Below are 55,154 nucleotides of genomic sequence, written 5' to 3' on the forward strand. Positions count from 1 at the left end.
GGAGAAATATCAGCGCATCCGGCTTCGGAGCTGCGGCCTTGAGGCCGGCGAGCAGAATATCGTCTTCCATGAAGGCGGCCGCGCGGCCGGTGTTCAACATCAGGAAGGATTCGGCATGGTCCTTGGCCTGGACGATGTTGAAGCCGAGCTGCTCCTTCGCATTCACGCCTTGCGCGAAGCCGACGGCATTGGAGCCCTGGGTCACGACGATGGTCTTGCCCTTGAGATCGCCGGCCGTCTTCAGGCCGCTGTCCGCTTTGACCAGCCAGCGCGGCTGGCTGACGAAGGTGGCGACGGAAAACGAGACCTGCTCCTGCCGCTTCCTGTCGTTGGCGGTGCCGCCGCACTCGATGTCGACGGTGCCGCTCTGGATCAGCGGGATGCGGTTGGACGAGTTCACCGGAACGTAATTGACTTTGAGATTGGGTAAGGCGGTCTCCACCTTGATGCGCTCGACGATGGCTGCGCAGAGATCGAGCGAGAACCCGATCGGCTTCTGGTCGGGACCGAGGTAGGAGAACGGGATCGAAGCCTCGCGGTGGCCGATGGTAATAGCGCCGTTCGACTTGATCCTGGCGAGCGTGGGGCTGTCGGCGGCAGTCGCGGCGCTGCCGAGGCCGCCAATGACCGCGAGACCTGACAGAATGCTCAAGACACGTGCAAACTTCGTCATGTACGTCTCCTTGCTGGACAGCCTATGCGGCTCTCGATGATGGCTTCACGCCGCGCCGCTGGATGACCTCGATCAGGCGGTCGACGTCACCAACCGTGTTGAACATCCCGAACGACACGCGAATGCCGTCCCGCTCCGGCGACACGCGGACGTTATTCTCCTCGAAATGGCCGAGCCATTCGGCTGCGGGCAGCGCAATGACGTAGATGTGCGGCGCGCGATGTTGCCGCGCGCGAGGGCCGACCAGGCGGACGCTGAGCGTATCGAGCCGGGCGATGAGGTGATCGCCGAGATCGAAGCAATGGTTCTGGATGTTCTCGACGCCCAGCGCTTCAATCATGTCGAGCGAGGCATCGAGCGCATGGATGGCCGGAAGATTGAAATTGCCGAGCTCGAAGCGGCGCGCGCTCGGGGCCGGATCGAGCCTGTCAGGCCGGGCGATCAGATCGGCCGGAACTTCAGCGAGGCTCGCGGCCGCAAGATAGGCAGGCTCGAGCTCAGCCCTCGACTTGTCCCAATAGAGCAGGCCCAGTCCCTGCGGCACGAGCAGCCCCTTATGGCTGCCCGAACCGATGAAGGTCGCGCGCATCGCTTTCGCATCGATCGGCACGACGCCGATCGCCTGCATCACGTCGACGACGAAATAGAGCCCCTTCTCCGCGCAGAGGGCGCCGATGCTTTCGATGTCGAAACGATGACCGGCATGGAATGTCACCTGCGAGATCGAGATCGCCCTCGTGCTCGCATCGATGTAGGGACGAAGGCTGTCGGCGTTCACGATCTCCGTCATCGGCACGAATGCGACGGTCACGCCCTTGCGCCGCAGATTGAGGAATGCGTAGGCGTTGTTCGGATGATCGCCGTGGATCATCAGGACCTTGTCGCCGGCGCGCAGCGGCAGCGCATTCGCGGCGATGTTCATGCTTTCCGAAGTGTTCTTGGTGAAGGCGATCTCGTCGGCCGATGCGCCGAGAAACCGCGCCAGCTTTTCGCGCGTCTGCTCGACGCGATCGAGCCAGAGGCTCTTCGGGCCGGCAGTCTCGAGACCTTCGCTCAGAAAACGATCGATCGCCGCCTTGACGGGACGCGCGAGCGGCGTCTGGAAGCCGGAGTCGAGATAGGTGATCCGCTCGGCAGCTGGAAACTCCTTCCTCACGGCATCGACGTCGTAAAGACCTGACATCCCGATCTCCTGAGCACGTCCGCGGTGGCTCGCACTGCACAAATCCTGTTCACCACCGGACAACGCCAACGATATGGGCACAGCACAAAAGCGGCTAGAAAGATTTTCATATTTCAGTAGTTTTTATTCCGAAAAATGATAATTTCCTGAGATGGGTGGAGACGGTGAAATGCAGCAGCCGAGTACCGACGGCCCACTGGACCGCGCGTTCGCGATCATTGGCTATGTCGCCAGCCAGACCAGAGCAGCCTCGGTTGCGGAGATCGCCGCTGCGCTGTCCCTACCGCTGCCGACGGCCCATCGGCTCATCGGAAATCTGGAGCAGCGCGGGCTTCTTCAGAAAGCCGTGGGGACGAAGCGCTACGTGGTCGGCAATCAACTGGTCTTGCTGTCGGCCGGTGTCATCGGCGCAGCCTTCCGCACCGCGCGGCGGCACGCGGTGCTTCGCGCCGTCGCCACCGAAATCGGCGAGCAATGCGAGATCGGGGTCGTGCGGGACAATGTCGTTGCCTACGTCGACAGTGTCCGCGTCTCGCAACCGCAAGGCCTCCAGTTCAATCCCGGCGAAGCGGCCCCGCTCCACTGCACGTCGACTGGCAAGATCTATATGAGCCGACTGCCGGAGCGCATGCGCGAGAAGCTGTGCCGCGCGCTCACGCTGACGCGATACACGGAAACCACGATCGTCGATGTCGAGCGCCTCATGGAGGTGCTCGATGAGACCCGCAAGCGCGGCTGGGCCAAGACCAATGAAGAATATGTGCGAGGCGTGGTCGGCTGTGCCGTTCCCATCCTCTCACCGGATCGCGAGCTGATCGCGTGCCTGGGTGTGTCCGTTCCCGTGGCGCGGGTGAGCTTCACTGAGCTGGATCGGTTCATAGCTCCCCTGCAGAAGGCCGCTGCACTGCTATCGGAGACAATCCTCGGGGACAACGAGGATGGCGTAAGCGACCCATCCTGATCGGTCTCGTTCGATCGAGTCCAATTCGATCTCGACATCAATGATTTGATCAAGCTTTCCGGCGTCGAGATCGATGGAGGCGAGCTCCCTTCGTCAGGAACCCGCCAACCATCTTGAAACGACGAGGCGGTTTCACATACATTGTCCGCGTGGGGACGATGCAGACTCCCCGTGAGACCCAGGTCCAAGCTCTGCGCAGCACGCACATACGTGGAGCTTGCGCATGGACACCGAACGTCACCCCTCCTCCCGCCAGACAATAGCCATCCTCTCCCGCGGCGACGCTGCCGCGCGGCGCGAGGCGACGGCGCAGAACAGCCGCTTCGTCCGCGTCTTCGAGGCGCTCGCCGCCGCAGGCATCGACGCCTTCCCAGCGATTTACCACGAGAGCTTTGCGGGCGCGGTCCGCGACCAATTGCTCGCAGCCGACGGCGTGCTGGTCTGGGTCGATCCGATCCACCAGGGCAAGACCCGCGCCGAGCTCGACGCCCTGCTGCGCGACGTCGCGGCGCAAGGGCCATGGGTGAGCGCGCATCCGGACATCATTCTGAAGATGGGCGTCAAGGAGGTGCTCTACCGGACACGGCATCTGGGCTGGGGCACCGACACGCATCGCTATGACACCGCGGCAAGCTTCCGCAGCCAGTTTCCGGCGCGCCTTCGTGCCGGCGGCCCGCGCGTGCTGAAGCAGAACCGCGGCAATGGCGGCCAGGGGGTCTGGAAGGTTGAGGCCCTGCCCGGCACGGAAAGCATGGTTCGCGTGCTGCATGCACAGCGCGGCAGCACGCCTGAGGACATGCCGATCGATGCGCTGCTCGCACGGTGCGAGCCCTATTTCGGTTGGGGCGGCTGCATCATCGACCAGGCGTTTCAACCGCGCCTGCCCGACGGCATGATCCGCTGCTACATGAGCGGCACCAAAGTCGCAGGCTTCGGACACCAGAAGATCAAGGCCCTGATCCCGCCGCCGCCGGAAGGACCGGAGGCGCCTGAGGCCCAGCCCGGGCCGCGGATCATGCACGGGCCTGATGCTTCGCCATTCCAGGCGCTGCGAGGAGCGATGGAGGACGAATGGACGCCGCAGATGATGGCAACGCTCGGCATCGATGAGTCGTCATTGCCGGTGATCTGGGATGCGGACTTCCTGTACGGGCCGAAAGATGCGGCCGGCGCAGACACCTACGTGCTCTGCGAGATCAACGCGAGCTCGTGCTTTGCGATCCCCGAGGAGGCGCCGGCTGCGATCGCGCGGACGGTGAAGCAACGGCTGATGCGGATCGCGCGCACACGGGCGCGAACTTAGCCTGGTCGCGCTTGTAGGAAATGGCAGCAGCTGTCAGGCGACAGTACGACGCAATCCCGATTTGGTTGCGTTGTTGAAGCCAAAAGGCGCGAGGGCTATCGATCTGAAACGTCATCTTCGATCGGAGGAACGCATGAGCACCATCACCGGGCGGCTGTCATTGTGGCGCAATCCGCTACGAGGTCGAAGGCGAGCCGATCGTCCACGCGCTTTGCCACTGCCGCGATTGCCGGCTACACGCCGGCGCTCCGGTCGTCGGCTGGACGATGTACCCCGAGGGCGCGGTCAAGGTGACCAAGGGCGAGCCGAAGGTTTACCGCTCCTCGGAACACGGGCGGCGGCACTTTTGCAGCGCGTGCGGAACCGGACTGTTCTACGTCAATGGCGACATCCTGCCGGGGATGATCGACATCCAGAGCGCGACCTACGACGATCCCGAGGCCGTGCCGCCGACGATGCAGATGCAGGTCGCCGAGCGCCTGCGCTGGATGGAGCATGCGCACGAACTGCCGGCATTCGAGCGCTATCCGCCGCAGCCGTAGTGGTGGCTAGAGCGGGATGAAATGAGGTTCGATTGCTGCAACGAGAGAGGTGCGCTCCCTCTCCCGCTTGCGGGAGAGGGTTGGGGAGAGGGTGCTTCCGCAACGGGATAGTCCCCAAGAGGAGAAAGCCCTCACCCGCGCCTTCGGCGCGACCTCTCCCGCAAGCGGGAGAGGTTGCACCGAGCCCGCGACTATAGATTCGAGCTAAAGCCATTCCGCTTTAGGCATCGCGCAGCACCGTCCGCTCCTTCATCAATCAATTTCCTCCGCGCCGATGAAGCGCATGAACGGCTTCTGACCGTCGGCACCGAACAGCACGACCTCGTAACGCTGCGGCGTGCCGCCTTCCATCCCGGGCGATCCGACCGGCATGCCCGGGACGGCGAGCCCCTTCGCGTTTGGACGCTCCGCGAGGAGGCGCCGCACGGCCGCGGCCGGCACGTGCCCCTCGACAACATAACCGGCGACCTCCGCCGTATGACACGCGACCAGGTTCGAGGGGATGCCGAGGCGCGCCCGGATCGGATCGAGGTCGGGAGTCTCCTCGACCTGCACGGTAAATCCTGCGTCCCGCAGATGCTGCACCCAGCCGGCGCAGCAGCCGCAGCTCGGATCCCGATGCACTGTGAGCGTGGCTGCGTCGGGCGCCGCCGCGGCGGGCCTTGCAAAAGCTGCCGCAGCCATCAGCCCGACAAGGGACCGGCGGGTCATCAGATATGCGCGTTGCTTCATCTTCGGCTTCCTCTTCTGTCACTCCGGCGCCCCGACATATATCGTGCGTCACGGCCCGCCTCATCCGGCCGGCTCCACGACGCGCAATCTGGCGCCGATCGGCTTGGGCATCTCAGCCGGTTGTCCTCTGTCCTCGCGCTTGGGCGGCAGGCGGAAGCCCTTCACCAATCCGAAGATCGCCGGGATCACGATCAGCGTCAGCAGCGTCGACGATATCATGCCGCCAATCATCGGCACCGCGATTCGTTGCATGATCTCCGACCCGGTTCCGGTGCTCCACATGATCGGCAGCAGGCCCGCCATGATGGCAACGACCGTCATCATCTTGGGACGGACGCGCTCGACCGCGCCCACCATGATGGCCTCGTGGAGATCCTGCCGGGTGAAGCCCCTGCCCTCGGCGCTGCACGCCGCCTTCATCTCGGCCAGGGCATGCTCGAGGTAGATCAGCATCACGACGCCGGTCTCGGCGGCGACGCCGGCAAGCGCGATGAAGCCGACGGCGACGGCGACCGACATGTTGAAGCCGAGCCACCACATCATCCAGATGCCGCCGACCAGCGCGAAGGGCAGCGACAGCATCACGATCAAGGTCTCGGTCATCGCCCTGAAATTCAGGTACAGCAGCAGGAAGATGATCGTCAGCGTCACCGGCACCACGATCTTCAGGCGCGCCGCGGCGCGCTGGAGATATTCGTACTGGCCGCTCCAGACCACGTAGTATCCGGGCGGGAACTGGATGCTGTCAGTCACGGCGCGTTGCGCATCGGCGACGTAGCTGCCGATGTCGCGATCGCGGATGTCGACGTAGACGTAGGTCGCGAGTTGGCCGTTCTCGGTCCGGATCGAGGTCGGCCCCCGCGCCGGCTCGACCTTCGCGACCTCGCCGAGCGGCACCGCGCCGCCTGCAGGCATCGGCACCAATATATCGCTGGCGATCGCCTTGGGACTGTCGCGCAGGTCGCGCGGATAGCGCATGTTCACCGTGAACCGCTGCCGCCCCTCCACAGTTGTCGTGACGGTCTGGCCGCCGAGCGCCGCCGCGATGGTGTCCTGAACATCCTGGATCAGGATGCCATAGCGGGCGAGCGCCTCGCGATCCGGGACGATCTCGAGATAGTAGCCGCCGATGCCGCGCTCGGCATAGGCCGATGAGGTGCCCGGCACCGTCTTGATCACCCGTTCGACCTGCTTCGCCAGCCGGTCGATCTCGACGAGGTCGGTGCCCATCACCTTGACGCCGACGGGAGTGCGGATGCCGGTGGACAGCATGTCGATGCGCGCCTTGATCGGCATGGTCCAGGCGTTGGAGACGCCCGGAAATTGCAGCGCCTTGTCCATCTCCGCGATCAGGCTGTCGACGGTGACGCCGGGACGCCAAAGCTCCTTCGGCTTCAGGCTGACCAAGGTCTCGAACATCTCGGTCGGCGCCGGATCGGTCGCGGTCGCCGCCCGCCCCGCCTTGCCGTAGACCGATTCGACCTCCGGGAACGACTTGATGATGCGGTCCTGCGTCTGCATCAGCTCGGCCGCCTTGGTCACGGAGATGCCGGGAAGCGTCGTCGGCATGTAGAGCAGCGTGCCCTCGTTCAGCGTCGGCATGAACTCGGTGCCGAGCTGCCGTGCCGGCCAGATCGTAACGGCGAGCACGACCAGCGAAGCCAGGATCACCGGCGTCTTGGCGCGCAGCACGCCCTTGATGACCGGGCGGTAGATCCAGATCAGGAAGCGGTTGATGACGTTTTTCCTCTCCGGCACGATCCTGCCGCGGACGAAGATCACCATCAGCGCCGGCACCAGCGTGACGGACAACAGGGCCGCGGCCGCCATCGCGAAGGTCTTCGTGAACGCCAGCGGGCTGAACAGCCGCCCCTCCTGCGATTCCAGCGTGAAGATCGGCATGAACGAGACAGTGATGATGAGCAGGCTGAAGAACAGCGCCGGGCCGACCTCGGATGCCGCGTCGATCAGGATCTGGACACGCGACTGACGGGGCTCGGCGCGCTCGAGGTGCTTGTGCGCGTTCTCGATCATGACGATCGCCGCATCCACCATGGCGCCGATCGCGATGGCGATGCCGCCGAGGCTCATGATGTTCGATCCGAGGCCCAGCAACTTCATGGCGCCGAACGCCATCAGCACGCCGACAGGCAGCATCAGGATCGCGACCAGCGCGCTGCGGACATGGAGCAGGAACACGATGCAGACGAGCGCGACGACGATGCTCTCCTCGAACAGCGTGTGCTTGAGCGTGTCGATCGCCGAATAGATCAGGCCCGAGCGGTCGTAGACCGGGACGATCTCGACCGATTTCGGCAGGCTGCTCGCGATCTCCTTGAACCGCTTCCTTACGTTTTCGATGACGTCGAGCGCGTTGACGCCGAAGCGCTGCAGCACGATGCCGCTTGCGACCTCGCCCTCGCCGTTCAGCTCGGCGATGCCGCGCCGCTCGTCGGGTCCGAGCTCGACATTGGCGACGTCCCGCAGCAGCACCGGCGTGCCGTTGCTGGTCTTCAGGACGATGTTGCCGAGATCGTTGATGCTCTTGATGTAGCCCTTGCCGCGAATGACGTATTCGAACTCCGACAGCTCGACCGTGCGGCCGCCGACGTCGGCATTGCTGGCACGGATCGCCTCCCGGATCTTCTGCATGCTGATGCCGCGATCGCGCATGCGCTGCGGGTCGAGCACCACGTTGTACTGCTTGACGAAGCCGCCGATGCTGGCGACCTCGGCGACGCCTTCGGCCTTGGCGAGCGCGAATTTCAGATTCCAGTCCTGGATCGTGCGCGTGTCGGCGAGGTTCAATTCCTTCGACATCACGGCGTATTGGTAGACCCAGCCGACGCCGGTCGCATCGGGCCCGATGGTCGGGGTGACGCCGACGGGAAGCCGCGACGTTGCGCCGTTCAGGAACTCCATCACGCGCGAGCGCGCCCAATAGATGTCGGTGCCGTCCTCGAAGATCACGTAGACGAACGACACGCCGAAGAAGGAGAAGCCGCGCACCACCTTCGATTTCGGCACGGTCAGCATCGCCGTCGTCATGGGATAGGTGACCTGGTCCTCGATTACCTGCGGCGCCTGGCCGGGATATTCGGTGTAGACGATGACCTGGGTGTCCGAGAGGTCGGGGATCGCATCCAGCGGCAGATGAAGCAGCGCGTAGAAGCCGGCGGCCGCCGCAAAGCCGGTGCCGAACAGCACCAGCAGCAGGTTGCGCGCCGACCAGGCGATGATGCGGGCGATCATTTGTGCTCTCCCGTCGCATGGCCGCCGTCGGCGGCTTGAGGCGCAGCCTCGGCAAAGCCTTTCAGCGCGGCCTTCAGATTGCTTTCGGCATCGATCAGGAAGTTGGCGGATGTGACCACCGCTTCGCCTTCGGCAAGGCCGTCCCGCACCTCGATAAAGCCGCCGCCGCGCCGGCCGAGTTTTACTTCCCGCGGCTCGAAGCGCCCGTCCCCCTTGTCGACGAGGACGGCCTGCCGCGTGCCGGTGTCGAGCACCGCGCTGTCCTGGATCGCCAGGACAGGCGCGCTGTCCGCCGTGTGGACGTCGGCATCGACATACATGTCCGGCAGCAGCATCGCATCTAGATTGGCGAGCTCGATGCGGACGCGAACCGTCCGGGTTTCGCGGTTCACCTGCGGATAGATCACCGCGATCTTGCCGGTGAAGCTTCGGCCGGGGAAGCTGCGCGCGCGCACCGTAACGGCCTGCCCGACCGCGATGTTGCCGAGATCGCGCTCGGCGACGTCGACCAGCGCCCAGACCAGCGAGGTGTCGGCGATGCGGAACAGCACGTCGCCGGGATTGGCGCGCATGCCTTCGATCGCGTTGCGCTCGAGCACGATCCCGTCGCGAGGCGCCGACCAGTGGATCGTGACGGGCGCGAGGCGCGTTCTCTCCATCTCGGCGATCACCCGCTCGGGGACGTCGAGATTGATCAGCCGTTGCCGCGAGCCGCGGCCGTAGATTTCGACCCCGCCGACCGTCTTGGAGGTGATGGTCGCGAGATAGTCGGCCGCCGCGGAGGCGACCGCCGAGCTGTAGATCTCCATCAGCGGCTGGCCCGCCTTCACGCGGGAGCCGGTGGTGACGTCCGCGATCTTCTGCACGAAGCTCTCGGCGCGCATCGCGATCACCGAGACGCGGCGCTCGTCCAATTGGATCGTACCGGGCGCCTTGACCAGGACCTGGACCGATCGCCGCGCCACCGGCTCGGACTTCACGCCGCTGCGCTGGATCTTGCCGGGCGACAGTTTCACCGTGCCGTCATCGGCGTCGTCGCCTTCGTAGACGGGGATATAGTTCATCCCCATCGGGTCCTTCTTCGGCACCGGCGAGGTGTCGGGCAACCCCATCGGATTGCGGTAAGTAGAGGATTTTTCGCGATGAAGCCGCCTGTGGTGGCTTCGGCTCTGCCTGGGCGGCCTTGTCGTCATCATAGACCGGCAGATAGTCCCGCCCGCGGTCGTCCTTCTTTGGCCCGGCGGACCAAAGCGGCGCGCCGCTCGGATCGCGATAGTAGAGCGGAGTCCGGTCCGCTGGCGCCGCAGCCGGGGTCACCTCGGCATGGACCGACCAGCGCCCCTCGTTCGAGAACCAGTACGCGCCAAGGGCGAGGCCACTGCCGAGAGCGAGAGTCGTCAACAGACGCAACGTCTTCATGGTTGTTTCGCGCGCTCGGAGCGCGCGTCCATCTGAATGGGAAAGAGAAGTTCGGGCGCCGTCCAACGGCGCCCGAAAGCTCACTTGGTCGCCTTGACGATGACCTTGCCGGTGACCGTCTCAGGCTCGCCTTGCACCTTCGCCGAGAGCGTGACCTGATAGCGGCCGGCCATCGGCAGGTCCGTCTTAAAGGCGTAGACGCCCGGCTCCTTGGAGGGCAGCGGCGCGACCGCCGATTCCATCTCGGCCATGCCGTCCGGAGCCATGTCGACGCGCGTCTTGAAGATGACGGCATCAAGCACCGGCTTGCCGGTCTGCTTGTTGGTCAAGCGAACGGCGAGCGTGACGTCGTCGCCCTTCTTCATCTCGGCATTGACCGGCTCGAAGGCGTAATCGCCGGCACCCGCCAGAGCGACTGAAGCGGCGAGCGAAAGGGTGGCGGCAACAGCCGCAGTGCTGAACTTGGAAAGCATTGTCCTGTCCTCATGAATTGATCTCGACCGCGACGCAGGAACGCGCACATCAGTCATCGCCGCGCGGGGCGTGCCCGCGCGCGTCTTTGGAGAGATCAGATTCGAGGAGGCCGGAAGGGAGGACTGCCGCCGCGAGAGTCGACGACCTGATCGGCAGGAATGGCCGTTTCCGCTGCCGCGACGGCAAGGAATTCGAAAGCCAGCGGACGAATGTCCGCCAGTGCGACGGTGCCGCCGACACAGCAGAAGCCCATCCCGCACTTGTAGCCGGTGTCGGAACCCGTACCCTTCATGTCGGGACAACAATCGTCCATCGACATGTCGCCGTCGCCGCCGGCCTGCATGGCCGCCTGCATGTCACCCGACGACATCGCGAAGCCGGATGCGGACGCGCCAGCCGGCAGCATCGCCAGGGATATGGCGATGGCGAGTGCCAGGATGGTCCGAACGATCCGCATGAAACGTGCTTTTAACCTTTTGGATACCTTTGGAGCCGCAACGCTGCCTGAGTACCATAGTCTGCGGCCGAAAGCATTCTTTGATCAAGGTCAAGCATTCGTGACCAAGGCTCCGAGGCCCGTCAGGCCGATCGCCCGCATCCTGCCTCGCCTATTGCGACCTCGATACCAGCTCGTCGGACCGAGCCGTCCGCGACCATAGCAAGGCGAGCGGGCCGAGTGCGATCCCGGCCGCGAGCACGATGAAGGCCAGCAGCCAGCCCTCTGCACGCTGGGGACCACCAGCGGCATCGAGGGCAACCCCGGTTCCCCAGGCTCCGATTGCCGATAAGCCGAACCCGACGGTCGAATGCAGGGCGAGAGTCGCCCCGCGATGCTCCGAGACAGCCGCGGCCGACGTCCCGGCTGTCAATGCACCGGAATCCGCCGGTACCGTCAGGCCATACATCATCAGCAGCAGCGCCAGCACCCATGCCGGAGCCGTCGCATTCAGGCCGATGACGAGGGCAACGCAAGCCGAGGCGATCATCACCACCGTGATCGCCCGATGTCGCCCGAATTTCAGTGCGGCCTCGTTGCCGAGGATGCTGGCCGGCATGGAGATCACTGCAAAGCAGAAGCTCATCAGGACCGGGCTTAGCCATGAGGGCGCGCCCTGATGCGCGACGACGTAGGTCCAGAAGCCGACCAGCCAGGTGCGAATGCCGTAGAGCTCGAAGCAGTGCGCGCCGTAGCCGAAGATGTAACCGAGCGCCTCGCGGTTGGCGAAGACGGGCGCAAAGTTCAAAAGGCGCCCCGCTCTTGGAGCGGGACTGCGGCTATCGATCAAGAGACACGCGACCACCATCGCGATGGGACCGATGCCGGTCACGTAGAACGCGGTCCGCCATCCCCAGCCGTCGGCGAGGACTTGGGCGATCAGGAACGACAGGCCGACGCCCACCGAGAAGCTCGACGTGTAGAGCGTGACCGCCCGCGAGGTGTCGCCGGCGGGCAGCCGGTCCGTCAGTGCCTTGAGCCCGGGCATGTAGGCACCGGCAAAGCCAAGGCCGGCGAGCGACCAGATGATGGTCCCCGACCAGAAGCCTTGCGCGAAGATGCCAAAGGCGACGGTCGCAAGTCCGCTGACGACAGAGCCGCCGAGGAGCACGAGCCGTGCGTCGATGCGATCGGTCAGCGTCGTCAGCACGGGCACCGCCAGCATGTAGCCAAACGCGTAGCCGCTCGCCATCATCCCGCCCTCGGCGGCCGACAATCCCCATGCCGGCATCAGATGCTGGGCCAGATTCGCGGATAACGTCACGTGCGGCAGCAGATTGCCGAGCTGGCCGATACACATCACCGCAATCAGCGGCCAGCCGCGCAAGCTACGAATGTTCTCCTCCCATCGGACAGGGACTCATTCCGTCTGACCCCCACGAAGCAGCAGAAGCGCGAGGAACGCAGAGACCGAGGCCAGCGCGCCGATCCAGAGCGCGCTGCTGCCGAGATGCTCCACCATCAGTCCCAGCGCAAGGGGCGCGAAAGCGCCCGTTGCCCTGGAAGGCAGCGAAATCATCCCGACACGCCTGCCGAACCCGACCGGCCCAAACAGCGCCAATGGCAGCGTACCGCGGGCAATGGTGATGATGCCGTTACCGGCGCCATACAGCACCGTGAAGACCGGTGCGAGCAAGGGGCCGCCCGCGACCAGCGCCAACACGCCGATCGGATTCATGAGCATGGCGAGCCTCGCCGACAGCAGCGGATGAAACCGGCCAAGCCATCCGGCTTCCAGAAGGCGGGCACCGACTTGCGCGGGTCCGACCAATGCTCCTGCCAGCAAGGCCTGTGCTGGCGTGGCGCCGAACGCAACCAGCATGGTGGGCAGGATGGCCGAGACTCCGGAGCTGACAAAACTCGCGGCCGCAAACATGTACGCCAGCAGTATCATTGCGAAAGTTTCGCTCTGACCGCCGGGTTGCTGGCTTGCGCCGGTGCTCGGCCCGGCCTCCTGCTGTAACGGAGCGGCACGGGGCAGCGCAAGGTTGAGCGGCAAGGCAAGGCCGATGTGGATCACCGCCCAAAGCTGGCAGGCCGCGCGCCAGCCGTACTCCGTGGCGAGCCAGGTCGTGAGTGGCCAGCCGAGTGTGCTGGCGAAACCGGCGATCAGGGTGATGCCGGTGATCGTTCGTCGCGCATTGGCGCCGTAAATGCGCGCCAGCGTCGCGAACGCGGCTTCATAGAGGCCCATGCCCATGCCGATGCCGAGCAGTGTCCAGGCTGCGATCAGCACCCGCTATGCCATAGGCCGCGGACAGCAGCAGCAAGCCAGCCGCGAAAACGAGGTTCGAGACGGCAAGCATGCTGCGCCCACCGAACGTATCGATGGCGTGCCCAACTCTCGGACCAATCAGGCCGGAGATGATGAGCGCTCCCGACAGCGCGCCGAACACGTAAGTCGGCGCAAGTCCGAGATCGCTCGCGATCGGCGCGGCGAGGATCGCAGGAAGATAATAGCTCGACGCCCACGCGATGGTCTGCGCGGTGCCGAGCGCGATGACGACGGTGAGCGGGCCCGCAGTGCCTCGGCTCATGAGCAACCGCACCCCGCACCGCCCGCCTTCTTCGCGGATTCATCGGCGGCACAGCAGGCCGACGCTTCGACCTTGGCCGGACCGCCGCAACATCCCGCCGCGCCCGCGGACTCCACGCCGGCGCGTGTGCAGACGCCGGTCTCCGGCAGCACGAGCTCGACCCGTGCCGCGGCCGCCTTGTCGCCGGCGATGTCGGCGGCGATCGATCGGACCTGCTCGTATCCGGTCATCATCAGGAAGGTCGGCGCACGTCCATAGGATTTCATGCCCGCGAGATAAAAGCCCGGCTCATCATGCGCCAGCTCGCGCGCGCCGTGAGGCCGCACCGTTCCGCAGCTATGCTCGTTGGGGTCGATGAGCGGCGCGAGCGCGAGGGGCGCCTCGATCGCCGGATCGAGCCGCAGCCGCAGCTCGGACAGAAACGAGAGATCGGGCCGGAAGCCGGTCGACACCACCAGCTCATCCGCAATCACACTCCGCGCAGCAGAGGCGGCGCCTGCCGAAATCCTGAGGCGGCTTTCGAGCTCCGAAATGTGGGTGACAGCGAAGCCGGTCTCGACCGCAATTTTTCCGGCAGTCACGAGCGCGGCGAAGGCTGACCCCAGCTCGCCGCGCGCGGCAAGCTTGTCGTTGCGGCCGCCGCCGAAGGTCTTTGCCGGATCGTCGCCGCGCAGCAACCAAACGGGCCTGGTGCCCGGCTCCTCCTCGGCAAGCTGCGCAAGATCGATCAGCGTACCCAGGGCGGAATGGCCGGCACCGAGCACGGCCACGGTCTTCCCGGCGTATCTGTCGCGAGCGGAGCCTTGCACGGCCGGCATGCCATAGACGATGCGGCCGGCGCATTCGCGTTCGCCGAACGCTGGCAGACCGTTGCTGCCGGCGGGATTGGGCGAGAACCACGTGCCGGAGACGTCGATGACGGCATCAGCGTTCAGCACCTCGTCGCCTTTGCCGTTCTGGTAGCGGATTTCGAACGGCGCTTGGCCTCGCCCCTTGCTCTTCGCCTTGTCGAAGCCGGCGCGGCTGATCGCCGTGACGCGGCTCGAGGTCCGGATCGTCTCGCGCAGCGGCGTTCGCGTTGCCAGCGGCGCGAGATAGCGCTCGATCAGTTCGCCGCCGGTCGGATAGGAGCTTGGATCCGGCGAATTCCATCCCGTCGGCGCAAGCAGGCGCGCCGCGGCCTTGTCGACATTGTATTCCCACGGCGAGAAGAGCTGGACGTGCTGCCATTGCCGCACCGCATGCCCGGCCTCGGGTCCGGCTTCGAGCACGACCGGGGACATGCCGCGTTCGCGCACATGAGCGGCGGCCGCGAGGCCGACCGGCCCCGCCCCGATGATGGCTACGGTCTTGTCCATTCCGAGCTCTCCATCCTTCTAGAATTATGGAATAATTGGCCAAATCAATCAGGCTGCGGTCTGCGCCTCCTTGCAACCCGCTTCTTCCGCACAGCACTCCGCAGCCAGGAAGTCGACCAGACCCCGCATGCCATCGAAATTCGCGCGGCAGATCAGGGTCGTCGATTCCCTGCTCTGACTGACCAGTCCGACCGAGACCAGGGTCTTGATGTGGTGCGACAGAGTCGAGGCCGGGATCTTCAGCTTGTCCTGCAGTCGGCCGACCGGCATGCCCGCGTGCCCGGCCCGAACCAGCGCACGATAGATCTGCAGGCGGGTCCGATTTCCGAGGGCTTCCAGGCGTGCTGCTGCGTCGTCGATCTTCATGAGGGCGAAGATGCGCCCGTGCACATCGGGTGTCAAACGATATTTCTAGAATATTCGAAATTAACACCTGCCATGGCCGAGGCTTCCAGATTGACTCGCCCTCGATAATTCCATAAATCTGGATATATGGAAACTGAACAAGCCGTTCTGGCGCTCGCCGCGCTGTCCCAACCGACCCGTCTGGAGGCATTCCGGACGCTGGTCAGTCACGAGCCTGAAGGTCTTGCGGCCGGCGACCTCGCGCGCCTCTTGGAAGTCCCGCAAAATACGCTGTCGGCGCATCTGTCGATTCTGAGCCGCGCCGGCCTCGTGTCTTCCGAGCGGCACAGCCGCTCAATCGTCTACCGCGCCAATCTCGGCGAATTTCGCGACGTCGCGCTCTTCCTGCTGCGCGATTGCTGCGGCGGACGGCCGGAGGTCTGCGAGCCCGTCGTCGAGACCTTGCAATCGTGCTGCTCGCCAAAACGAAAGGAGCGAAGCCGTGTCTGATCACAGGTTTAACGTCTTGTTCCTATGCACCGGCAACTCGGCGCGATCGATCCTGGCTGAGTCGATCCTGCGCAAGGACGGCGGCCGCCGTTTTCAGTCCTTCTCCGCCGGCAGCGCCCCGAAAGGCGCAGTCCATCCGCTGGCGTTGCGCACGCTGGAACAGATGGGCTATCCCACGGACGGAATGCGCTCGAAAAGCTGGCTGGAATTTGCCGCTGCGGATGCACCGGTGATGGATTTCGTCTTCACGGTCTGCGACAACGCGGCGGGCGAGTCCTGTCCGATCTGGCCGGGCCAGCCGATGACGGCACATTGGGGCATCGAGGATCCTGCCGCGACAGAGGGGTCAGAACTGGAGAAACAGGCGGCATTCGTCACCGCGTTTCGTTATCTGAGAAACCGCATCGCTACATTCGTGAACCTCCCGCTGAGGAGCATCGACAAGCTTTCGCTCGGCACCAAGCTGCGCGAAATCGGCCGCTCCGAAGGTGCAACCGATTTGGCGCCGAAGGCCGGCTGATGGACAATTTCGATCTCCCGCGGCGCCTTGCGGCCGAAGCGCTCGGCACGGGCATTCTCGTCGCCACCGTGGTCGGCTCCGGCATCATGGCGGAAACGCTGACCAAGGACGTCGCACTTGCGCTGCTCTGCAACACCTTGCCGACCGGCGCCATCCTGGTCGTTCTCATCACGGTGCTCGGTCCGATCTCCGGCGCACATTTCAATCCCGCAGTGACGCTCGTCTTCACAGGCCAGCGCGAGCTGCCGGGATACGAGGCTGCGTTGTACATAGTCGCGCAGATCGCCGGCGGCATCGCGGGAACGCTGGCGGCGCATCTGATGTTCGGCCTGCCGCTGCTCGACCTCTCGACGAAGGTCCGAACCGGAGGGCCGCAATGGTTCGCCGAAGCGATCGCTGCGTTCGGGCTGGTCGCGACGATCCTGGCCGGCATCCGGTTTCAGCGGACGGCCATCCCCTGGCTGGTGGGCCTTTACATCACGGCCGCCTATTGGTTCACGGCTTCCACGTCGTTTGCCAACCCTGCGGTGGCCATCGCAAGGTCGCTGACGAACACGTTCGCCGGCATCCGCCCCCTTGACCTGCCCGGATTCATCCTCGCGGAACTCTGCGGCGCCTTCGCCGGCATGCTGCTGATGAACTGGTTGCTCGGCCGCTCACGCGCGTCCGCCTCGGTCGCAATCACGGAGACAGCTCGATGACCGTCACGATCTATCACAATCCGGCCTGCGGCACCTCGCGCAACACGCTGGCGATGATCCGGCAGAGCGGCGTCGAGCCTGATGTCATCGAATATCTGAAGACTCCGCCCTCGCGGGACAAGCTCAAGGAACTGATCGCGAGCATGGGCATTCCGGTTCGCGCGCTGCTGCGCGAGAAGGGAACACCTTACAAGGAGCTCGGCCTGGACGATCCCAAATGGAGCGATGAGCAGCTCCTCGAGGTCATGATCGCCCACCCTATCCTCATCAACCGGCCGATCGTGGTGACGCCAAAGGGCACGCGCTTGTGCCGGCCGTCGGAAGCCGTGGTCGATCTCCTGGACAATCCGGTCGGCCGCTTCGTGAAGGAAGACGGTGAAGTGGTGGAAGCGCGCTAGGCCTGCAGGCGCGGCGTGAGCAGGGCTATCGCATTTGGATTTTGCAGAGCCGTCATGCCCGGGCTTGTCCCGGGCATCCACGTTCTTTGCGCCGCGTGGAGAGGCGTGGATGGCCGGGACAAGCCCGGCCATGACGCCGTGGAGAGAGTCGGTGCCCATAGCCGACATCTCATATGCGATAGCCCTGCGCGCCTGAGGACGTGCAGTCGAGCTAGCCCAGCAAGCCCTTCAATCCCGCATAGATCGAGCCGACGCCGGTCGCGGCAACGCCGGCGAGCGGCCCCGCGGTCTGCATGAGGTCCTGTATCAAGCGGGCACGACGGCGCAGCTGTTCCTCGCCGACATGCTGCCCGAGCAGCCGCGCTACCCTGAATGCGAAAGCGTTCGGCTTGCCGCCCTGGGTCAGCACGCGCGGCACGATCTGGAAGATCACGACGCTGAGGATGTTGCCCGAGACGAAGGCGAGCAGGATGCTCGCGCCATACTCGAACACTTCACGCCATTCGATCCAGATCGTCGGAAGGATCGGAACATGGTCATGGATCCCCGTAACCGTCAGCATTGACAGGACGCTGACGGCCGCTGCCAGGAACGCCAGCACGAACGCCGTCAGGGCGGATACCCGGTGCAACGGATAGGCCACGAAGCCGAACAGCAGCGGTATGGCGATCGATGCAATCCGGAGCGGGATCGGGGACATGTTGAAGGTGATGGTCACAAGCACATGCGCGATCACCAGCAGCAGGGATGGGATCGCGACATAAAGCACCGCATGCGTTCCGTAATAGCGTAACGGATTGTTGTAGCGCTCCAGACGGACGTTGACGCGATCGAGATCCCGTCTGAGCTTGTCCAACTCGGCAACGATCTCGTCGATCTCGAGGAGCGTCGGCCGCACGACACGCAAGTCGCGCGAACAATGCTTGCACGCGATGGCTTCGTCCTTGATCGTCTCGGCGCAGAACGGACATTCCATCGCTAGCGCGACTTCCCTCGCCTCATAATGGCTTCGATCTCGCCTCTGGCCCGCTTCAGTTCATCGCGCAGATCCTCGCGCTTGCGCAAGAGATCGTCGCGCTCGGCAAGCAGCGTGGCCGGAACGCCGATGTCGCGCCCGCACGAGGCGCAGACCAGCGCACCCTCGGCACCTTCGGACCGACAGTAGGGGCACGTCACTTGCGAGCTCACTTGGGCGCAACCTTCAGGGTGAAGACGGTCGTGCCCGGCCGGCCATCGCTGTCCTTGATGTCGATACGCATCGTGTACTCGCCCGGCGGCAACTCCGCATCCTGCATGTTGATGCCATCTGGCTGCACGAAGGGCTTGACCCGAGGCGTCAGGTCGACGTTCGGCGTTCGGAGGAAGATCACCTTGACCGATTCCGGATCGATCTTGGCCCCGCCATAGGACTGGAATTTCAACACCAGCCGCAGAGGAGAATTCGCGGGAGCGCCCGGCGAGACGAACTCGATTTTCGGGCCGCGCATGATGCCGCGCTGATCGACGGCGACCGCGCCTTTGGGAGGCGGCAGCTTGGCCTCCTCTTCCGTGATCAATGGCGCGGCGCGCGAGGATCCCGCGGCCAACAGACCCGCAACCACCAGAGCCAGTAGAGCATTCCGCTTCATTTTCCTTGCCCCCTTTCCCATTCGTCAACGCAAGCCGCCATCGCCGATGATCGTGTAAGGCGCCCAGAACAGCGGATGCGCATAGGCAAACTCTGTCTTGCCCTCGCTGTTGAGATAGCCGGGACCATCGACAAGAGCCATCGTCGCCTGGCGCAGCGCTTCGCTGCGCGACAGCTTGGGATCGTCGGCTTGCCGCTTGAACAGGTCCGTCACCAATTGCCGTGCCGACTGGGAGTGCACCGACCAGTTCGTCACCAGCAGGGCGCGCGTGCCGGCGTAGAAGAACGCGCGGCCCAGCCCGGAGGCCGCCTCGGCCCCAGCGCCTGCGCCGGCGCCGGTATTGCAGGCCGACAGGACGACCCAGTCCGCATCGAGCTTGAGACCGAGAATCTCTTCCATCGTCAGCAGTCCGTCGCCACCCTCGCCCGTCACCACCGGCGACGACAGAGCGAGCGCCGGTTGCGTCAGTCCGTTGAGTTCGCCCGGGACCAGACCGTGGGTCGCAAAGGCCAGGATCCTGAAGCCGGAGAGATTCATGGTCTTCACCGCGCTCTCGGTCGCGCTCTTGCCGAGAAACAGCACCTTCGAGGGATCCGCCTGCAAGGCCAGCGCGATCGACTTCAACTCATCGGCGGTATCGGGAAGCCGAGGCAGCAGACCGAGTTCGGCGCTGTCGACGCCGTCTAGCTTGGGACTGTTGCGCCGCTTCAGCGGCCCGCCGCGCGTGATGTTGCCGCCGGCATCGGCGAGCTGAATCTTCTCACCCGTGCCTTCCGCCTCGGCGTGCTGATCGCTGTTGAAATAGGGATCGCCGAACGCGACGAGGTCGCCGCGGCCGGGCTTGCCGGGCGGCAACTGCCGCAGCGTGCGCAGCGCCGCCGCCGACGGCACCGTCGACACGGCATGGGTTCGCGCCAGCCACGGCACGTTGCGATAACCGACGAAGAGCGGGTCTTCGTCGGCGGCCACCTCCGCCGGTGCCGTCGGCAACAAGGCGAGCGGCAGCAGGCCCAGCGCACCGTTGGTGACGACGATCAGGTTCTTGGCCGGCTTCCAGCCGCTCTCGACCGGCTTGAGCAGCAGTTCGTACAACTCATGGCCGAGCTCGAGATCGAACGGTGGAATGTCCGAGATCATCGCAGCCTGTGGCTCGAGCGCTTCACGCAGCTTGCGTATCTTGCTCTCGATGTCGCCGATCCTGGCCTGGACGGCGGCGAATGCCACCGGCCCCGACTTCGGCACGGCCCAGACGAAGCTGCCGTTCTGGCCGAAATAGAACGACAGCATGGCCTCGCCGTCGGTCAGCGTCGCGCGGATCTCGGCGACGCTCGGCGGCCTGGGCGAGACGAGATCGGCATAGATCGGGAATTTCTGCTTGATCTCCTGGCGCGCCTTGTCGCGCTGGCCGCGCAACGCTGCAATCGAGGCCTGTATCTGCTGCACGCCTTTCTCGTCGCGTTCCGCTGCGGGAAGCGCGAGCACGTTGTTAAGCGTACCGAGCTGGGCGTTGACCTGCTTGCTCAGATCCTGCTCTTTCCGCACGAGCTCGGCGAGCGCGGGATCCTTTGCCGCCGCACGCGCACTCGAGGCAGCCAGCGCCTGCTGCACCGAGCGCCCGCGGACGGCATCGGCCAGGCTGAACGTCTCTTCGCCGACATTGGTGCCGCCTCCTTCCACCTTGCCGAGCAGCAGCAGATAGCTCTCGACGATGGTCTGCAGCCGCTGGCTGCGCGCGGCCACCACCGTCGTGTTCTCGTCGTCGGCGTTATCGTTGGCGCTCGCCATCATCACCGGAATGGCGGCCCTAAACTCGCGGATTGCGTCGGCATCGCGGCGGGCGCGCATCAATCCGACCGCCAGCGTGCCGCGTGCCGAGGCGGCGTCGAAATGATTCTCCCCCACCCGGGCGATCTGCCTCTTCACGAGCTGCTCCGCGGCGGCAATGCCGGCGTCCAGCTGTCCGGAATCATAGAGGGACAGGATGCGAGAGGGATTGAGCTCGAACACCTGGCGGCGCTGCGGGTCCCAGCCGGCGACGGCCTTTTCTATCCTCGCAAACATTTCGCCCGCTTCGGCGTTCTGGCGGCGAAGCGTCAGGATGCCCGCGAGCTGCGACAGCAATTGCACCGTCGCCTGCGAATCCTCGGGCACACCCACGGTCTTGTTGATATCGAGGGCGACACGGCCGAGCTTCTCGGCCTCTTCGTAGCGGCCCTGATCGACCAAAATGCCCGCCATGCCCATGACGAAGCGCGGCGTAACCGGATTGTACTTGCCGGTATCCTTCAGGCGCGACAGCAGCGCGCGGCGCGCGTCCACCTCGGCCTCGGCCAACTTGCCCTGCTTCGCCTTCATGCGCGCCTGGCTCAACACGGTGCCATCGATCGCCTGCAGCAGAAGGGTCTCGGCCGGCGCACTGTCCGACGCCATGATCGCCTTCGTGCTTGCGCGCTTGCGCAGCTCGGCGGTGCGATAGGCGGCCTCGGCGTCTGCGAACTGTCCGCGCGCCTCGAAGATCGCGGCGCGAGTGAGCTCCAGCTCGCCTTCCCAGCTCTGGCCAAACTTCGCATAGGCCGCACGCCAATTGGGATGGCCGCTGGTGCGGGCCTCCTGGATCGCGGTCTGGCTGCGGCGGAGATAGGCTTCGGCCTGTGCGAGGTCGCCCATCTGGATGAGAACGACCGCGATCCCGCGGTTCGTCACGAACTGAAATCCCTTGGCGCCCGGCATGCTGGCCGATTCGCGCAAAAGTCTCTGCATGATCTCGAGCGCGCGCTTCGGATCGCCCGCGAGCGAGTGTTGCAGGGACTGGAGCTGCAACATGCGCCCCAGCAAATTCGGGCCGACGGCGCCGCGCCCGACCTCCACGGCCTTGTCGGCGTCAGCCATCGCTTCGGCGAGCCGGCCGAGCTGCGCGCGTGCATTGGCGCGATCGAAATAGAGCTGCGCGAGGTCCTGGCGGGACTCCTTGCCCGTGGGCACGGAGTCGGCCTCCGACTTCAATTCCGCGATCATCTTCTCGTTGGGCTTATCGCCGTCGAGGATCGCCGTGATGTCGGAGATGCTGCGCGGCGGGGCGACGAAATCCTTCGGCAGTGCCGTGCCGGCTTCAAGCTTGGGCGCCGTTTCCTTGGGAAGCTCGACGGCGACATTGGCGCGGCCATTGGCGGCGTTCAGCGCCGCCAATGTGCAGGCCCTGACCTGGGGCGAGGCCTTGGCGCGGCAAGCTTCGACATTGGCGCCGCCGGCGCGCATGCAGGCCTGCACGATCGGCTTGCCGACGCTCATCCGGCAATTCTCGAGCGCTGCTTCCTTGGTCAGCGCGGTCGCGGAGCAGGTCGATCCGAGCAGAATGGCAACTGCCAACAGGTGGCGCGAGGAAATGTCCAGACGGCTCTTGCGCGGATGCGCGGCGTTTAAGCTCATCTCGAAGGACCTTTGGATAAAATGAATTCGAAGAAACGAGGCGATCCTATCCGGCCTGCGCGGAAGGACAAGGGCCATCAATGCGGTTCCCGGAGTCCTCGACGGGTCGGGCGGCTACAGGCGGCACGGTCACGTGGAACCGGTCAGGCGGCCCGGGGAATCGGGCCGATCGGCCGCGGGGCGGCCGCGCTCGACAGGCAGAGAACGCGTGCTTAGCCCTTCGAGACCACCGCGCGACCATAGGGCGGTTGCCCCTGGACCGGCGGATTGGCGGTTTGGGCGGCGAGCTCGCCGATCAGGCGGTCGGCATCGGCGGCCATGCCGTCGGGAGCCTGGATCACCAGGCGCTCCAGCGCCCAGCGGTAGGACGAGATGCGCTGCTCCAGGCATTGCTGCACCCACTGGATGATCAGCGAGTTCTCCTGCATGCGCGCGACCGCGTCGTCTCTCTCCCTCGGCGACAGCGCGGAGACACGCGCCATGCTCGCATCGCGCTTCCTGTCGAGATCGATGACGCGGATCGCGGATGCGAAGAACGGCTCGAAGCGGGTGATGTCGTTGCGCACGTCCTCGATCAGCTGCGCGTAGCGCGAGGAATGCGAGCGGTGCGGCTCGTCGATCAGCGTGCGCCCGTACATGGTGCGGTCGAACACGACCTTCTGCCGCCACGGCGAGGGCAGCGCCTTGTAGTCGCCGAACACGCTCTTCCATGCGGGGCGCGATAGCGGCGGCTCGATCATGGGATAGGCGAGATCGCGGAGCTGGCGCTCTTCGTCGGTGAGCTGGAACTGCGATGGTCTCAGGCCGACGCTGGAGGTGACCTCCGCACCGAGCCAGCGATGCATGTCGTCGCTGCGCATGCTCTCGCGGGTGCGGCCGAAGTCGCCGCCGCTACACGCCGCGAGCAAGGCGCCCAGCAGCGTGAGCAGGACGGCCGATAGGACAGGCCGGATCTGGCGGATGACGTCCGGCATTGCATGAAGCCGGATGTCAGCGGCGGCGACGACGGCGCCCCGGCGCTGTGCCCTGCTCCGGCCCGCGATCGCCGCTGGTTTCGTCCGCCTCGCGCTCGATTCGAATCACGGGAAGGATCAGGACCATTCCCATGTCCGCGCGCGGAGCGACATCCCCCGACGAGCCCACCCGGCGACCGGCCGGAAATTCGATGATGGTCCCCATGTCAGCTCTCTTCAATTGCCGCGCGACCGAACGCGCCCCTGCAACATGCATTCATTAAGATCAGCTCATGGTTAACGGGGTGTAAACGGGCCGCTTCAACCGTAGCCGCACGGACCGCGCCGCGCCGTCCCGTTGCGGCACGACAACGCCTCAAATTGCAGGGCCGGCTTCACGCCTCGTTTTCCTTAACGAGGCTTTAAACGAAGCTGCGCTAGGCTCGCCACCAAGTCTTTCCCGAGTTGCGTACGCCTCCATGACCAAGTCGCTGTTTCCCGGATTCGACGGGCTGATGACCCTGTCCCGTCGCGAAGGTGTCGATGTCCGTCCGACGCTGCTGCGCGTGCTGACCGACCTCTACGTCCAGACGAGCACCCACAGCGACGACGAGCAGCGGCAATTTGTCGAACTCGCCACGCGGCTGATCGACCAAGTCGACGACGCGACGCGCGCGGCCGTCAAGGCCCGCCTCGCGGTCTATCCGCAGACGCCCGTCCCGATCCTGCAGAAGCTAGGCCTGGTCGCCACCCAGGAAGGCCGCAGGGTTCCACTGGCCCGGGAGATCCCCGCCCCGCCGCGCGCGTCTGCTTCGGCGCGCGTGCCGACCGAGGCCGAGCAACGCATGGCCGCCAACTTGGCGATGCAGCCGAAAGAGGCGGCCGAGATCCACGACATGTTCTTCCGCGCCGGCGCCTCCGAGCGCGCGCTGATCCTGCACAATCTGGCGCAGACCCCGCTGAAAGCCGCCCCCCGTATTCCGACCGTGCGCGCCAAACGCGCGATCCAGATCCTGGAGATGGCGGCGATCGCGGGCGATATCGAAAGCTTCACCTTCGAGCTCGGCGACAGCCTGATCCTGCCCTCGCGCGTTGCAGCCCAGATCGTCGATGATGCCGGCGGCGAGGCGCTTGCCGTCGCCGCGCGCGCGCTCGACATGCCGAGCCCGGTGTTCCAGCGCATTCTCTTGTTCTTCAAGCCGGAGATCGGCACGTCCGTGACCGCCGTGTACCGTCTGTCGCGGCTCTACGACCGCCTCGCCGAGCGATCGGCGCTGGTGATGCTGGCGGCCTGGCGCGGCTCGACGCTCGCGGTCACCCGCGCGAAGTATCAGTCCTCGCTGCATGACGGGGAGCGCCAGCGCGCACGTGCCGGCGCGAGCCAGACGCGGCCGGGCGTGCAGCCCGGCTCGAGCCCGGCGGTGCGGACGGGGACTAATTCGTCGGATCGCTGATTTGCTTACGCCGCCTCAGCGAGCGGCAGCGGTGAGGCACGCAACGAACTCCAACCCCATCATTGCGAGCAATGACGGTTGAGGCTACGCCTTCGCCAATTCCAGAAAATGCCGGCCCGCGCGATCCTCGGTCTCGACGATCCAGGCATCCGGATCGAAGCGGATTTCCTTGGTCAGCCGCTCCTCGATCGTGTGATCCGGCAGAGGCTGCGGCGCGACAGGGACGAAGAAGCGATCGACCGGCCGGCCGTCGTCATAGACGGTCTGCGGCGCCGGCGCATACAGCATCGCATTGCCGTCGAGCAGCGACACCTTCACGAACACCGCGCCCGCCTCCTCGGCACCGCGACGCCGCACGGCGCCGAACACGCCCTCGGTCTGGCAGCGGCGCAGGTAAGCAGCGACCCATATGTTGGATTTCAAACGCATGAATCGTACGATAGGTCAGTGCCGCCATCAGCACCAGCCTTGCGCGGGAGCGTGACAATCATTCGACCGGGCGGCCGATCGCGGCGGCGAGCTCGCGCAGCAGACGGTCGGAGACCTGGCCGGTCACCTGCATCTTGTGCTCGCGCTCGAATTTCTGGATCGCGGCCTGGGTCTCGCCGCTCATGGTGCCCGTGATCTTCAGATTGCCGTAGCCGTATTCGGACAGCGCGCGCTGCACGCCGGCAATGCGGCGTGCGGCCGGGCTTTGCGCCGGGATCGGCGCCGGCGGACGCAGCGCCGCGGGCGGCGTCGAAGTGGTCGCCTTGACCAGATTGGTCATCGGATCATTCGAGCGCGTCGAGGCGGTCGCCTCGACCGGCTTCTCGGGCGGCTTCTCGGCGGCACGCTCGGGGGGTTTGGGCTCGACAGGCTTGGGCTCGACGCGGAACTCGGTGGCGCGCGGCTCGAGCGGCGAGGTATCGGCGCCGACGGGACGTGGACGCGGCATGGGATTCGACAGCGGCACGGACGACGGCGCGGGAAGATTGATCACCGTGCCGAACATCGGCGCGGGGTGCCGGCCGGTCTGGAGGAACAGCGCATTGGCAACGATCGCGGCGATCGCGGCGACGGCGACGAGGCCTGCCAGCGTGTCCTTGGGGCTGTGCAGCAGCACGCGCATCACGAGGTTGCGCTCGGTCTCGACGTCGATGACCGCAGCTTTGGCGCCACGGCGGCGCGGAGCGGCTTCGTCCTTGGCAGACTTCTTAGGCACTTTTCTTCACCAGAGCGGGTTGGTCCTGAGACTGGTCGTGAGCTTGGTCCTGAAGATCCTGACGCAGCGCCGGCGTCAGCGTCGCAATCTTGCGCTCGGCCGGCTTGGCTTGCGGCGGCGTGTAGACGAGCGGCAACTTGACGGTGACCGCGGTGCCCTCGCCCAACCTGCTTTGTACCGTCAATTCGCCGAGATGCAACGCCACGAGGCTCTTCACGATCGAAAGTCCAAGGCCGGTGCCCTCGTGACGGCGCTGATAGGTTGTGCCGGCCTGGAAGAACGGTGCGCCAATGCGCTTGAGATCGTCGGGCGCGATGCCGACGCCGGTGTCGCTGATGCGCAGCGTCAGCTGCGAACCGGACACGGCGGCCGATACGCAGACCTGACCGCCGCGCTCGGTGAACTTGATGGCGTTGGCGACGAGGTTGAGCACGATCTGCTTGAAGGCCCTGGGATCGCCAGTCATGACGGGCAGGTCCTGCGGCGCGTCGGTGATCAGGTCGATGCCGTTCTCCCGCGCCTTCAGCGCCAGCAGATTGCAGCAATGCAATAGCGAAGCGCGCGGCGCGAACGGCTCGGACGCGATCTCGAAATTGCCCGATTCCATCTTCGACATGTCCAGGATGCCGTTGACGACCGACAGCAGGTGCTGGCCGGAATCGTTGATCAGCTGGGCGTATTCCTTGCGCTGCGCAGCACCCAGCATCAGGGTCTGCTCCTGCGCGATCATCTCGGAGAAGCCGATGATGGCGTTGAGCGGCGTGCGCAGCTCGTGGCTCATGGTGGCGAGGAAGCGCGTCTTGGCGGCATCGGCCGCTTCGGCGGCGCTGCGCGCCTGGTCCAGCGCCTGCTCGAAAAGCTTGCGGTCGGTGACGTCGCGCATCACGGCAACGACTTCGGCTTCGCACGTGACGTCACGCGCGCCGTCCTGATCGAGCGGACGGCAGCGCATCTCGACCCAGATGAAATCGACCTGGCCGCGCTCGGCGGCGGGCTCGCGCCGCAGCCTGAACTCGACGCTGCGCACCTCGCCGCGCGCCGCGTCGGACAGTGCCGTGAGATAGGCCGGCCGATCGGCGACGTGGACGCGGTCGAACAGGCCGTGGCCGAGCAGTTGGGCCACCTGCATGCCGAGCATGGCCTCCACCGCCGGCGAGATGAATTGCACCGCACCGTTGCGCTGATGCCGCGAGATGACATCGCTCATGTTGCGCGCCAGCAGGCGGTAACGCTCCTCCTCGCGCGACAACAGCGCAACGCTGGTGCGCGCGAGCGATTCCGCGCCGAAGGCGAGACCGGCGGCATAAAGAGTGGCAGACGTGACGCCGAAAGCCATCAGCACGCCGCGCTCGGCGGCACTCGGCTCAACCACCGGCAACCAGCCGAGCTGGCTCACCAGGATCAGCATTCCGGCGCAGGACAGCGCGAGCAGCGAGGCGAACGCCGCGACGCGGCGCGAGGCCGACAGCGCAGCTTCGAGCGGAACCACGATCAGCCAGACCGCGGCGAAGGATTCGATGCCGCCCGTCGTGATCGCGACGGCCATGATCAGGCCGGCGAGCGCCAGCGACGACAGCACGTGCGCGCCCTCGTAACGGCCGGTGCGCGACAGGAACCAGGACAACATGATCGGCGCGATCAGCCAGGCAAAGGCCGCGACCTCGATCGCGCTCGGCGCGCCGCGCATGGCGAGATAGACCGGAAATGCAGCGAAGGCGGCTAGGCTGCCGAGCAGCCGCGGTGCCATGAAGGCGCGATGCCGTGCGCGCATCAGCGCATCGTAGCGCGCGGAGGGATGCAGCAGTGCATCGAGACAATCGCGGATGATACTCAAAACTGTCACGGGTCTCGCGCTTCGGCTCAATCGTCTCTTGGAAGACGCGCCGGAACGCCTCCTTGTCGTTGAGCTACCGTGTCAGAGCGACCTTAAACGAGTGCTAAGGCGGCACAGCGTGGGGCCGGACACCGCGTTATCGCGGAGCTTTTTAGACGATTTGGCGACGTCTTCGCTGCGAATGGTGAACGCAGGGTTTCACCCTGCTCCGCATGGTTTCGAATTGGTGGATGCGGGGTGGCCGGCAGAAACACGGGCGGTGGCGTCAATCGAAAATTTACCGGAACGTCGCTGCGGAAGAATTTTGCGTCAATTTTCCGCGAATTAAGCTCAAGGCAATCACTTGCGATTTATCGAGGATCGCTAGGTCCGACATCCGCGGGAGATCGCCGCGGGCGGAGTCTAACGGACAGGTCGATAAGATGCGCTTTCTGCTCCGCATCACATTCTGGCTCGGGCTGGTGCTGGTGCTCCTGCCGCGGGACAAGACGCCCGAATCGGACAAGCTGCCGCAGATCGGCGCCGCCGATGCGGTGCAGGCCGCGACCGCGGCCGTTTCCGACGTGACCCAGTTCTGTAAGCGCCAGCCGGCGGCCTGCGAGGTCGGCGGCCAGGCCGCGACCATCATCGGCCAGCGCGCCCAGGACGGCGCGAAGAAGCTCTATCAGATCATCAACGACAAGAAAGAGCAGATCACCAACGACAAGAACGACGGCGGCAGGAACGACGGCAAGACCGACAGCAAGAAGGCGCCCGACCATACCGGCTCGATCGCGCAGGCCGGCGAAGGCGATCTTGCAGCGAGCGAGGCGCCGCGCGATACCCTGACCCAGGATGACCTTGCGCTCGAATGGCGCGGACCGGGGCCGGCGAATTAGCGTCCAAGCCCTATCGATTTCAGGGCTTCGCGTCTCTATATTGGCGGTAAGCGGGAACTGCGGGCCGATATGACGACGATCGACGATATCAGGGACAATTTCGAGCTTCTGGACGAGTGGGACGACCGCTACCGGTACGTCATCGAGCTCGGCCGCACTCTGGAACCGATGCCGGAGGCAGAACACTCGGCCCAGAACAAGGTCCAGGGCTGCGTCAGCCAGGTCTGGCTGCAGAAGACGGTCGATCGCAGCAATGGCGAGCCGGTCCTGAAATATCGCGGCGACAGTGACGCCCATATCGTGCGCGGGCTGGTCGCGATCGTGCTCGCGCTGTATTCGGGCCGCACGCCGCGGGAGATCCTCGATACCGACGCGATCGCCGTGTTCAACGAGTTCGGCTTTCGCGATCATCTGACGCCGCAGCGCTCCAACGGCCTGCGCTCGATGGTCGAGCGCATCAAGACCGATGCGAGAGAGGCGCTCGCGGAAGCGACGTGAGCAAAGCCCGCTCGAGTGAGGAGCGCACGTACCGAACCACACAGCAAACTGCCGTAGGGTTGGCAAAGCGGAGCGTGCCCACCATTTGCGTGTGATTGGTGAGAATTCGTGGGCACGGCGCAAGAGCGCCTTTGCCCACCCTACGGGATCTCGGGCCTGAACTACTTCCCCTTCTTCCGCTGCTGCTGCCCGAGGCCCATCTGCTTGGCCAGTTGCGAGCGCGCCACCGCATAGTTCGGGGCGACCATGGGATAGTCGGCCGGCAAGCCCCACTTCTCGCGGTACTGCTCCGGCGTCATGTTGTACTGCGTGCGCAAATGGCGCTTCAGCGACTTGAAGCGCTTGCCGTCTTCGAGGCACACGAGATAATCGGGCGCGATCGACTTCTTGAGCGAGACGGCGGGCTTGGCCGGCTCCAGCGGCGCGGTCTCGGTGCGGCCTGACGAGACCCGCACCAAGGCGCCATGCACCTGACTGATCAGGTTCGGAATCTCGGCCGCCGGCGTCGGATTGTTGCGGAGATAGGCCGACACGATGCTCGCGGTCAGCTCGATGAAATTCTTCGCCCCCGCATCCGACATGCGCCCCTCCCTTGTCCGCTTGTGGTTACGGGATTGACGCCACCGAAGTATTCACTGTCAAGAATACATTCGGCTAGAACACGACAACTGACGACGATGCACTGATTACTGGTGAAAGGCGCCGCTTTACTTCAGCGGACCGCCTCAACCGCGCTGGTCGAGATGGGCGCGGAGCTCGTCGATCGAGGCAAAGCGCATCATGCCCTCCGGCATCTGCGCCTCGATGGAGCCATCGGAATAGAGCGAATAGGCCATGCCATCGACGACGCCGGACTTGAGCACCGTCACGGGTGCGGGCTCCACGGGCGGCGGCTCGGGTGGCGACGGTGGGGCGGTCTCTGCGGGGGGCGACGGCGAGCGCGGCGGCGGACGGCGCGGGGCGGCCTGCGGCTCCGACGCGCGCGTACGGTCCGGCTTCGGCCAGGCCACGTCAAAGCTCGCAGGCGGCGGAAAGTTGGGAGCCTCACCCGCCTCCGCAGGCGGCGGCGCAACTTCACCGGATTTCGCCTCCGCGCGCTCGCGCTCCTTGCGTGAGGTCGAGGCGAACAGCAGGTTGCGCCGGCGCGACGCTTCCGGAGCGGGAGGCGGGGTCGGGGCTTCCGGCTCCTGCTGCGGTGCCTCGGCATGCGGCCGCTCGCGCGCGGCAGCTTCGCTCTGCCATGGCGGCGGACTTGCGGGCGGTGGCGGCGGCGCCGGCTCGGCTCTCACCGCCGCAGCGGGCACCGGCTCGGGCGCGACTACGCCAGGCACAGCGAGGCCCGGCAGCGCGGGCCTGACCCGAACCTCGGATGGCGCGACCGCACCGGCCAGCCGGCGTGCGATGCCCCTGAGCTCGAGCAGCACCAGATGCAGGCCGATCAGTAACATTCCGGAGCAGACGCCAATGGTGCCGGAGACTATGAGAGTCCCGCCGAGGCTGAATTCCCTGATCGTCATGCCGAAAATCACCGCGAGGAGACCCGCCAGCACGGCGCAAATCCCCACGATCAGCAATGCCAAATTCATCGAACTCACCCCCGGCCGCGCATCCACGCGCGAGAACCGCTACGCCACGATACCGTCATACGCTGTTCCACGCCAACGGCCAATTCTGGGCAGTGTTCCTAAAGGGAAGGAAATCAGGGACTTATTCACATTCCCTTCAGCCGAGGCTCGCTACTGCTAAAGCTGCTCGCAAAGTCATCTGAATGGGTGCCAACCGGAATTGCTGCGTCGCATCAGGAATTTAGCCATAATGCCCAATTACTTGGTAATGGAACTGCGCTATAGGGAGTCCGGGGTTGAGGCCCGCGCGCGCCAGCAGGGCCAAAAGGGGATTCCGGGGCACCGATAGCCATGACATCCATCACGACTTCGGCGATCGACACGCCTCAGCGGCGCTCGATCGAACGGACTTGCGACGATCTCGCCATGCTGGTGCTGGCCGCGGTCGCCGTCATTGCGGGCTTGACCTTCCGCGACTACGGGCTCGGCTGGGATGACTACACCCACGCCGAATATGCCGACCTGCTGCTGCGCATGTTCGGTTCCGGCTTCAAGGACACCGCAGCACTCTCCTTCGCCAATCTCTACATGTATGGCGGCGGCTTCGACATGGTCGCGGCCCTGCTGCACAAGGTCATTCCGCTCGAGCTGTTCGAGACCCGCCGTCTGGTCGGCGCCATCGTCGGCGTAATCGGGCTTGCCGTGACATGGCGGCTCGGCCGCCGCATCGGCGGACCCCTTGCCGGTCTGGCCTCCCTCCTCCTGCTTGCGCTCTGCCCGACCTTTTACGGCCACATGTTCATGAACCCGAAGGATGCACCCTTCGCGGTCGCCATGGTCGTCCTGATGCTCGGCCTCGTCCGGCTCGCCGAGGAATATCCGCAGCCATCGCCGCGCACGATCCTGATCGTCGGCTTGGGGGCCGGCCTTTCGCTCGGCTGCCGTGTTCTCGGCGGACTCGCGCTCGTCTACGCCGTGGTCGGCTTCGTGCCGCTGTTGCTGGAGGAATTGCGCACCGAAGGTCCGCGCGAATCCGTTCGCCGCTTCGTCCATGTCGTCTATGTGCTGCTGCCAGGCCTCGTGCTCGGCTACCTCGTGATGGGCCTGATCTGGCCGTGGTCGATCATGGAGCCAGGCAATCCCTTGGCGGCGCTGACCTACTTCTCGCATTTCTTCGAGAAGCCGTGGAAGGAGATGTTCGACGGTGCGATCGTGTCGGTGCCCGACATGCCCTGGTCGTATCTGCCGACGCTGTTCGCCCTGCAGCTGCCCGAGGTGATGCTGGTTCTGATGGGCGGTGCGATCGTCAGCACCTTCGCCATGCTGCCGCGGCGCGAGGTTCCGGCGCGCCGCAAGACCATCCTCCTGATGCTGACGCTGGCTGCGACCCTGCCGCTCGCGATCGCGATGGTGAAGCGCCCGGCGCTCTACAACGGCATCCGCCATTTCGTCTTCGTGATCCCGCCGATGGCGGTGCTCGGCGGCGTCGCCTTCGCCCGGACCATGGAGCGCCTGCGGGCCAATCACCGCACTTGGCAGCCGGTCGTGCTCGCCACCTTCTGCTTCGGCCTTGCGCTGTCGCTCGCCGAGATGATCCGGCTGCACCCCTATCAATACACGCACTTCAACCACATCGCCGGCACCGTGCGCGGCGCCGACGACCGCTTCATGCTGGACTATTGGGGTCTCGCCCTGAAGCAGGCCTCCGACGGATTGCGCGAGCAGCTCGTCGAGCGCCAGGAAGTGCCGCCCGGCAACCGCAAATGGAAGGTGGCGGTGTGTGGTCCGCAGCGCCCGGCCCAGGTGGCGCTCGGGCCCGACTTCACCATCGGCTGGGATTCCAACGCGGCCGATTTCGCCATGACGCTCGGCGAGTTCTACTGCAAGGGCCTCACCGCCCCGGTCATGGTCGAGATCAAGCGCGACGACGTGGTGTTCGCGCGCGTCTACGACATCCGCGGCCGCGGCATTTCCAGCCTGCTGTCGATCCCGGCGCCGTAGGATTTCTCCGTATCCGTAGCCCGGATGGAGCGAAGCGTAATCCGGGACCTGTGGCATCGTGCGAGCTGCCCCGCATTCCGCTTCGCTCCATGCGGGCTACGCGCTCCATGCGGGCCACGCTTGACAGCCACGCTCCTCGCGCCTTGCCGCAAGCCTCTCCCGCGACTACGCTCCCGTTCCGCAACAACGAGGTTCGGAGAGATCAGCCATGTCGCCAGCAGAAGCTCGCCTGAGGGAAGTCCCCTCCAACATGACGGAGGCGGAGTGGCAGCAACGGGTCAATCTCGCCGCCTGCTATCGCCTGGTCGCCCTCTACGGCTGGGACGATCTGGTCGACACCCACATCTCCGCGCGCGTGCCCGGTCCCGACCATCACTTCCTGATCAATCCCTACGGGCTGATGTTTGAGGAAATCACGGCCTCCAGCCTCGTCAAGGTCGACCTGCACGGCAATCAGCTCTCCGAGAGCGAGTACAGCATCAACCCTGCCGGCTTCACCATCCATTCGGCGATCCACGAGGTGCGCGAGGACGCGATCTGCGTGCTGCACCTCCACACTCTCGACGGAACCGCGGTGTCGAGCAGCGCGGAAGGCCTCTTGCCCCTGAACCAGACCGCCCAGCTCGTCACCCACGACCTCGCCTATCACGACTATGAAGGCATCGCGCTCGACCACGAGGAGCGGCCGCGGCTGCAGAAGGATCTCGGCGACCACAACCACATGCTCCTGCGCAATCACGGCACGCTGACGGTCGGCCGCTCGGTCGCCTCCGCGTTCGAGCGCATGTACCATCTCGAGCGCGCCTGCTCGATGCAGGTGCGCACGCGCGCGCTCGGCACGCCGGTCTATCCGGTCGAGGAGATCGCGATCGAGAAGAACACGGAGCTGTTGTCGAACCGCGACCGCGCCGAGCTGCGCGCCACCAATCTCGTTTGGCCGCCCTTGCTGCGGAAGCTCGACCGCGTCAATCCCGGCTACAGGTCTTGAGATTTTCACGAAATTGAGGTAGTGTTTGCGTCGAACTACCTCTGCACGTATCGGAATGAAACGCCGCCCAATTCCGGGCGGCGTTTTTATTTGAGTCGTCATTGCGAGCGCAGCGAAGCAATGACGGGGTGAGGTCTCGTAGGGTGGGCAAAGGCGCATCGCGCCGTGCCCACCATCTTGCGGCTTGCGCGCGAAGTAGTGGGCACGCTGCGCTTTGCCCGCCCTACGGCACCGTGCGTTATTTCACCTCCGCCAGCGCGGCGAGGATCCTTGCCCAGGAGCGGATGCCCTTCTGGAAGCTCTGCAGGTCGTATTTCTCGTTCGGCGAGTGGATGTTGTCGTCGTCAAGGCCAAACCCCACCAGCAGCGAGTCGAGGCCGAGCGTGCGCTTGAAGTCGGCGACGATCGGGATCGAGGCGCCCGAGCCCATCAGCACGGTTCTCCTTGCCCCATTCCTCCGCGAGCGCCTTGCTGGCGGCGGCGAGCGGCTTCATGGTCCAGTCGAGCGCGACTGCGGGCGCGGCAGAATGGTCGCCGAACTCGACCTTGCAATCGCCGGGAATGCGCGCCGTCACGTAATCACGGAAGGCCTTGCGGATCTTTTGCGGGTCCTGGCCCTGAACCAGGCGGAACGAGACCTTGGCCGAAGCATGCGAGGGGATCACGGTCTTGGAGCCCTCGCCGATATAGCCGCCCCAGATGCCGTTGACGTCGCAGGTCGGGCGCGTCGAGGCCTGCTCGACCAGCAGCCTGCCCTTCTCGCCAGCCGGGAGCGACAGCCCGACCGGCTTGAGAAAGGTCTTGGGCGTGAAATCGAGCTTCTTCCACTGCTCCAGGATATCGGGCGGCGTGTCCTTCACGCCGTCATAGAAGCCGGGGATGGTGATGCGGTTGTCGTCGTCGAACAGGCCACCCAGGATCTTCGTGAGCAGGCGGATCGGGTTCATCGCGGTGCCGCCGAACACGCCGGAATGCAGATCGCGATTGGCGGCGGTGATCTTGAGCTCTTCATAGAGCAGGCCGCGCAGCGAGGTCGTGATCGCCGGCGTGTTGCGGTCCCACATGCTGGTGTCGCACACCAGCACGTAATCGGCCTTGAACTCGTCCTTGTTGGCCTCGATGAAGGGCACGAAGTTCTTCGAGCCGACCTCCTCCTCGCCTTCGATCAGGAAGGTGACGTCGACCGGCAGCGAGCCCGTCACCTTCTTCCAGGCGCGGCAGGCCTCGACGAACGTCATCACCTGCCCTTTATCGTCCTCGGCGCCGCGCGCGACGATGATCTTGCGGCCGTCGGCATGATCGGTGACGACGGGCTCGAACGGCGGACGATGCCAGAGATCGAGCGGGTCGACCGGCTGCACATCGTAATGGCCGTAGAACAGCACGTGCGGCCGCCCGCCCGCGCCGGTCTTGCCGACGACGGCGGGATGACCCGCGGTCGGCCTCACCTCGGTGGCGACACCGAGGCTGGCGATGTCCCTGGCGAGATGCTCGGCGGCAGCCTTGCAATCATCGGCGAAGGCGGGATCGGCCGAGATCGACTTGATCCGCAGCAACGAGAACAGGCGCTGCAGGCTGTTGTCGAAATCCTTGTCGATGTGGTCGAGCACGGATTGGAGCTGCGCGTTGGCCATGATTGCTATCCTGGTTGTTTGAGTCTCAAGAGGTCCCGGGTTTTAGCGCCCGTGCGGCCTCGGGGCCAGCCGCAAGCGGCGGATGCCGGATGTGCCAGGCGAGACACCCTGCGAGGATGGCGGTCGCAGCGAGGTTGTTGCCCCAAGCCTGGAAGGCGAGCGGAAACCACGGCAGCGACAGCAGCATGAGGATGGCCAGTTCGCCGTATTGTAGTCGAGGTCGATCACATGCATGGGACGCGGCGGCTTGTTGGGATCGTCCAGGACCTAGCAGACCGGCAGGGGCTTAGGGAGTCGCCTCACTAGGATGTGTGACGTTCGGCCCCTTGCAGATCGCGAAAGGGGTCGATGCATGCTTGCCCGCCGGGCGCTCTGCCTAACGCCGTAGCAATCCGCCGAGCGCGCCGCGGACCAGCGTACGGCCGATCGAGCCGCCGAGCTGGCCGCCGAGCGACTTGCCGATATTGGCGGCCATCCCGCCGATCACCTGGTTGGTGACCGATCGCGTCACGTCGCGGGCAATGACCTGGCCGGTCGACAGACGACCTCGCTTGACGTTGGTGCCGAAGACGGTGCCGACGATCGAGCCGATCTGGCCAAGGATTCCGCCGCCTGCGCCGGCTCCACCATTTTGTGCGTCGGCAGGCGCAGCCGTGCCGGCTACGCGCTTCTGCAGCATCTCATTGGCGGACTCACGATCCACCGCGGTATCGTATTTGCCCCTCACCGGGCTCCTGCTCATGATCGCCTTGCGCTCCTCGGGCATGATCGGCCCGATCCGCGCCGTCGGCGGCCGGATCATCACCCGCTCCACCATCGAAGGCGTGCCGTTGCCCTCGAGGAAGGACACCAGCGCCTCGCCCTTGCCGAGCTCCGTGATCACCTTGGCGGTGTCGAGCTTCGGGTTGGGCCGGAAGGTCTGCGCCGCAGCGGCAACCGCCTTCTGGTCGCGCGGCGTGAAGGCGCGCAGCGCATGCTGCACGCGACCGCCCAATTGGGCCAACACCTTGTCCGGCACGTCGATCGGATTTTGGGTGACGAAATAGACGCCGACGCCCTTGGAACGGATCAGACGAACCACCTGCTCGATCTTGTCCATCAACGCCTTCGGCGCATCGTTGAACAGCAGATGCGCCTCGTCGAAAAAGAACACCAGTTTTGGCTTCGGCAGGTCGCCGGCTTCCGGCAATTCCTCAAACAACTCCGACAGCAACCACAACAGAAAGGTAGCGTAGAGCCTGGGGCTCTCCATCAGCTTGTCGGCAACCAGGATGTTGACGATGCCGCGACCGTCGCTATCGGTCTTCATGAAATCCTTCAGCTCCAGTGCAGGCTCACCGAAGAATTTCGTTCCGCCCTGGTTTTCCAGCACCAGCAGCTGGCGTTGAATGGTTCCAACCGTCGCCTTGCTCACATTGCCGAAGCTCTGCGCGGCCTTCCGGATCTCGGCTAACGGATCTTCCTCAGCATCCGGTCCCTTCTTGCCGCTGGCGGGCACGATCGCATCCAACAGCGATCGCAGATCCTTCATGTCCAACAATGGCAGGCCGTTCTCGTCCGCGACGCGGAATGCGACGTTGAGAACCCCTTCCTGCACCTCGTTCAGGTCGAGCATCCGCGCCAGCAATAGCGGCCCCATTTCGGTGACGGTGGCGCGGACCGGATGTCCCTGCTCGCCGAACACGTCCCAGAACACGGTCGAGAACTGGTCCGGCTGAAACTTGAGACCCATTTCGCCGGCGCGCTTGAGAATGAAGTCTTTGGCCTCGCCGACTTCCGAGATTCCGGAGAGGTCGCCCTTGATGTCGGCCGCGAAGACCGGAACACCGGCGCGCGCAAATCCTTCCGCCATCACTTGCAGCGACACCGTCTTGCCGGTTCCGGTTGCACCCGTGACGAGGCCGTGGCGATTGGCCAGCGCAAGCGTCAGCCAAGCCTGCTCGTCTCCCTTGCCGACGAAGATCTTGTCGTCGGTATCGCCGAGCTTGCTGTCCTGTGCGGTCATTATTCTCTCTGATCTCTCTGCCGAGTTTCGCGTCTCGAAACCCGAATGCACCAATTCCGTAGTTTAACGCATCTCGTGCGCCGATTAAATCGGTTCAGCGGCTCCTGCGCATGCGACATTGTCCGACCGGACGGACACGGTCAGCCCAAAGTAGCAACGAGGCGTTTCGCATAGCGGCAATTTTTCGCCGATTCGTTCTAGGCTCTTGCACGGCGGCAACACTTTTCGCGCGTTCGCGACGGCGCCTGCGTTCATCGCTTGTATTTCACGTCACACCGGCTCAAGATCATTTTCGAAAGCAATATTCCGGCATGCAAACCGGCTGAGGGGCGGGGTCTTATGGACGAGCTGATCGGACGGCTGGCGACAAACGCCAGCATAGATGGTGCTGTCGCTGAAAAGACCGTCGGCATTATCCTGGCCTTCCTTCGCAACGAGGGCCCTTCCGACAGTGTGCAGGCCCTGATCGACCAGATCCCCGGAGCGGAAGCTGCGATCGAAGCCTCCAAGAGCGGTGGCGGTCTGTCGCGGCTGATGGGCGGCGGCTTGATGGCCGTCGGCACCCGCCTGATGGGCCTGGGGCTCGGCATGTCCGAGATTCAAAACGTCGCCCGTGAACTTTTCCGCTACGGGCGAGACAAAATCGGAGCGGATCAGATGGGCAAGATCATCGCGGGGACGCCGGGCCTCAGCCAGTTCGCCTGAGCGACGCTTTTCATATCGAGTATCATGACATATCCGATTTCCGAGATTGAGGGCCTGCCGGCCTTTGCCGCCAACAAGTTGAAGGCGCAAGGAATCCGCACCACCGACGCGCTGCTCGAGGCGGCGTCCACCGTGAAGGGCCGCAAGGCGCTTTCGGCCAAGACCGGCATCAGCGAGCAGCAATTGCTGGAATGGGCCAACGTCTCCGACTACATGCGCATCCCCGGCATGGGCAGGGCCAAGGTCGGGCTCGTCCGCGCCGCCGGCGTCACCACCGTGCGCGAGCTCGCCTATCGAAATCCGGCGAGGTTGGCGCAGAGCATGCGCGAGGCCAACGAGAAGAAGAAGCTGGTCCGCGTCCTGCCTTCCGAGAAGTCGGTCGGCGACATCATCGCCAAGGCCAAGAAGCTGCCGCCGAAGATTACGTACTAAGCTGCGGATCAAGCCGGAGAGGTGGGGTACCACTGCTCCCGCATCGTCATTGCGAGCGCAGCGAAGCAATCCAGAATCTTTCCGCGGTGACACTCTGGGTTGCTTCGCTGCGCTCGCAATGACGGCGTGTGGGCAAAAACATCGCATCCTTTCGGCCGTCTGTGCGCATCGGAATGGCCGCGAATCGCCCTCAATCCCGGCTTGACACCCCCTTCGCGACCGCGCAAAGCGGGCCGCATGAATGCCTCGCCCTCCCCTTCCGTCCCGCCGGCCGGCTCGGCCGGGATCGGCGCACTGCGGACGCTCGTGGGCGGGCCGCTTCCTGCGGTGATGGGCGTGCTCAACATCACCCCGGATTCCTTCTCCGACGGCGGCGAGTTCACCGCGCCGGCGCGGGCGCTGGAGCGGGCGCGGGCGATGATCGCCGCCGGCGTCGACATCATCGATATCGGCGCCGAATCCACCCGGCCCTACAAGGGCGCCCGGCCGGTCACGGCGGCGGAAGAGCTCGCGCGGCTGAAGCCGGTGCTATCGGACGTCGTGGCGCTCGGTGTGCCCGTCTCGATCGACAGCATGAAGGCGGAGGTGGTGGCCTTCGCGCTCGACCAGGGCGCGGCGATCGCCAACGACGTTTGGGGCCTGCAGCGCGACGCCGGCATGGCACCGCTGATCGCCGCCAGGGGCGTTCCGGTCATCGTCATGCACAACCGCGACAGCGTCGATCCCGCCATCGACATCGTCGCTGATATCAAGACATTCTTCCTGCGCTCGCTCGATATTGCCGCGAAGACAGGCATCGCGCGCGAAAAAATCGTGCTCGATCCCGGGATCGGCTTCGGCAAGACCGCCGAGCAGAGCATGACCGCGCTGGCGCGCTTGCGCGAGCTCGACATGTTCGGCCTGCCGATCCTGGTCGGCGCCTCTCGCAAACGCTTCATCGCCTCGGTGTCGCCGTCCGAGCCATCGGAGCGGCTCGCCGGCTCGATCGCGGCGCATCTGGTCGCCGCGCAGCGCGGCGCCAAGATCATCCGGACCCATGACGTCGCCGAAACCCTGCAGGCCCTGCGGGTGGCGCAGGCCATCGAGAGCAAGCAATGACCGACACGATCTTCGTCACCGGCCTGTCGATCCATGCCCGCCACGGCGTGATGGATCACGAAACCGAGGTCGGCCAGCGTTTCGTCATCGATCTCGAGCTCTATACCGACCTGTCCGAGCCTGCGCGCAGCGACCGGCTCGCGGACACGGTGTCCTACGCCGATGTCGTGACGACGACGACGGCGGCGTTCAAGAATACCAATTACAAGCTCCTGGAGCGCGCGGCCGGCGCGGTGGCCGATGCCATCCTGTCGCACTTTCCGCGCATCCGCGCCGTGAAGGTCACCGTGCACAAGCCGCACGCGCCGATCGCCGCGATCTTCGACGATGTCGGCATCGTGCTGACGCGCTCGCGGCATCCCTAGCATGGCGAGCGTGCTGATCGCACTTGGCGGCAATGTCGGCGACGTCCGCACGACGTTCAAGAAGGCGATCGCGCATATCTGCGGCATGGCACAGGCGGCGCTGATCGCGCGCTCGTCCGACTATGCCACCCCGCCCTGGGGCGACGAGGACCAGGATCCCTTCATCAATGCCTGCATCGAGATCGAGACCAGCCTCGATCCGCATGCGCTATTGTTCGTGCTGCAGAAAGTCGAGCAGAAATTCGGCCGCACGCGCGAGAAAGACCGGCGCTGGGGCCCGCGCACGCTCGATCTCGACATGATCGCCTACGACGATGTCTCCTTGCAGAAGCCCGATTTGACGCTGCCGCATCCGCGCCTGTTCGAACGCGCCTTCGTGCTGGTGCCGCTGGCCGAAATCGCACCTGACCGCGTGATCTCAGCCATTCGTGTGCGTGACGGGCTCGCCAGCGTCTCGACGCAAGGGATTGAGCGGCTTCCGGATACCGGTTAACCAAAAACAACCGTTTGCAGGAACGGTCCGCCATGGCAATTTCGCCTGCGAATAACAAGATTTTCGGGAGCCCCGCGCCGCATGACCTCCGTGACTGACGACCTGCCGCTGGCGGCGGATTTTCCCAAGGCCACGCCTGAGGACTGGCGCAAGCTGGTCGACGGCGTGCTGAAGGGCGCGCCGTTCGAGAAGCTGGTCGGCAAGACCTATGACGGCATCAAGATCGAGCCGCTCTATCCGCGCGCGAAGGGCGTTGTGCCGGTGATGGGCCGACCGCCGGCTGCGCCGTGGCAGATCGTGCAGCGGATCGACCATCCCGATGCGGCGCTCGCGAACGCGCAGGCGCTGCAGGATCTGGAGAACGGTGCGAGCGGGCTTGCGCTGGTGTTTGCCGGCGCCAATGGCGCGCGCGGGTTCGGCCTGGAACCGTCGGCCGAGGCGGTGGCAAAGATCCTGAAAGACATTCACCTCGACGCCGGCATCGGCATCGAGCTCGAGATCGGACCGCAATCGCGGATGGCCGCGATCCATGTCGCGGAATATGTGAAGAGCAACGGCCTCGATCCCGGCGCCTGCAACATCCGCTTCGGGCTCGACCCGCTCGCGGCGGGCGCGGTGTGGGGCCACAGCCCCTATACCTGGGACGAAGTTGCCCCTGCGATTACGGGCGCCATCAAGGGCCTCGCCGGGCTCGGCTTCAAGGGGCCGTTCGCCTCCGCCGACGGCCGCGTGATCCATGATGCCGGCGGCTCGGAGGTGCAGGAGCTCGCATTCGTGCTCGCCTGCGGCCTCGCTTACCTGCGCGCGATCGAAGGCGCGGGCATTCCGCTGGAAGCCGCGCAGGACATGGTCTATGCGCGGCTCGCCGCCGATGCCGACCAATTCCTGACCATGGCCAAGTTCCGCGCCCTGCGGCTGCTATGGGCGCGCATCGAGACCGCTTGCGGGCTGGCGCCGAAACCGCTGTTCATCGCGGCCGATACCGCCTGGCGCATGCTGACGCAACGCGATCCCTACGTGAACATGCTGCGCGCGACCATGGCGGCGTTCGCCGCGGGACTGGCCGGTGCCAATGCCATCACCGTGCTGCCGCATACGCTGGCGCTCGGCCTGCCCGATCCGTTCGCGCGGCGCGTGGCGCGTAACACGCAGCTTCTGCTGCTGGAAGAATGCAACCTCGCCAAGGTCAGCGATCCCGCGGCGGGGGCTGGCGGCATCGAGACGCTGACGGCGCAGCTGTGCGATGCCGCGTGGGCACTGTTCCAGGAGAGCGAGAGCGCCGGTGGCGCGTTCGCGGCGCTTCAGCAGGGTGTGTTCCAAAGCAAGGTCGCGGCCACGCGCAAGGCGCGCGAGGCCAATATCGCGAAGCGCAGGGACATACTGACCGGCGCCAGCGAGTTTCCGAACCTGCACGAGAGCGAAGCCACTGTCCTGAAGGCAGCGCCGATCGCGCTTCCGCCCTACGGCGAACAGACCTACAAGTTCGAGGCGCTGCCTCCGATCCGTCTCGCGGAACCGTTCGAGGCGCTGCGCGACAAATCCGACGCGAGTTTGAAGGCGCGGGGCGCACGGCCAAAGGTGTTCCTGGCCAATCTCGGCACGCCCGCCGATTTCACCGCGCGCGCAACGTTCGCGAAGAGCTTTTTTGAGGCGGGCGGCATTGAGGCCACAGGCAGCGAGGGCTTTGCCGATTCGGCCAAGCTGGCCGCGGCCTTCAAGGCCTCCGGCGCCGAGCTGGCCTGTCTGTGTTCCAGCGACAAGGGTTATGCGGAACACGCCGAGGCCGCGGCAAAGGCCCTGCAATTGGCCGGCGGGCGACATATCTACCTGGCGGGCCGGCCGGCCGAGGCCGAGGCGGCGCTGCGAGCCGCCGGCGTCACGGGCTTTGTCTTCGCCGGAGGCGATGCGCTTGCGGCACTGCAGGACGCCTACCGACGGATGGAACAGCGATGACCGACACCAGCAAACCCGTTCTCACCGGCGGCTGCCAATGCGGCGCCGTGCGATTTGCGGTCATGACGGCGCCGACCAGGATTTCGATCTGCCACTGCCGGATGTGCCAGAAGGCGAGCGGCGCGCCGTTCGCCTCTTTGGCCGACATCAACAAGACCGATTTCGCCTGGACCAAGGGCAAGCCGTCGTTCTTCCGCTCCTCCTCGATCGCCGATCGCGGCTATTGCGCCGCCTGCGGCACACCGCTGAGCTTCGGCCGCATCGACGGCGACCGGATCGAGATCATGACCGGTACCTTCGATCGCCCTGACCGGGTGGTGCCGACGCGGCAGTTCGGCATCGAATCCCGCCTCGGCTGGGTCGTCGGCATCGCCAATTTGCCGAGCCAGACAACGCAGCAGAATTACGGACCGGAGAAGATGGCGACCATCGTCAGCCATCAGCATCCGGATCATGATTGAGGCGGTCCATGTTTCAACTGCTCGGACAAGCGTTGCTCGGTCTGGCAGAATGGAAGACTGAAAAGCTGCTCGCATGGCTGCTCTGGGACGGGACCGGCCGAGTGACTCAGAGCCGCCTGGACGATCCCGTTTACAAGAAGAATGTGCAAAAGCTGATCGAGCGCAATCGCAGGTTTGAGGATTCCAAGGAATGACCCGCATTCCCAATTTCGCCGAGGTCGCTTTCGAGCGAGCTGCAACTGCCACCCCTGCCGGCAGCGCCGAACCGTGGCTGACGCCGGAGGGCATTCTGGTGAAGCCCGCTTATGGCGAGGCTGATCTGGCCGGGCTCGATTTTCTCGAGACCTATCCGGGCATCGCGCCGTACCTGCGCGGCCCCTACCCGACCATGTACGTCAACCAGCCCTGGACGGTCAGGCAATATGCCGGCTTCTCCACGGCGGAGGATTCCAACGCGTTCTATCGCCGCAATCTCGCGGCGGGGCAAAAGGGCCTCTCTGTCGCCTTCGACCTTGCCACTCACCGCGGCTATGACTCGGATCATCCGCGCGTCGGCGGCGATGTCGGCATGGCCGGCGTTGCCATCGATTCCATCTACGACATGCGCACGCTGTTTGCAGGGATTCCGCTCGACCAGATGAGCGTGTCCATGACCATGAACGGCGCGGTGCTGCCGATCCTCGCGCTCTATGTCGCCGCTGCCGAGGAACAGGGCGTGCCGCCGGAGAAGCTGTCGGGCACCATTCAGAATGACATTCTAAAAGAGTTCATGGTGCGCAACACCTACATCTATCCACCCGCGCCCTCGATGCGGATCATCTCTGATATCTTCGCGTACACCTCTCAAAAGATGCCGAAGTACAATTCGATCTCGATCTCCGGCTATCACATGCAGGAGGCCGGCGCGACGCAGGATCTCGAGCTCGCCTATACGCTGGCCGACGGCGTCGAATATTTGCGCGCCGGCCTTGCCGCAGGCCTCGACGTCGACCGCTTCGCGCCGCGCCTGTCGTTCTTCTGGGCGATCGGCATGAACTTCTTCATGGAGGTTGCCAAGCTGCGCGCGGCGCGCCTGCTTTGGGCGAAGCTGCTCAAGCCGTTCAATCCGAAAGACCCGCGCTCGCTGTCGCTGCGCACGCACAGCCAGACCTCGGGCTGGTCGCTGACCGCGCAGGACGTCTTCAACAACGTGATGCGTACTACGGTGGAAGCGATGGCGGCCACGCAAGGCCACACCCAATCGCTGCACACCAACGCGCTCGACGAGGCCTTGGCGTTGCCGACCGATTTCTCGGCGCGCATCGCCCGCAACACCCAGCTCTTCCTGCAGCAGGAGAGCGGCACCACCCGCATCATCGATCCCTGGGGCGGCTCGTATTATGTCGAGCGGCTCACGCGCGACCTCGCCGCCAAGGCCTGGGGCCACATCCAGGAGGTGGAGGAGCTCGGCGGCATGGCGAAGGCGATCGAGGCCGGCGTGCCGAAGCTGCGCATCGAGGAGGCCTCGGCCAAGACGCAGGCACGTATCGATGCCGGCAAGCAGGCGGTGATCGGCGTCAACAAGTACAAGCCAACCGACGAGGACAAAATCGAGATCCTGAAGGTCGACAACACCAATGTGCGCCGGCTTCAGATCGACAAGCTCAAGCGGCTGAAGGCCGAGCGCAACCAGCAGGAGGTCGATGCCGCCCTCGCCGCGCTGACGCGCTCGGCCGGCGAAGGCAACGGCAATCTGCTGGCGCTCGCGATCGATGCGGCACGCGCCAAGGCGACCGTCGGCGAGATCTCGGACGCGATGGAGAAGGTGTTCGGCCGGCACCGCGCCGAGATCAAATCCATCACCGGCGTCTACAAGCGGGAGGCGTCCAGCATGGGCACCCAGGTCGAGAAGGTTCAGGCGCTGATCGACGCCTTCGAGGAGGCCGAAGGCCGCCGCCCGCGCATCCTGGTCGCCAAGATCGGCCAGGACGGCCATGACCGCGGCCAGAAGGTGATCGCGTCGGCGTTCGCCGATATCGGCTTCGACGTCGACATCGGGCCGCTGTTTGCCACCGCCGACGAAGCCGCGCGGCAGGCGGTCGAGAATGACGTGCACATTCTCGGCGTCTCCTCGCTGGCCGCCGCCCACCTCACCGCTGTGCCGGAGCTGAAAGCCGCGCTGAAGAAGCAGGGCCGCGACGACATCATGATCATCGTCGGCGGCGTGGTGCCGCCGCAGGATTACGATGCGCTCTATGCCGCCGGCGCCGAGGCGATCTTCCCGCCCGGCACGGTGATCGCGGACGCCGCCGAGGAGCTGATCCGCAAGCTGAACGCCCGGCTGGGGCATAGCGAGGCGGCGGAGTAGATGATAGACTGGCCGTGTGACGGCCAGGTGTGTCCATGACGCGTGACGAAATCGTCGCTGCGATACGCAAGAACGCGGATGCCATCAGAGGCAAGGGCGTAGCAAAGCTTGCCATCTTCGGCTCGCGAGCCGGCAACGATTATCGGCCTGATAGCGATATCGACGTGCTCGTCGAGATCGAGCCGGACACCTCGTTTTCCCTGCTCAACTTGATCGATGTCGAGCACATCATCGAGGATGCGACTGGCTTGCAAGCACAGGCAACTGTTCGCCGCTCCATTTCTCCCCGCTTTGCGGAGCGGATCGCGGACGATATTGTCGAAATATTCTGACGCTCACGCAGGAGCACTAACCTTGAAGTTCATCGCCGGTTTGAGCGTCGCCCTGGCGCTGAGCGCAACATGTGCGTTTTCCGCCCACGCCGCCGATCCCAAACCCGATACGATCGTCAAGACCAAGAGCATCGAAGCGCGCGTCTTCCTCGGCGACAGGATCAAGGCGGATGCGGCGCTGGCGGCGGACTGCCTCGCGGAGGGCAAGAAGTGGCTCGACAAGAATGGCGCGGAAGCCGCTGCCGCGCACAAAGCGGACCCGCAGTTCTTCAAGGAGGGCGGCTGGGAGTTCGAGCGCAAATATGAAATCCGCTCCGTGGTTGCCGACCGGTATGTCAGCGTCCTGCGCAACGACTACATGAACACAGGCGGCGCGCATCCCAACTCGGACGTGAACACAATCCTGTGGGACAAGGCCGCGAACAAGCGCATCTCGATCCGCCCGTTCTTCACCGAGACCGCCGATGGCGGCCCCACTATGAAGGCGATGGTGAAGGCCATCATCGCTTCGATCAAGGACGAGAAAAAGAAGCGCGGCGCCGGAGAGACCGCGACCGACGAGTGGTTCAAGTCCGTGGAGCCGCGCCTCCTCAAGATCGGCGCGGTGACGCTCGGGCCCTCCACCGCGGCCGGCAAGAGCTCCGGCCTCACCTTCCACTATCCGCCCTATGCCGTCGGTCCCTACGCCGAGGGCGAGTATGTCGCCTTCGTGCCGTGGGAGACGCTGAGGCCTTACCTCACGGCCGAGGGCGCCCGCATCTTCGGCGGCGCGCGGCCCAAGGGCGACGCGGACGAGCCGTGAGCTCAGGCTAACGGGATCGCGGACGGGTTCGGGCCAGCGTCCGCGCGAGGGAATCCGTCCAATCGGGAATCCAGGAGGCAAACAACGCTTTCCAGCGCTCGGCGTCCGCAGGTTCAGTTTCGAGCGCAACCGACCATTCGATGAAGGTTCGGTTGCCCTCGATGATCGGACGCAGGTGCATGGTGCCTTGGTAGCGCGTCGGCGCCGGACTCGGGCCGCCGTCGTCTTGCGGATAGGGTATCGCTTCGAGACCGGCATAGGTCAGGCTGTGCTGGTCGTCCGAGTGACCGACCAGGCGCTGGCGGATCCAGTTTCCGAGATAGCAGAAGCGCCTGACGGCGCCGACTTCATCGCCGCGCCTGTTGTCTTCGATCTCGCTCTCGCTCACGCCGTCGATATAAGCGGGGTAGTTGTTGAAATCGCGGATCAGGGACCAGACGTCGTCGAGCGGGTGGTCCAGCACGGCGCTGTAATAGGCTTGGGTCATCGGTGGCTTGCCTTTGGTTTCGTTGCGCGCAGAGGTTGGCCAGGCGCGCGGACAAAACCCACCCGATTTCCGACCGCCCGTTCGAGGAGGCGTCTGCTTTCGCACAACATGGCCTTCCGGTTGGTAGCGCTACCTTGCGGCGGCGACGCAAAGCCGACTAGAATGCCCGAGTTGACAAGAGCGCCCGGCATCACGGGCGCCGCTGGGAGGGATTCAATGTCCAAGATTTCACGCCGCACCTTTGCGGCTTCCACCGCCGCTATCGCGGCCTCCGCCGCTTTCGGCTTCAAGCCCGCACTTGCGCAAGCCTATCCGGCCCGGCCGGTCACCGTGATCGTGCCCTGGGGCGCCGGCGGCGGCACCGATGCCACCGCGCGCATCGTCGCAGCACTGCTGGAGAAAGACCTCGGCCAGCCCTTCAACGTGGTCAACCGCACCGGCGGCTCCGGCGTGGTCGGCCATAGCGCGATCGCGACCGCGCAGCCCGACGGCTACACCATCGGCATGCTGACCGTCGAAATCTCGATGATGCACTGGCAGGGCCTCACCGACCTGACGCCGAAGAGCTACACGCCGCTGGCGCTGATGAACGAGGATCCGCCCGGCATCCAGGTCTCCTCCTCCTCGCCCTACAAGACGGTCAAGGAGCTCGCCGACGCGATCAAGGCGGCGCCTCCGGGGAAGTTCAAGGCCTCCGGCACCGGCCAGGGCGGCATCTGGCATCTGGCGCTGGTCGGCTGGATGCAGGCGATGGGCCTGCCCGCCAACCAGGTCGCCTGGGTGCCGTCGAACGGCGCGGCACCCGCAATGCAGGATCTCGCGGCCGGCGGTGTCGATCTCACCACCTGCTCGGTGCCGGAAGCGCGCGCCATCATCGAGGCCGGCAAGGCCAGGAGCCTTGCCATCATGGCGCCCGCGCGCAATCCGGTGTTCAAGGACGTGCCGACGCTGAAGGAGGCCATGGGCATCGACTACGCAACCGGCGCCTGGCGCGGCATTGCGGGGCCGAAAAATCTGCCGCCGGAGATCGCAACCAAGCTCACCGCCGCGCTGAAGAAGGTCTACGACTCCGCCGAGTTCAAGGACTTCATGAGCAATCGCGGCTTCGGCACCGTGTGGGGCGATGCGGCCCATTTCGCGGGCTTCATGGACAAGGGCGACGCCCAAATGGGCGAGGCGATGAAGGCCGCGGGCCTGAGCAAGGCGTGATCCGCACCTGCGACGCCTTGATCGGGGTGCGAGGAACTCTCCGCGAGTCCATCTCTCACCTCCCCGGCGGAGACTCCCCCTCACCCCAACCCTCTCCCCGCAAGCGGGGAGAGGGAGCGCACCTCCTGTAGGACTCCCCTATGCGTCTTCCCGACTCCGTCACGGGATCGTTTCTCGTCGCGCTCGGCGCGGCTGCCGCCTATGGCGGCTACATTCTGCCGCCGGTGCCGGGGCAGCCGGTCGGCCCCAATGTATTTCCGCTGGTGATCGGCTGCGGCCTTGCACTGTGCGGGCTCGCGATCGTGTTCGGGATCGGCCGTTCCTTCGAGGAGGAGGAAGAGCTGGTCCCGTTCGAGGACGGCCAGGCGGCTGCCCCGCCGCCGCAGGGCAAGCTCTACGGCCTGCGCGCGCTGCTGCCGCCGGCGCTGCTGCTGTTCTACGTTCTTGCCGCCGACCGGCTCGGATTCATCATCACCGCGGCGATCATGGTCTACGTGACCTCGACCGCGCTCGGGGCGAAGTTGAAGCTGGCGCTGCCGCTCGCGATGCTCTCGCCGTTCGCCATTCATCTCATCTTCGGCAAGCTGCTCCGCGTGCCGCTGCCGGTTGGCCTGCTGCCGACGCCCTGGTGATCGATGTTGAAGACCCTGATTGATGCGTTCGCGCTGATCTCCACCTGGGAGGTCATCATCTCCATGTTCGCAGCCTCCGTGTATGGGCTGGTAATCGGCTCGCTGCCGGGCCTGTCGGCGACGATGGCAACCGCCCTGCTCGTCCCCGTCACCTTCTATCTGTCACCGATCGCGGCGATCGCGACCATCGTGGCGGCGTCCTCGATGGCGATCTTCTCCGGCGACATTCCCGGCGCGCTGCTGCGTATCCCGGGCACGCCCGCATCCGCGGCTTACGCGGATGAAGCCTACGCCATGACGCGCAAGGGCCAGGCCGAGCTCGCGCTAGGCGCCGGCGTCTGGTTCTCCGCGGTCGGCGGCATCGCCGGCGTGCTGTCGCTGATGATCCTGGCGCCGCCGCTCGCCGAGATCGCGTTGTCGTTCTCGACCTTCGAATATTTCTGGTTGGCGCTGCTCGGCCTGATGTGCGCCACCTTGGTGGCGCGTTCCTCGCCCGTCAAGGCGATCGCCGGCATGTTCATCGGCCTGCTCGTCGCCTGCATCGGCATCGAGAATCCCGGCGGCGTCCCGCGCTTCACCTTTGGGCTTACGGACCTGTTCGGCGGCATCGAGCCGATCCCGGCCCTCGTCGGCGTGTTCGCGGTGGCGCAGGTGATGCGCGCGATGCTGACGCCCGAGCCGCCGCCGCTGCCGCGGCGCAAATTCGGAAGCATCATGGCCGGCCAGTGGAAGCTGACCAAGCTCTATCGCTGGCAGATGACGCGCGGGAACATCGTCGGCATCATCATCGGTGTGCTGCCCGGCGCCGGCGCCGACATGGCCGCCTGGGTCTCCTATGCGATGTCGAAACGCTTCTCCAAGGAGCCGGAAAAGTTCGGCACCGGCCATGTCGAGGGCCTGGTCGAGGCCGGCGCCAGCAACAATGCCAGCATCGCCTCGGGCTGGGTGCCTTCGCTGCTGTTCGGCATCCCCGGCGACACCATCGCCGCGATTGCGATCGGCGTGCTCTACATGAAGGGGCTCAATCCCGGCCCGACGCTGTTCACCGAGAAGGCGTCGAGCATGTACGCGATCTATCTGATGTTCATCATCGCGAATATCCTGATGATCCCGCTCGGCATCGCCATGATCCGCGTCGCCACCTACATCCTGCTGGCACCACGCTCGGCCATCATGCCGATCATCATGCTGTGCTGCGCGGTCGGCTCGTTCGCGATCGGCAACAACATGTTCGGCGTCGTCACCGTCGCCGCTTTCGGCGTGATCGGCTATGTCATGGAGACGAACGGCTATCCCGTCGCCGCCATGGTGCTCGGCATCGTCATGGGCACCATGGTGGAGCAGGCTTTCGTCACCTCGCTGATCAAGTCGGACGGCAGCATTCTGCCGTTCTTCGAGCGTCCGGTCGCGGCCATCCTCGCCGCGATGGCGATCGGCGCGCTGCTCTGGCCGGTCATGGTGTGGATCTGGCGCAAGGTGAAACAGCCGCAGACCGCCGCGGCAACGACCCGGTGATATCGGGCGGGCGGGCCTCGCCTGCCCCGCCTCGCCGTTGTAAAGCAGAGGCATGACTGAGAAGAAGGCCTCGCTCGACATCAAATCCCTCGCCCGTGACGTACGCGCCGGCAGTCGTGCGGCCCTCGCCCGGGCCATCACGCTGGTGGAGAGCCGGCGCAGCGACCACCAGGCACTGGCGCGGGAGCTGGTGCAGATGCTGCTGCCCGACACCGGCAAGGCGTTTCGCGTCGGCATTACCGGTTCGCCCGGCGTCGGCAAATCCACCACGATCGATGCGCTGGGTACGTATCTGATCGATCAGGGCCACAAGGTCGCGGTGCTCGCGGTCGATCCGTCCTCGGCGCGCAGCGGCGGCTCGATTCTCGGCGACAAAACCCGGATGGCGCGGCTGTCGGCGTCTGGAGACGCCTTCATCCGCCCCTCGCCCTCCTCGGGCACGCTCGGCGGCGTCGCGGCGAAGACGCGCGAAGCGATGTTGCTATGCGAGGCCGCCGGCTTCGGCGTCGTGCTGGTGGAAACCGTCGGCATCGGCCAGTCGGAGACCGCCGTCTGCGACATGACCGACTTCTTCCTCGCCCTCATGCTGCCGGGCGGCGGCGACGAGCTGCAGGGCATCAAGAAGGGCCTGGTCGAGCTCGCCGACATGATCGCGATCAACAAGGCCGACGGCGACAATTTGAAGCGCGCCAAGATCACCGCGGCCGATTATCGCGGCGCGCTGCATATCTTGGCGCCGCGGTCCGAGCATTGGCATCCGCCGGTCGAGACCTATTCGGCGCTGACCGGCGACGGCATCGCAAAGATCTGGCAGAAGGTTCTGGATCACCGCAAGGCGATGAACGCGTCCGGCGATTTCGCCGCGCGGCGGCGCGAGCAGCAGGTGAAGTGGATGTGGTCGATGCTGGAGCAGCGCATGCTGGCACGGCTGCGCAGCGAGGCCTCGGTGCGGAGCAAGGTCCGAAAGATCGAGGCCGAGGTCGCCGATGGCCACCTCACGCCGGCGCTCGCCGCCGAGCAGATGCTGGAGTTGCTGCAATGAGCGACAAGCTCCGCATTCTTCTCACCGGCTTCGGTCCGTTTCCCGGCGCGCCCTACAATCCGACCCAGCCGCTGGTGGCGCGGCTGGCGCAATTGCGCCGGCCCGCGCTCGACGATGTCGCGCTCTCGAGCCACATTTTTCCGGTCACCTATGCCGCGGTCGACCGGCAATTACCCGACGTGCTCGCTGCGCAAAAGCCCGACGCGCTGCTGATGTTCGGCCTCGCCGCACGCACGCCTTACCTGCGTATCGAGACGCGGGCGCGCAACGCCGTCACCATGCTCTGGCCCGACGCCGCCAACACCCGCTCGACCAAGCGCGGCATCGCCGGCCATGCCGACGCGATGATGTTCGGCCCGCACACCGCAAGGCTGCTGCGCGCCGCGCGCCTCACCGGCATCGACGCGCGTGCCTCGCGCGACGCCGGCGCCTATCTCTGCAACTACTTGAGCTGGCGCGCGATCGAGCGCGTGAAGGCGGGCGGACCCAGGCTTGCGGCGTTCATCCACATTCCCCTGCTCGCACGCAGCGGCGGCGTGCGCCGCAAGGGCGCGGCCCGCATCACGCTGGAGGAGCTGGTGGATGCGGGGGAAGCGATGCTGATGGAGATGGTGCAGTTGGCGCGCAAGGCGCGGAACACGCCGGCCTCGTAGGGTGGGCAATGCGAAGCGTGCCCACGTCTTCTGTTACTGCCTCGGACAGGTCGTGGGCACGGCGCAAGCGCGCCTTTGCCCACCCTACGGCACCGTCTTTTGCGTAAACATTTAACCCTACCGCGAACAATCCTCACGGTCCTCGCCCTGCTGCGCTACGAAACCGCTGCGGACACCTCCCGCGTCCGCCGGAGGACGCGTCATGAACCTCAATCGCCGTCATCTCATCGGGGCTTCGACCGCCGGCATTGCCGGTGCGCTGGCCATGCCGGCCGATGCCGCGCGCGCCGCGCCGCTGACGTCGCTGCTCGGCCGCGATGCCACGCAATATGGTGTGCGGCCCGGCAGCAGCGAGGACCAGACCCGCGCGCTGCAGCGTGCCATCGACGAGGCCGCGCGGGCGCAATTGCCGCTCGCCTTGCCACCCGGCGTGTACCGGACCGGTCTGTTGCGGCTGCCGAACGGCGCGCAGCTGATCGGCGTGCGCGGCGCGACCAAGCTCGTCTTCACCGGCGGCGCCTCGGCGATCCAGAGCGACGGCTCCGATGCGATCGGCCTCACCGGCATCACCTTCGAGGGCGGCGGCATCCCGCTGCCGCCACGGCGCGGCCTGATCCACGTCCTCGGCGGGCGCGACGTGCGCATCAGCGAATGCGCTATCGCGAGCTCGGGCGGCAGCGGCATCTGGCTCGAGCAGGTCGCGGGCGACATCTCCGGAAACATCTTCAACGACATCGCGGTGACGGCGGTCGTGTCGTTCGACGCCAGGGGCCTCAGCGTCTGCCGCAACACGATTCTCGGCACCAACGACAACGGGATCGAGATCCTGCGCACCGCGATCGGGGATGACGGCACGCTGGTCGCCGACAACCGCATCGAGAACATCAAGGCCGGCCCCGGCGGCTCGGGCCAGTTCGGCAATGCCATCAACGCCTTTCGCGCCGGCAACGTGATCGTGCGAGGCAACCGCATCAGGAACTGCGACTATTCGGCGGTGCGCGGCAACTCGGCCTCGAACATCCACATCAGTGGCAACAGCGTCAGCGACGTGCGCGAGGTGGCGCTCTATTCCGAGTTCGCATTCGAGGCTGCAGTGATCGCCAACAACATTGTGGACGGCGCGGCCGTCGGCGTCTCGGTCTGCAATTTCAACGAGGGCGGCCGCATCGCAGTGGTCCAGGGCAACATCATCCGCAACCTGATCCCGAAGCGGCCGATCGGGACCGCGCCCGACGACGATGCCGGTGTCGGCATCTACATCGAGGCGGATTCTTCGGTGACCGGCAACGTGATCGAGAACGCGCCGTCCTACGGCATCGTCGCCGGCTGGGGCAAATATCTGCGCGACGTCGCGATCACGGGCAACGTGATCCGCAAGGCGCTGGCCGGCGTCGGCGTCTCCGTCGTGCCGGGTGCCGGCACCGCGCTGGTCAACAACAACATGATCTCCGAAACGCCGCGCGGCGCCGTGGTCGGCCTCGATCACGCCCGCGCGGTGACGTCGGATCTATCGGCCGACGGCGCACAACGTTTTGCGCAGCTGGTGGTCGGCGGCAATGCGGTGCGGCGCTAGAAGGCGTTCCGGAGCAGCGGGTACTTCGCTTCCAGGCCGTCGAGGCTGAAAGTGAATTCGACGACGCGCTCGGGGGCGGCGACGATTTCCTCGGCGGGCGGGGCGAACTGCGGCAGGAGCGCCGCCATCGCTGCGGGCGCGGTCTTCGGCGGCTTCGCGGCGGGCACGGGCGGCCTCACTTCCGGCGCGGCGAATGGCCGTGTTGCGGCCGGCTCCGCGAGCGACGATCTCACGGCAGGCGCAGTGAACGGTGCCTTCGCAGCGGGCGCCCTGAGCGGCGGCATCTCGGCAGGCGCGGTGAACGACGGCCAAGCTACGGGCATAGCAAGCGGCGCGATCGGGGCTTCGGTGATCTCCGCGAGCACGTCGGGCTTCGGATCGAGCCTGACCGGCGTGGTGGTCTCGGGGGCGATGTGAACGGCCTTTGGCTGCAAGGTCTTGGGCTGCATCGTTTGCGCCTGCTGCTCGCGCGGCGCCATGCGAGGCATCGTCGCCGGCGACCAACCGAATGCCGGCGTCACGCTCGCAGCCGCCTCGGCGACATCGCCGCCGGTCGCAAGCGCGCGCCAGGTCTGGACGGCGCGCTTGGCTTCCTGGATGTTTTCAAGGAAGGCAATTTCGGAATGATACCGGCGCCAGCGGCCGGTCTCGAACATCTCGGAGAGATGTTGCAGGCGCTGCTCGGCGAGAGCGCACCAGCGCGCTGCGATGTCGCGGCCGACGGCCACGGCATGAATTGACTCTTGGCGATGTGTCATGAACCAGCCCGTCAGGAGAAAACACGGACGCGGGGGACGCAACGCACACGAATCAATTTAGACGCGACAAGAATATTTTGTGGAAAAGTTTTGACTTGTCCAGCAACGACGCAACGCTCGTCGTCAAATACCGTAGTCGTGCGGTGATTTTCCGTGTTTTCGAGTCAAGCTTCGCACAAGCATGACGGAGTTGCGGCGGGACGCCCTCGCGGCGGCGACCGAAGCCACGGCGATCTTCAACTGCAAGATGAACGGATGTGAAGCTTCGAAAAATCGGACGCCAGATTCTTGTCTTGACGCGTTTTCTTCACGCGAACCGGCACCCACTTCGCTCGAAAACGCTCTGAAAAGAAGAGACCCGTCCGGGGGGACAACCGGACGGGTCGAGCCATATGGGCGCTTGGGGTGGATGGGCGCTCGCGCCTGATATGACTGATGGGGAGGGATGACCGCTCCCACATCAGTTGGTCGTGGCAGCGGACTGAACGTTCAAATGCGCGGCTTGATTTTTTAACCTTTGGCGTGAGCGTAAAGTTGTCGCAGCGACTATCGCGCCGGCGGCCTATCTGCCTGAGAAACCGCGGGTTTATCCTCCGCGCTCGACAGCGAGGTTTGCTCGATCGCGCGTGCGCCGGGCTCCTCGCGACGCTTCGGAGCATCTTCACGTTTTGTTGTACCGGGGGCAGCAGCGACCGGCGTCGTGCTATCGGCGGGAACAGCCATGACGGCGGCAAACGCGTCGGCCTGGCCGTCGCCGAAGAGGTCGTCACGCCCGGGCGAGCCGAGGTCGCGTGCGGTCTTCACCAGCGTCATGCGCAGCGCTTC

The 55,154-nt window shown here is 65.4% G+C and carries 55 protein-coding genes and 2 pseudogenes (2 of these 57 only partly in view); 29 read left to right on the forward strand and 28 right to left on the reverse strand.

All coding sequences use genetic code 11. The features are described 5' to 3' along the window. Positions 1-673, reverse strand: partial view of an amino acid ABC transporter substrate-binding protein gene (locus ABIA40_RS17305; RefSeq protein ID WP_404542368.1) — the 5' portion only. Its footprint begins 230 nt before the window's first position; only the first 673 of its 903 coding nucleotides appear in the window; it begins with the start codon at positions 671-673; its stop codon lies off the left edge, out of view. A gap of 22 nt (positions 674-695) precedes the next feature. Next, positions 696-1,856 carry an aminotransferase class V-fold PLP-dependent enzyme gene (locus tag ABIA40_RS17310; protein ID WP_404542371.1) on the reverse strand — a complete coding sequence of 387 codons (1,161 nt, stop codon included), beginning with the start codon at positions 1,854-1,856 and terminating at the stop codon, positions 696-698. Positions 1,857-2,025: 169 nt separating this feature from the next. On the opposite strand from ABIA40_RS17310, the gene ABIA40_RS17315 reads away from it, so the two are divergent. From ABIA40_RS17315 to ABIA40_RS17325, 3 genes are all read left to right on the forward strand, one after another. Next, positions 2,026-2,817 (forward strand): IclR family transcriptional regulator, encoded by a 792-nt coding sequence (locus tag ABIA40_RS17315; RefSeq protein WP_271545213.1) that lies wholly within the window; start codon positions 2,026-2,028, stop codon positions 2,815-2,817. Positions 2,818-3,040: 223 nt separating this feature from the next. Continuing rightward, entirely contained in the window at positions 3,041-4,120 is a 1,080-nt protein-coding gene (locus ABIA40_RS17320; protein ID WP_404542373.1) for a Cj0069 family protein, read from the forward strand. A gap of 266 nt (positions 4,121-4,386) precedes the next feature. Then, a complete protein-coding gene (locus ABIA40_RS17325; RefSeq protein WP_404542375.1) occupies positions 4,387-4,662 on the forward strand; it encodes a GFA family protein in 276 nt (91 codons plus the stop codon). Positions 4,663-4,914: 252 nt separating this feature from the next. On the opposite strand, the gene ABIA40_RS17330 is transcribed toward ABIA40_RS17325, so the two are convergent. The 9 genes and pseudogenes from ABIA40_RS17330 to ABIA40_RS17370 form a co-directional block, all read right to left on the reverse strand. After that, positions 4,915-5,394, reverse strand: coding sequence for a DUF411 domain-containing protein (locus ABIA40_RS17330; protein ID WP_404542377.1), 480 nt, complete (start codon positions 5,392-5,394; stop codon positions 4,915-4,917). A 60-nt stretch (positions 5,395-5,454) separates the two neighbouring features. Continuing rightward, entirely contained in the window at positions 5,455-8,646 is a 3,192-nt protein-coding gene (locus tag ABIA40_RS17335) for an efflux RND transporter permease subunit (protein WP_404542380.1), read from the reverse strand. Then, entirely contained in the window at positions 8,643-9,530 is an 888-nt protein-coding gene (locus ABIA40_RS17340) for an efflux RND transporter periplasmic adaptor subunit (RefSeq protein WP_404546270.1), read from the reverse strand. The genes ABIA40_RS17335 and ABIA40_RS17340 overlap by 4 nt, the downstream gene beginning before the upstream one ends. Before the next feature lie 615 nt (positions 9,531-10,145). Next, on the reverse strand, positions 10,146-10,538 hold the full coding sequence (locus ABIA40_RS17345) for a FixH family protein (protein ID WP_157282446.1): 393 nt from the start codon (positions 10,536-10,538) through the stop codon (positions 10,146-10,148). A 95-nt stretch (positions 10,539-10,633) separates the two neighbouring features. Next, positions 10,634-10,996: a hypothetical protein gene (locus ABIA40_RS17350; protein ID WP_271545220.1), complete on the reverse strand. Its 363-nt coding sequence runs from the start codon at positions 10,994-10,996 to the stop codon at positions 10,634-10,636. A gap of 151 nt (positions 10,997-11,147) precedes the next feature. Continuing rightward, positions 11,148-12,335: an MFS transporter gene (locus ABIA40_RS17355; protein WP_271545661.1), complete on the reverse strand. Its 1,188-nt coding sequence runs from the start codon at positions 12,333-12,335 to the stop codon at positions 11,148-11,150. 60 nt (positions 12,336-12,395) lie between these two features. After that, positions 12,396-13,572, reverse strand: a pseudogene (locus ABIA40_RS17360) (MFS transporter). Beyond that, on the reverse strand, positions 13,569-14,930 hold the full coding sequence (locus tag ABIA40_RS17365) for an NAD(P)-binding domain-containing protein (RefSeq protein WP_404542384.1): 1,362 nt from the start codon (positions 14,928-14,930) through the stop codon (positions 13,569-13,571). Before ABIA40_RS17365 ends, ABIA40_RS17360 begins: the two are co-directional and overlap by 4 nt. A gap of 48 nt (positions 14,931-14,978) precedes the next feature. Continuing rightward, positions 14,979-15,296, reverse strand: a complete 318-nt coding sequence (locus ABIA40_RS17370) for a helix-turn-helix transcriptional regulator (protein ID WP_157282444.1) — start codon at positions 15,294-15,296, stop codon at positions 14,979-14,981. Positions 15,297-15,422: 126 nt separating this feature from the next. Here ABIA40_RS17370 and ABIA40_RS17375 point away from each other — a divergent pair, with 126 nt between their 5' ends. The 4 genes from ABIA40_RS17375 to arsC are packed head-to-tail and all read left to right on the forward strand — an operon-like array spanning position 15,423 to position 17,404. Further along, a complete protein-coding gene (locus tag ABIA40_RS17375) occupies positions 15,423-15,785 on the forward strand; it encodes a helix-turn-helix transcriptional regulator (RefSeq protein WP_275496505.1) in 363 nt (120 codons plus the stop codon). Continuing rightward, positions 15,778-16,305 carry an arsenate reductase ArsC gene (locus tag ABIA40_RS17380; protein ID WP_404542387.1) on the forward strand — a complete coding sequence of 176 codons (528 nt, stop codon included), beginning with the start codon at positions 15,778-15,780 and terminating at the stop codon, positions 16,303-16,305. The genes ABIA40_RS17375 and ABIA40_RS17380 overlap by 8 nt, the downstream gene beginning before the upstream one ends. Then, on the forward strand, positions 16,305-17,006 hold the full coding sequence (locus ABIA40_RS17385) for an aquaporin (RefSeq protein WP_404542389.1): 702 nt from the start codon (positions 16,305-16,307) through the stop codon (positions 17,004-17,006). Before ABIA40_RS17380 ends, ABIA40_RS17385 begins: the two co-directional genes overlap by 1 nt. Next, positions 17,003-17,404, forward strand: a complete 402-nt coding sequence (gene arsC / locus ABIA40_RS17390) for an arsenate reductase (glutaredoxin) (protein WP_157282441.1) — start codon at positions 17,003-17,005, stop codon at positions 17,402-17,404. The genes ABIA40_RS17385 and arsC overlap by 4 nt, the downstream gene beginning before the upstream one ends. Before the next feature lie 211 nt (positions 17,405-17,615). Here the strand turns inward: arsC and ABIA40_RS17395 are convergent, their stop codons facing one another. The 6 genes from ABIA40_RS17395 to ABIA40_RS17420 form a co-directional block, all read right to left on the reverse strand. Further along, positions 17,616-18,380, reverse strand: coding sequence for a hypothetical protein (locus ABIA40_RS17395; protein ID WP_271545226.1), 765 nt, complete (start codon positions 18,378-18,380; stop codon positions 17,616-17,618). 2 nt (positions 18,381-18,382) lie between these two features. Further along, positions 18,383-18,580 (reverse strand): hypothetical protein, encoded by a 198-nt coding sequence (locus ABIA40_RS17400; RefSeq protein WP_404542393.1) that lies wholly within the window; start codon positions 18,578-18,580, stop codon positions 18,383-18,385. Positions 18,581-18,588: 8 nt separating this feature from the next. Next, entirely contained in the window at positions 18,589-19,032 is a 444-nt protein-coding gene (locus tag ABIA40_RS17405; protein ID WP_157282438.1) for a hypothetical protein, read from the reverse strand. Between the two features lie 24 nt (positions 19,033-19,056). Continuing rightward, positions 19,057-22,458 carry a CHAT domain-containing protein gene (locus ABIA40_RS17410; RefSeq protein WP_404542396.1) on the reverse strand — a complete coding sequence of 1,134 codons (3,402 nt, stop codon included), beginning with the start codon at positions 22,456-22,458 and terminating at the stop codon, positions 19,057-19,059. A gap of 212 nt (positions 22,459-22,670) precedes the next feature. After that, entirely contained in the window at positions 22,671-23,432 is a 762-nt protein-coding gene (locus tag ABIA40_RS17415; RefSeq protein WP_036023191.1) for a hypothetical protein, read from the reverse strand. A gap of 16 nt (positions 23,433-23,448) precedes the next feature. After that, entirely contained in the window at positions 23,449-23,637 is a 189-nt protein-coding gene (locus tag ABIA40_RS17420; protein ID WP_271545229.1) for a hypothetical protein, read from the reverse strand. Between the two features lie 253 nt (positions 23,638-23,890). On the opposite strand from ABIA40_RS17420, the gene ABIA40_RS17425 reads away from it, so the two are divergent. Continuing rightward, positions 23,891-24,865, forward strand: coding sequence for a DUF2336 domain-containing protein (locus ABIA40_RS17425; protein WP_275509084.1), 975 nt, complete (start codon positions 23,891-23,893; stop codon positions 24,863-24,865). Positions 24,866-24,949: 84 nt separating this feature from the next. Here the strand turns inward: ABIA40_RS17425 and ABIA40_RS17430 are convergent, their stop codons facing one another. From ABIA40_RS17430 to ABIA40_RS17440, 3 genes are read right to left on the reverse strand one after another with little or no spacing between them, the layout of a single operon-like run. Then, complete coding sequence (locus tag ABIA40_RS17430; protein WP_157282434.1) at positions 24,950-25,294, reverse strand: DUF1491 family protein; 345 nt, start codon at positions 25,292-25,294, stop codon at positions 24,950-24,952. 58 nt (positions 25,295-25,352) lie between these two features. Further along, positions 25,353-26,069: a peptidoglycan-binding domain-containing protein gene (locus ABIA40_RS17435; RefSeq protein ID WP_271545233.1), complete on the reverse strand. Its 717-nt coding sequence runs from the start codon at positions 26,067-26,069 to the stop codon at positions 25,353-25,355. Further along, the gene (locus tag ABIA40_RS17440; RefSeq protein WP_271545234.1) at positions 26,062-27,912 is read right to left on the reverse strand and encodes a HAMP domain-containing sensor histidine kinase; all 1,851 of its coding nucleotides are present in this window, start codon (positions 27,910-27,912) and stop codon (positions 26,062-26,064) included. Before ABIA40_RS17440 ends, ABIA40_RS17435 begins: the two co-directional genes overlap by 8 nt. Positions 27,913-28,325: 413 nt before the next feature. On the opposite strand from ABIA40_RS17440, the gene ABIA40_RS17445 reads away from it, so the two are divergent. Together ABIA40_RS17445 and ABIA40_RS17450 are read left to right on the forward strand one after the other, a co-directional pair. Next, entirely contained in the window at positions 28,326-28,781 is a 456-nt protein-coding gene (locus ABIA40_RS17445; RefSeq protein WP_271545235.1) for a DUF5330 domain-containing protein, read from the forward strand. 69 nt (positions 28,782-28,850) lie between these two features. Continuing rightward, entirely contained in the window at positions 28,851-29,279 is a 429-nt protein-coding gene (locus ABIA40_RS17450; RefSeq protein ID WP_157282431.1) for a SufE family protein, read from the forward strand. 161 nt (positions 29,280-29,440) lie between these two features. Here the strand turns inward: ABIA40_RS17450 and ABIA40_RS17455 are convergent, their stop codons facing one another. Continuing rightward, positions 29,441-29,860 (reverse strand): MucR family transcriptional regulator, encoded by a 420-nt coding sequence (locus ABIA40_RS17455; RefSeq protein ID WP_157282430.1) that lies wholly within the window; start codon positions 29,858-29,860, stop codon positions 29,441-29,443. A 144-nt stretch (positions 29,861-30,004) separates the two neighbouring features. Next, on the reverse strand, positions 30,005-30,865 hold the full coding sequence (locus ABIA40_RS17460) for a DUF308 domain-containing protein (RefSeq protein WP_271545236.1): 861 nt from the start codon (positions 30,863-30,865) through the stop codon (positions 30,005-30,007). Between the two features lie 330 nt (positions 30,866-31,195). Here ABIA40_RS17460 and ABIA40_RS17465 point away from each other — a divergent pair, with 330 nt between their 5' ends. Beyond that, positions 31,196-32,845 carry a glycosyltransferase family 39 protein gene (locus ABIA40_RS17465; protein WP_271545237.1) on the forward strand — a complete coding sequence of 550 codons (1,650 nt, stop codon included), beginning with the start codon at positions 31,196-31,198 and terminating at the stop codon, positions 32,843-32,845. Positions 32,846-33,053: 208 nt separating this feature from the next. Next, entirely contained in the window at positions 33,054-33,833 is a 780-nt protein-coding gene (locus ABIA40_RS17470; RefSeq protein WP_271545238.1) for a class II aldolase/adducin family protein, read from the forward strand. Between the two features lie 238 nt (positions 33,834-34,071). Here the strand turns inward: ABIA40_RS17470 and ABIA40_RS17475 are convergent. The 3 genes and pseudogenes from ABIA40_RS17475 to ABIA40_RS17485 form a co-directional block, all read right to left on the reverse strand. Then, a pseudogene (locus ABIA40_RS17475) lies at positions 34,072-35,467 on the reverse strand (M20/M25/M40 family metallo-hydrolase). A 25-nt stretch (positions 35,468-35,492) separates the two neighbouring features. After that, a complete protein-coding gene (locus tag ABIA40_RS17480) occupies positions 35,493-35,654 on the reverse strand; it encodes a hypothetical protein (RefSeq protein WP_404542402.1) in 162 nt (53 codons plus the stop codon). Between the two features lie 189 nt (positions 35,655-35,843). After that, positions 35,844-37,472, reverse strand: coding sequence for a helicase HerA-like domain-containing protein (locus ABIA40_RS17485; protein WP_271545240.1), 1,629 nt, complete (start codon positions 37,470-37,472; stop codon positions 35,844-35,846). A 339-nt stretch (positions 37,473-37,811) separates the two neighbouring features. On the opposite strand from ABIA40_RS17485, the gene ABIA40_RS17490 reads away from it, so the two are divergent. The 11 genes from ABIA40_RS17490 to ABIA40_RS17540 all read left to right on the forward strand — a co-directional run bounded on the left by ABIA40_RS17490 (position 37,812) and on the right by ABIA40_RS17540 (position 46,460). After that, complete coding sequence (locus ABIA40_RS17490; RefSeq protein ID WP_057027235.1) at positions 37,812-38,177, forward strand: hypothetical protein; 366 nt, start codon at positions 37,812-37,814, stop codon at positions 38,175-38,177. A 24-nt stretch (positions 38,178-38,201) separates the two neighbouring features. Then, complete coding sequence (locus ABIA40_RS17495) at positions 38,202-38,609, forward strand: DUF4332 domain-containing protein (protein ID WP_036005985.1); 408 nt, start codon at positions 38,202-38,204, stop codon at positions 38,607-38,609. Between the two features lie 237 nt (positions 38,610-38,846). Further along, positions 38,847-39,707, forward strand: coding sequence for a dihydropteroate synthase (folP, locus tag ABIA40_RS17500; protein WP_271545241.1), 861 nt, complete (start codon positions 38,847-38,849; stop codon positions 39,705-39,707). Further along, on the forward strand, positions 39,704-40,072 hold the full coding sequence (gene folB / locus ABIA40_RS17505) for a dihydroneopterin aldolase (protein WP_271545242.1): 369 nt from the start codon (positions 39,704-39,706) through the stop codon (positions 40,070-40,072). The genes folP and folB overlap by 4 nt, the downstream gene beginning before the upstream one ends. Position 40,073: 1 nt before the next feature. Continuing rightward, entirely contained in the window at positions 40,074-40,565 is a 492-nt protein-coding gene (gene folK / locus ABIA40_RS17510; protein ID WP_271545243.1) for a 2-amino-4-hydroxy-6-hydroxymethyldihydropteridine diphosphokinase, read from the forward strand. 81 nt (positions 40,566-40,646) lie between these two features. After that, entirely contained in the window at positions 40,647-42,518 is a 1,872-nt protein-coding gene (locus tag ABIA40_RS17515) for a methylmalonyl-CoA mutase family protein (protein ID WP_271545244.1), read from the forward strand. Then, positions 42,515-42,979 (forward strand): GFA family protein, encoded by a 465-nt coding sequence (locus tag ABIA40_RS17520; protein ID WP_057027174.1) that lies wholly within the window; start codon positions 42,515-42,517, stop codon positions 42,977-42,979. The genes ABIA40_RS17515 and ABIA40_RS17520 overlap by 4 nt, the downstream gene beginning before the upstream one ends. Before the next feature lie 8 nt (positions 42,980-42,987). Continuing rightward, positions 42,988-43,173 carry a hypothetical protein gene (locus ABIA40_RS17525; RefSeq protein WP_157281468.1) on the forward strand — a complete coding sequence of 62 codons (186 nt, stop codon included), beginning with the start codon at positions 42,988-42,990 and terminating at the stop codon, positions 43,171-43,173. After that, a complete protein-coding gene (scpA, locus tag ABIA40_RS17530; RefSeq protein ID WP_271545245.1) occupies positions 43,170-45,326 on the forward strand; it encodes a methylmalonyl-CoA mutase in 2,157 nt (718 codons plus the stop codon). The genes ABIA40_RS17525 and scpA overlap by 4 nt, the downstream gene beginning before the upstream one ends. Positions 45,327-45,361: 35 nt before the next feature. Next, entirely contained in the window at positions 45,362-45,658 is a 297-nt protein-coding gene (locus tag ABIA40_RS17535; RefSeq protein ID WP_109144401.1) for a nucleotidyltransferase family protein, read from the forward strand. Between the two features lie 31 nt (positions 45,659-45,689). Continuing rightward, positions 45,690-46,460, forward strand: coding sequence for a DUF3298 domain-containing protein (locus tag ABIA40_RS17540; RefSeq protein ID WP_404546272.1), 771 nt, complete (start codon positions 45,690-45,692; stop codon positions 46,458-46,460). 7 nt (positions 46,461-46,467) lie between these two features. Here ABIA40_RS17540 and ABIA40_RS17545 read toward each other — a convergent pair whose 3' ends face one another. Next, complete coding sequence (locus ABIA40_RS17545) at positions 46,468-47,052, reverse strand: SRPBCC family protein (RefSeq protein ID WP_404542409.1); 585 nt, start codon at positions 47,050-47,052, stop codon at positions 46,468-46,470. Between the two features lie 111 nt (positions 47,053-47,163). Here ABIA40_RS17545 and ABIA40_RS17550 point away from each other — a divergent pair, with 111 nt between their 5' ends. The 6 genes from ABIA40_RS17550 to ABIA40_RS17575 all read left to right on the forward strand — a co-directional run bounded on the left by ABIA40_RS17550 (position 47,164) and on the right by ABIA40_RS17575 (position 53,571). Next, positions 47,164-48,156: a tripartite tricarboxylate transporter substrate binding protein gene (locus ABIA40_RS17550; protein WP_128262639.1), complete on the forward strand. Its 993-nt coding sequence runs from the start codon at positions 47,164-47,166 to the stop codon at positions 48,154-48,156. 140 nt (positions 48,157-48,296) lie between these two features. Beyond that, complete coding sequence (locus ABIA40_RS17555; protein ID WP_157281456.1) at positions 48,297-48,788, forward strand: tripartite tricarboxylate transporter TctB family protein; 492 nt, start codon at positions 48,297-48,299, stop codon at positions 48,786-48,788. Between the two features lie 3 nt (positions 48,789-48,791). After that, a complete protein-coding gene (locus ABIA40_RS17560) occupies positions 48,792-50,303 on the forward strand; it encodes a tripartite tricarboxylate transporter permease (RefSeq protein ID WP_057027170.1) in 1,512 nt (503 codons plus the stop codon). 52 nt (positions 50,304-50,355) lie between these two features. Continuing rightward, a complete protein-coding gene (gene meaB, locus ABIA40_RS17565) occupies positions 50,356-51,345 on the forward strand; it encodes a methylmalonyl Co-A mutase-associated GTPase MeaB (RefSeq protein WP_271545248.1) in 990 nt (329 codons plus the stop codon). Continuing rightward, on the forward strand, positions 51,342-51,998 hold the full coding sequence (locus tag ABIA40_RS17570; protein ID WP_271545249.1) for a pyroglutamyl-peptidase I: 657 nt from the start codon (positions 51,342-51,344) through the stop codon (positions 51,996-51,998). The genes meaB and ABIA40_RS17570 overlap by 4 nt, the downstream gene beginning before the upstream one ends. 202 nt (positions 51,999-52,200) lie before the next feature. Next, complete coding sequence (locus tag ABIA40_RS17575; protein WP_271545250.1) at positions 52,201-53,571, forward strand: TIGR03808 family TAT-translocated repetitive protein; 1,371 nt, start codon at positions 52,201-52,203, stop codon at positions 53,569-53,571. On the opposite strand, the gene ABIA40_RS17580 is transcribed toward ABIA40_RS17575, so the two are convergent. After that, positions 53,568-54,299, reverse strand: coding sequence for a TIGR03809 family protein (locus ABIA40_RS17580; protein ID WP_271545663.1), 732 nt, complete (start codon positions 54,297-54,299; stop codon positions 53,568-53,570). The two genes, ABIA40_RS17575 and ABIA40_RS17580, sit on opposite strands and share 4 nt — an antisense overlap. A gap of 576 nt (positions 54,300-54,875) precedes the next feature. Then, positions 54,876-55,154, reverse strand: partial view of a S8 family serine peptidase gene (locus ABIA40_RS17585; protein WP_271545251.1) — the end only. The gene runs 1,431 nt beyond the window's last position; 279 of the gene's 1,710 nt are visible here — the last part of the coding sequence; its start codon lies beyond the right edge, outside the window; the stop codon is at positions 54,876-54,878.

The organism is Bradyrhizobium sp. USDA 223, from assembly GCF_044909005.1.
Taxonomy (GTDB): Bacteria; Pseudomonadota; Alphaproteobacteria; order Rhizobiales; family Xanthobacteraceae; genus Bradyrhizobium; species Bradyrhizobium yuanmingense.

What these genes read in the sequence shown, in the direction of transcription:
- ABIA40_RS17365 (WP_404542384.1), bottom strand. Translation starts at nt 14,930, where the DNA reads ATGGACAAGACCGTAGCCATCATCGGGGCGGGGCCGGTCGGCCTCGCG.
- ABIA40_RS17355 (WP_271545661.1), bottom strand. Translation starts at nt 12,335, where the DNA reads ATGTGTATCGGCCAGCTCGGCAATCTGCTGCCGCACGTGACGTTATCC.
- ABIA40_RS17555 (WP_157281456.1), top strand. Translation starts at nt 48,297, where the DNA reads ATGCGTCTTCCCGACTCCGTCACGGGATCGTTTCTCGTCGCGCTCGGC.
- ABIA40_RS17575 (WP_271545250.1), top strand. Translation starts at nt 52,201, where the DNA reads ATGAACCTCAATCGCCGTCATCTCATCGGGGCTTCGACCGCCGGCATT.
- ABIA40_RS17490 (WP_057027235.1), top strand. Translation starts at nt 37,812, where the DNA reads ATGGACGAGCTGATCGGACGGCTGGCGACAAACGCCAGCATAGATGGT.
- ABIA40_RS17460 (WP_271545236.1), bottom strand. Translation starts at nt 30,865, where the DNA reads ATGAATTTGGCATTGCTGATCGTGGGGATTTGCGCCGTGCTGGCGGGT.
- ABIA40_RS17330 (WP_404542377.1), bottom strand. Translation starts at nt 5,394, where the DNA reads ATGAAGCAACGCGCATATCTGATGACCCGCCGGTCCCTTGTCGGGCTG.
- ABIA40_RS17550 (WP_128262639.1), top strand. Translation starts at nt 47,164, where the DNA reads ATGTCCAAGATTTCACGCCGCACCTTTGCGGCTTCCACCGCCGCTATC.
- folB (WP_271545242.1), top strand. Translation starts at nt 39,704, where the DNA reads ATGACCGACACGATCTTCGTCACCGGCCTGTCGATCCATGCCCGCCAC.
- ABIA40_RS17425 (WP_275509084.1), top strand. Translation starts at nt 23,891, where the DNA reads ATGACCAAGTCGCTGTTTCCCGGATTCGACGGGCTGATGACCCTGTCC.
- ABIA40_RS17345 (WP_157282446.1), bottom strand. Translation starts at nt 10,538, where the DNA reads ATGCTTTCCAAGTTCAGCACTGCGGCTGTTGCCGCCACCCTTTCGCTC.
- ABIA40_RS17470 (WP_271545238.1), top strand. Translation starts at nt 33,054, where the DNA reads ATGTCGCCAGCAGAAGCTCGCCTGAGGGAAGTCCCCTCCAACATGACG.
- ABIA40_RS17415 (WP_036023191.1), bottom strand. Translation starts at nt 23,432, where the DNA reads ATGCCGGACGTCATCCGCCAGATCCGGCCTGTCCTATCGGCCGTCCTG.
- ABIA40_RS17455 (WP_157282430.1), bottom strand. Translation starts at nt 29,860, where the DNA reads ATGTCGGATGCGGGGGCGAAGAATTTCATCGAGCTGACCGCGAGCATC.
- ABIA40_RS17430 (WP_157282434.1), bottom strand. Translation starts at nt 25,294, where the DNA reads ATGCGTTTGAAATCCAACATATGGGTCGCTGCTTACCTGCGCCGCTGC.
- ABIA40_RS17485 (WP_271545240.1), bottom strand. Translation starts at nt 37,472, where the DNA reads ATGACCGCACAGGACAGCAAGCTCGGCGATACCGACGACAAGATCTTC.
- ABIA40_RS17315 (WP_271545213.1), top strand. Translation starts at nt 2,026, where the DNA reads ATGCAGCAGCCGAGTACCGACGGCCCACTGGACCGCGCGTTCGCGATC.
- ABIA40_RS17450 (WP_157282431.1), top strand. Translation starts at nt 28,851, where the DNA reads ATGACGACGATCGACGATATCAGGGACAATTTCGAGCTTCTGGACGAG.
- ABIA40_RS17410 (WP_404542396.1), bottom strand. Translation starts at nt 22,458, where the DNA reads ATGAGCTTAAACGCCGCGCATCCGCGCAAGAGCCGTCTGGACATTTCC.
- ABIA40_RS17535 (WP_109144401.1), top strand. Translation starts at nt 45,362, where the DNA reads ATGACGCGTGACGAAATCGTCGCTGCGATACGCAAGAACGCGGATGCC.
- ABIA40_RS17465 (WP_271545237.1), top strand. Translation starts at nt 31,196, where the DNA reads ATGACATCCATCACGACTTCGGCGATCGACACGCCTCAGCGGCGCTCG.
- folK (WP_271545243.1), top strand. Translation starts at nt 40,074, where the DNA reads ATGGCGAGCGTGCTGATCGCACTTGGCGGCAATGTCGGCGACGTCCGC.
- folP (WP_271545241.1), top strand. Translation starts at nt 38,847, where the DNA reads ATGAATGCCTCGCCCTCCCCTTCCGTCCCGCCGGCCGGCTCGGCCGGG.
- ABIA40_RS17570 (WP_271545249.1), top strand. Translation starts at nt 51,342, where the DNA reads ATGAGCGACAAGCTCCGCATTCTTCTCACCGGCTTCGGTCCGTTTCCC.
- arsC (WP_157282441.1), top strand. Translation starts at nt 17,003, where the DNA reads ATGACCGTCACGATCTATCACAATCCGGCCTGCGGCACCTCGCGCAAC.
- ABIA40_RS17560 (WP_057027170.1), top strand. Translation starts at nt 48,792, where the DNA reads ATGTTGAAGACCCTGATTGATGCGTTCGCGCTGATCTCCACCTGGGAG.
- ABIA40_RS17395 (WP_271545226.1), bottom strand. Translation starts at nt 18,380, where the DNA reads ATGGAATGTCCGTTCTGCGCCGAGACGATCAAGGACGAAGCCATCGCG.
- ABIA40_RS17405 (WP_157282438.1), bottom strand. Translation starts at nt 19,032, where the DNA reads ATGAAGCGGAATGCTCTACTGGCTCTGGTGGTTGCGGGTCTGTTGGCC.
- ABIA40_RS17515 (WP_271545244.1), top strand. Translation starts at nt 40,647, where the DNA reads ATGACCTCCGTGACTGACGACCTGCCGCTGGCGGCGGATTTTCCCAAG.
- ABIA40_RS17310 (WP_404542371.1), bottom strand. Translation starts at nt 1,856, where the DNA reads ATGTCAGGTCTTTACGACGTCGATGCCGTGAGGAAGGAGTTTCCAGCT.
- ABIA40_RS17350 (WP_271545220.1), bottom strand. Translation starts at nt 10,996, where the DNA reads ATGCGGATCGTTCGGACCATCCTGGCACTCGCCATCGCCATATCCCTG.
- ABIA40_RS17525 (WP_157281468.1), top strand. Translation starts at nt 42,988, where the DNA reads ATGTTTCAACTGCTCGGACAAGCGTTGCTCGGTCTGGCAGAATGGAAG.
- ABIA40_RS17445 (WP_271545235.1), top strand. Translation starts at nt 28,326, where the DNA reads ATGCGCTTTCTGCTCCGCATCACATTCTGGCTCGGGCTGGTGCTGGTG.
- scpA (WP_271545245.1), top strand. Translation starts at nt 43,170, where the DNA reads ATGACCCGCATTCCCAATTTCGCCGAGGTCGCTTTCGAGCGAGCTGCA.
- meaB (WP_271545248.1), top strand. Translation starts at nt 50,356, where the DNA reads ATGACTGAGAAGAAGGCCTCGCTCGACATCAAATCCCTCGCCCGTGAC.
- ABIA40_RS17480 (WP_404542402.1), bottom strand. Translation starts at nt 35,654, where the DNA reads ATGCTGCTGTCGCTGCCGTGGTTTCCGCTCGCCTTCCAGGCTTGGGGC.
- ABIA40_RS17370 (WP_157282444.1), bottom strand. Translation starts at nt 15,296, where the DNA reads ATGAAGATCGACGACGCAGCAGCACGCCTGGAAGCCCTCGGAAATCGG.
- ABIA40_RS17375 (WP_275496505.1), top strand. Translation starts at nt 15,423, where the DNA reads ATGGAAACTGAACAAGCCGTTCTGGCGCTCGCCGCGCTGTCCCAACCG.
- ABIA40_RS17420 (WP_271545229.1), bottom strand. Translation starts at nt 23,637, where the DNA reads ATGGGGACCATCATCGAATTTCCGGCCGGTCGCCGGGTGGGCTCGTCG.
- ABIA40_RS17325 (WP_404542375.1), top strand. Translation starts at nt 4,387, where the DNA reads ATGTACCCCGAGGGCGCGGTCAAGGTGACCAAGGGCGAGCCGAAGGTT.
- ABIA40_RS17495 (WP_036005985.1), top strand. Translation starts at nt 38,202, where the DNA reads ATGACATATCCGATTTCCGAGATTGAGGGCCTGCCGGCCTTTGCCGCC.
- ABIA40_RS17335 (WP_404542380.1), bottom strand. Translation starts at nt 8,646, where the DNA reads ATGATCGCCCGCATCATCGCCTGGTCGGCGCGCAACCTGCTGCTGGTG.
- ABIA40_RS17320 (WP_404542373.1), top strand. Translation starts at nt 3,041, where the DNA reads ATGGACACCGAACGTCACCCCTCCTCCCGCCAGACAATAGCCATCCTC.
- ABIA40_RS17340 (WP_404546270.1), bottom strand. Translation starts at nt 9,530, where the DNA reads ATGCGCGCCGAGAGCTTCGTGCAGAAGATCGCGGACGTCACCACCGGC.
- ABIA40_RS17520 (WP_057027174.1), top strand. Translation starts at nt 42,515, where the DNA reads ATGACCGACACCAGCAAACCCGTTCTCACCGGCGGCTGCCAATGCGGC.
- ABIA40_RS17385 (WP_404542389.1), top strand. Translation starts at nt 16,305, where the DNA reads ATGGACAATTTCGATCTCCCGCGGCGCCTTGCGGCCGAAGCGCTCGGC.